Source organism: Streptomyces cyslabdanicus (assembly GCF_052663305.1).
This window is the reverse complement of record NZ_JBQRUW010000013.1, coordinates 1-54,710: the sequence shown is the minus strand read 5'-3', so window position 1 is coordinate 54,710 and position 54,710 is coordinate 1. Positions and strand designations below refer to the sequence as shown.

General features: G+C 72.6%; 55 protein-coding genes and 2 pseudogenes (1 of these 57 running past the window's edge). 33 read left to right on the top strand and 24 right to left on the bottom strand.

Annotated elements, in window-relative coordinates; all coding sequences use genetic code 11:
- The 3 genes from ACTYVM_RS09900 to ACTYVM_RS09890 form a co-directional block, all read right to left on the bottom strand.
- Positions 1-1,238, bottom strand: the 5' portion of a protein-coding gene (locus tag ACTYVM_RS09900; RefSeq protein WP_445525542.1) for an MFS transporter. It extends 109 nt beyond the left edge of the window; the window shows 1,238 of its 1,347 coding nt (coding positions 1-1,238); the start codon lies at positions 1,236-1,238; its stop codon lies off the left edge, out of view.
- Positions 1,235-1,912 carry an ArsR/SmtB family transcription factor gene (locus ACTYVM_RS09895; RefSeq protein ID WP_445525541.1) on the bottom strand — a complete coding sequence of 226 codons (678 nt, stop codon included), beginning with the start codon at positions 1,910-1,912 and terminating at the stop codon, positions 1,235-1,237. The genes ACTYVM_RS09900 and ACTYVM_RS09895 overlap by 4 nt, the downstream gene beginning before the upstream one ends.
- Positions 1,913-1,993: 81 nt before the next feature.
- Positions 1,994-2,713, bottom strand: coding sequence for an FAD binding domain-containing protein (locus ACTYVM_RS09890; RefSeq protein WP_445525540.1), 720 nt, complete (start codon positions 2,711-2,713; stop codon positions 1,994-1,996).
- 346 nt (positions 2,714-3,059) lie between these two features.
- On the opposite strand from ACTYVM_RS09890, the gene ACTYVM_RS09885 reads away from it, so the two are divergent.
- Positions 3,060-4,040, top strand: a complete 981-nt coding sequence (locus ACTYVM_RS09885) for an alpha/beta hydrolase (protein ID WP_445525539.1) — start codon at positions 3,060-3,062, stop codon at positions 4,038-4,040.
- Between the two features lie 16 nt (positions 4,041-4,056).
- Here the strand turns inward: ACTYVM_RS09885 and ACTYVM_RS09880 are convergent, their stop codons facing one another.
- Positions 4,057-6,168 (bottom strand): SpoIIE family protein phosphatase, encoded by a 2,112-nt coding sequence (locus ACTYVM_RS09880; protein WP_445525550.1) that lies wholly within the window; start codon positions 6,166-6,168, stop codon positions 4,057-4,059.
- A 218-nt stretch (positions 6,169-6,386) separates the two neighbouring features.
- Here ACTYVM_RS09880 and ACTYVM_RS09875 point away from each other — a divergent pair, with 218 nt between their 5' ends.
- The 6 genes from ACTYVM_RS09875 to ACTYVM_RS09850 all read left to right on the top strand — a co-directional run bounded on the left by ACTYVM_RS09875 (position 6,387) and on the right by ACTYVM_RS09850 (position 11,995).
- Entirely contained in the window at positions 6,387-7,970 is a 1,584-nt protein-coding gene (locus ACTYVM_RS09875; RefSeq protein WP_445525538.1) for an ABC transporter substrate-binding protein, read from the top strand.
- Entirely contained in the window at positions 7,967-8,959 is a 993-nt protein-coding gene (locus ACTYVM_RS09870) for an ABC transporter permease (protein ID WP_445525537.1), read from the top strand. The genes ACTYVM_RS09875 and ACTYVM_RS09870 overlap by 4 nt, the downstream gene beginning before the upstream one ends.
- Positions 8,949-9,836: an ABC transporter permease gene (locus ACTYVM_RS09865; RefSeq protein WP_445525536.1), complete on the top strand. Its 888-nt coding sequence runs from the start codon at positions 8,949-8,951 to the stop codon at positions 9,834-9,836. The genes ACTYVM_RS09870 and ACTYVM_RS09865 overlap by 11 nt, the downstream gene beginning before the upstream one ends.
- Complete coding sequence (locus ACTYVM_RS09860) at positions 9,833-10,852, top strand: ABC transporter ATP-binding protein (RefSeq protein WP_445525535.1); 1,020 nt, start codon at positions 9,833-9,835, stop codon at positions 10,850-10,852. Before ACTYVM_RS09865 ends, ACTYVM_RS09860 begins: the two co-directional genes overlap by 4 nt.
- Positions 10,845-11,510 (top strand): ABC transporter ATP-binding protein, encoded by a 666-nt coding sequence (locus ACTYVM_RS09855; RefSeq protein ID WP_445525534.1) that lies wholly within the window; start codon positions 10,845-10,847, stop codon positions 11,508-11,510. Before ACTYVM_RS09860 ends, ACTYVM_RS09855 begins: the two co-directional genes overlap by 8 nt.
- Positions 11,511-11,719: 209 nt before the next feature.
- Positions 11,720-11,995, top strand: coding sequence for a hypothetical protein (locus ACTYVM_RS09850; protein ID WP_445525533.1), 276 nt, complete (start codon positions 11,720-11,722; stop codon positions 11,993-11,995).
- 50 nt (positions 11,996-12,045) lie between these two features.
- On the opposite strand, the gene ACTYVM_RS09845 is transcribed toward ACTYVM_RS09850, so the two are convergent.
- Positions 12,046-12,594 (bottom strand): GNAT family N-acetyltransferase, encoded by a 549-nt coding sequence (locus ACTYVM_RS09845; protein WP_445525532.1) that lies wholly within the window; start codon positions 12,592-12,594, stop codon positions 12,046-12,048.
- 134 nt (positions 12,595-12,728) lie between these two features.
- On the opposite strand from ACTYVM_RS09845, the gene ku reads away from it, so the two are divergent.
- Positions 12,729-13,514, top strand: coding sequence for a non-homologous end joining protein Ku (ku, locus tag ACTYVM_RS09840; protein WP_445525531.1), 786 nt, complete (start codon positions 12,729-12,731; stop codon positions 13,512-13,514).
- Between the two features lie 144 nt (positions 13,515-13,658).
- Entirely contained in the window at positions 13,659-14,012 is a 354-nt protein-coding gene (locus ACTYVM_RS09835; RefSeq protein WP_445525549.1) for a tetratricopeptide repeat protein, read from the top strand.
- 4 nt (positions 14,013-14,016) lie between these two features.
- Here the strand turns inward: ACTYVM_RS09835 and ACTYVM_RS09830 are convergent, their stop codons facing one another.
- Together ACTYVM_RS09830 and ACTYVM_RS09825 are read right to left on the bottom strand one after the other, a co-directional pair.
- Positions 14,017-14,946, bottom strand: coding sequence for a M56 family metallopeptidase (locus tag ACTYVM_RS09830; protein WP_445525530.1), 930 nt, complete (start codon positions 14,944-14,946; stop codon positions 14,017-14,019).
- Between the two features lie 6 nt (positions 14,947-14,952).
- Complete coding sequence (locus ACTYVM_RS09825; protein ID WP_445525529.1) at positions 14,953-15,378, bottom strand: BlaI/MecI/CopY family transcriptional regulator; 426 nt, start codon at positions 15,376-15,378, stop codon at positions 14,953-14,955.
- A gap of 149 nt (positions 15,379-15,527) precedes the next feature.
- Between ACTYVM_RS09825 and ACTYVM_RS09820 the strand changes: the two genes are divergently transcribed.
- Positions 15,528-16,172, top strand: coding sequence for a peptide deformylase (locus ACTYVM_RS09820; protein WP_445525528.1), 645 nt, complete (start codon positions 15,528-15,530; stop codon positions 16,170-16,172).
- Between the two features lie 18 nt (positions 16,173-16,190).
- Here the strand turns inward: ACTYVM_RS09820 and ACTYVM_RS09815 are convergent, their stop codons facing one another.
- Positions 16,191-17,621, bottom strand: a complete 1,431-nt coding sequence (locus ACTYVM_RS09815; protein WP_445525527.1) for a dihydrolipoyl dehydrogenase family protein — start codon at positions 17,619-17,621, stop codon at positions 16,191-16,193.
- Between the two features lie 129 nt (positions 17,622-17,750).
- On the opposite strand from ACTYVM_RS09815, the pseudogene trxA reads away from it, so the two are divergent.
- A pseudogene (gene trxA, locus ACTYVM_RS09810) lies at positions 17,751-18,134 on the top strand (thioredoxin); the annotation flags it as partial.
- A gap of 16 nt (positions 18,135-18,150) precedes the next feature.
- Here trxA and ACTYVM_RS09805 read toward each other — a convergent pair.
- Positions 18,151-19,185 carry a LacI family DNA-binding transcriptional regulator gene (locus ACTYVM_RS09805; protein WP_445525548.1) on the bottom strand — a complete coding sequence of 345 codons (1,035 nt, stop codon included), beginning with the start codon at positions 19,183-19,185 and terminating at the stop codon, positions 18,151-18,153.
- 245 nt (positions 19,186-19,430) lie between these two features.
- Here ACTYVM_RS09805 and ACTYVM_RS09800 point away from each other — a divergent pair, with 245 nt between their 5' ends.
- The gene (locus ACTYVM_RS09800; RefSeq protein WP_445525526.1) at positions 19,431-20,510 is read left to right on the top strand and encodes a protein phosphatase 2C domain-containing protein; all 1,080 of its coding nucleotides are present in this window, start codon (positions 19,431-19,433) and stop codon (positions 20,508-20,510) included.
- 68 nt (positions 20,511-20,578) lie between these two features.
- Here ACTYVM_RS09800 and ACTYVM_RS09795 read toward each other — a convergent pair whose 3' ends face one another.
- Complete coding sequence (locus ACTYVM_RS09795) at positions 20,579-21,286, bottom strand: TetR/AcrR family transcriptional regulator (RefSeq protein ID WP_445525525.1); 708 nt, start codon at positions 21,284-21,286, stop codon at positions 20,579-20,581.
- Positions 21,287-21,388: 102 nt separating this feature from the next.
- On the opposite strand from ACTYVM_RS09795, the gene ACTYVM_RS09790 reads away from it, so the two are divergent.
- The 3 genes from ACTYVM_RS09790 (at position 21,389) to ACTYVM_RS09780 (ending at position 23,727) form a co-directional block, all read left to right on the top strand.
- Positions 21,389-21,952, top strand: a complete 564-nt coding sequence (locus ACTYVM_RS09790; protein ID WP_445525524.1) for an NAD(P)H-dependent oxidoreductase — start codon at positions 21,389-21,391, stop codon at positions 21,950-21,952.
- A gap of 203 nt (positions 21,953-22,155) precedes the next feature.
- Entirely contained in the window at positions 22,156-22,524 is a 369-nt protein-coding gene (locus ACTYVM_RS09785; protein ID WP_445525523.1) for a hypothetical protein, read from the top strand.
- A 3-nt stretch (positions 22,525-22,527) separates the two neighbouring features.
- On the top strand, positions 22,528-23,727 hold the full coding sequence (locus ACTYVM_RS09780; protein WP_445525522.1) for a glutathionylspermidine synthase family protein: 1,200 nt from the start codon (positions 22,528-22,530) through the stop codon (positions 23,725-23,727).
- 52 nt (positions 23,728-23,779) lie between these two features.
- Here ACTYVM_RS09780 and ACTYVM_RS09775 read toward each other — a convergent pair whose 3' ends face one another.
- Together ACTYVM_RS09775 and ACTYVM_RS09770 are read right to left on the bottom strand one after the other, a co-directional pair.
- A complete protein-coding gene (locus ACTYVM_RS09775) occupies positions 23,780-24,220 on the bottom strand; it encodes a hypothetical protein (protein ID WP_445525521.1) in 441 nt (146 codons plus the stop codon).
- 87 nt (positions 24,221-24,307) lie between these two features.
- Positions 24,308-25,000 carry a helix-turn-helix transcriptional regulator gene (locus tag ACTYVM_RS09770; RefSeq protein WP_445525520.1) on the bottom strand — a complete coding sequence of 231 codons (693 nt, stop codon included), beginning with the start codon at positions 24,998-25,000 and terminating at the stop codon, positions 24,308-24,310.
- 127 nt (positions 25,001-25,127) lie between these two features.
- On the opposite strand from ACTYVM_RS09770, the gene ACTYVM_RS09765 reads away from it, so the two are divergent.
- From ACTYVM_RS09765 to egtD, 6 genes are all read left to right on the top strand, one after another.
- Positions 25,128-25,517 carry a cupin domain-containing protein gene (locus tag ACTYVM_RS09765; protein WP_445525519.1) on the top strand — a complete coding sequence of 130 codons (390 nt, stop codon included), beginning with the start codon at positions 25,128-25,130 and terminating at the stop codon, positions 25,515-25,517.
- A 118-nt stretch (positions 25,518-25,635) separates the two neighbouring features.
- Positions 25,636-26,124 (top strand): type II toxin-antitoxin system PemK/MazF family toxin, encoded by a 489-nt coding sequence (locus tag ACTYVM_RS09760; protein WP_445525518.1) that lies wholly within the window; start codon positions 25,636-25,638, stop codon positions 26,122-26,124.
- Between the two features lie 294 nt (positions 26,125-26,418).
- The gene (gene egtA, locus ACTYVM_RS09755; protein ID WP_445525517.1) at positions 26,419-27,768 is read left to right on the top strand and encodes an ergothioneine biosynthesis glutamate--cysteine ligase EgtA; all 1,350 of its coding nucleotides are present in this window, start codon (positions 26,419-26,421) and stop codon (positions 27,766-27,768) included.
- Positions 27,765-29,081, top strand: a complete 1,317-nt coding sequence (gene egtB, locus ACTYVM_RS09750; RefSeq protein WP_445525516.1) for an ergothioneine biosynthesis protein EgtB — start codon at positions 27,765-27,767, stop codon at positions 29,079-29,081. The genes egtA and egtB overlap by 4 nt, the downstream gene beginning before the upstream one ends.
- Positions 29,081-29,872, top strand: coding sequence for an ergothioneine biosynthesis protein EgtC (egtC, locus tag ACTYVM_RS09745; RefSeq protein WP_445525515.1), 792 nt, complete (start codon positions 29,081-29,083; stop codon positions 29,870-29,872). Before egtB ends, egtC begins: the two co-directional genes overlap by 1 nt.
- Positions 29,869-30,831 (top strand): L-histidine N(alpha)-methyltransferase, encoded by a 963-nt coding sequence (egtD, locus tag ACTYVM_RS09740; protein WP_445525514.1) that lies wholly within the window; start codon positions 29,869-29,871, stop codon positions 30,829-30,831. Before egtC ends, egtD begins: the two co-directional genes overlap by 4 nt.
- A 12-nt stretch (positions 30,832-30,843) precedes the next feature.
- Here the strand turns inward: egtD and ACTYVM_RS09735 are convergent, their stop codons facing one another.
- Positions 30,844-32,088, bottom strand: coding sequence for an extracellular solute-binding protein (locus ACTYVM_RS09735; protein WP_445525513.1), 1,245 nt, complete (start codon positions 32,086-32,088; stop codon positions 30,844-30,846).
- Between the two features lie 256 nt (positions 32,089-32,344).
- Between ACTYVM_RS09735 and ACTYVM_RS09730 the strand changes: the two genes are divergently transcribed.
- Positions 32,345-32,560 (top strand): dodecin, encoded by a 216-nt coding sequence (locus ACTYVM_RS09730; protein ID WP_400028297.1) that lies wholly within the window; start codon positions 32,345-32,347, stop codon positions 32,558-32,560.
- 24 nt (positions 32,561-32,584) lie between these two features.
- Here ACTYVM_RS09730 and ACTYVM_RS09725 read toward each other — a convergent pair whose 3' ends face one another.
- Positions 32,585-33,076 (bottom strand): phosphatase domain-containing protein, encoded by a 492-nt coding sequence (locus ACTYVM_RS09725; RefSeq protein WP_445525512.1) that lies wholly within the window; start codon positions 33,074-33,076, stop codon positions 32,585-32,587.
- Between the two features lie 110 nt (positions 33,077-33,186).
- Between ACTYVM_RS09725 and ACTYVM_RS09720 the strand changes: the two genes are divergently transcribed.
- On the top strand, positions 33,187-33,420 hold the full coding sequence (locus tag ACTYVM_RS09720; RefSeq protein WP_400028293.1) for a hypothetical protein: 234 nt from the start codon (positions 33,187-33,189) through the stop codon (positions 33,418-33,420).
- A gap of 58 nt (positions 33,421-33,478) precedes the next feature.
- Here ACTYVM_RS09720 and ACTYVM_RS09715 read toward each other — a convergent pair whose 3' ends face one another.
- Entirely contained in the window at positions 33,479-33,772 is a 294-nt protein-coding gene (locus ACTYVM_RS09715) for a hypothetical protein (protein WP_445525511.1), read from the bottom strand.
- A 365-nt stretch (positions 33,773-34,137) separates the two neighbouring features.
- Here ACTYVM_RS09715 and ACTYVM_RS09710 point away from each other — a divergent pair, with 365 nt between their 5' ends.
- From ACTYVM_RS09710 to ACTYVM_RS09700, 3 genes and pseudogenes are all read left to right on the top strand, one after another.
- Positions 34,138-35,016, top strand: coding sequence for a universal stress protein (locus tag ACTYVM_RS09710; RefSeq protein ID WP_445525510.1), 879 nt, complete (start codon positions 34,138-34,140; stop codon positions 35,014-35,016).
- Positions 35,017-35,080: 64 nt separating this feature from the next.
- The gene (locus ACTYVM_RS09705) at positions 35,081-35,680 is read left to right on the top strand and encodes a DinB family protein (protein ID WP_445525509.1); all 600 of its coding nucleotides are present in this window, start codon (positions 35,081-35,083) and stop codon (positions 35,678-35,680) included.
- 61 nt (positions 35,681-35,741) lie between these two features.
- Positions 35,742-36,197: pseudogene (locus ACTYVM_RS09700) on the top strand (MerR family transcriptional regulator); the annotation flags it as partial.
- A 47-nt stretch (positions 36,198-36,244) separates the two neighbouring features.
- Here ACTYVM_RS09700 and ACTYVM_RS09695 read toward each other — a convergent pair.
- Positions 36,245-37,201 (bottom strand): DUF5996 family protein, encoded by a 957-nt coding sequence (locus ACTYVM_RS09695; RefSeq protein ID WP_445525508.1) that lies wholly within the window; start codon positions 37,199-37,201, stop codon positions 36,245-36,247.
- A 216-nt stretch (positions 37,202-37,417) separates the two neighbouring features.
- Between ACTYVM_RS09695 and ACTYVM_RS09690 the strand changes: the two genes are divergently transcribed.
- Entirely contained in the window at positions 37,418-37,804 is a 387-nt protein-coding gene (locus tag ACTYVM_RS09690) for a cupin domain-containing protein (RefSeq protein ID WP_445525507.1), read from the top strand.
- A gap of 58 nt (positions 37,805-37,862) precedes the next feature.
- On the opposite strand, the gene ACTYVM_RS09685 is transcribed toward ACTYVM_RS09690, so the two are convergent.
- On the bottom strand, positions 37,863-39,302 hold the full coding sequence (locus ACTYVM_RS09685; RefSeq protein ID WP_445525506.1) for an aldehyde dehydrogenase: 1,440 nt from the start codon (positions 39,300-39,302) through the stop codon (positions 37,863-37,865).
- Positions 39,303-39,469: 167 nt separating this feature from the next.
- Here ACTYVM_RS09685 and ACTYVM_RS09680 point away from each other — a divergent pair, with 167 nt between their 5' ends.
- From ACTYVM_RS09680 to ACTYVM_RS09670, 3 genes are all read left to right on the top strand, one after another.
- A complete protein-coding gene (locus ACTYVM_RS09680) occupies positions 39,470-40,156 on the top strand; it encodes a TetR/AcrR family transcriptional regulator (RefSeq protein ID WP_445525505.1) in 687 nt (228 codons plus the stop codon).
- Positions 40,157-40,227: 71 nt separating this feature from the next.
- Entirely contained in the window at positions 40,228-42,579 is a 2,352-nt protein-coding gene (locus ACTYVM_RS09675) for an ATP-binding cassette domain-containing protein (protein WP_445525504.1), read from the top strand.
- Positions 42,580-42,621: 42 nt separating this feature from the next.
- Entirely contained in the window at positions 42,622-43,164 is a 543-nt protein-coding gene (locus ACTYVM_RS09670) for a GNAT family N-acetyltransferase (RefSeq protein WP_445525503.1), read from the top strand.
- 184 nt (positions 43,165-43,348) lie between these two features.
- On the opposite strand, the gene ACTYVM_RS09665 is transcribed toward ACTYVM_RS09670, so the two are convergent.
- The 6 genes from ACTYVM_RS09665 to ACTYVM_RS09640 all read right to left on the bottom strand — a co-directional run bounded on the left by ACTYVM_RS09665 (position 43,349) and on the right by ACTYVM_RS09640 (position 49,638).
- Positions 43,349-44,164 carry a lysophospholipid acyltransferase family protein gene (locus ACTYVM_RS09665; protein ID WP_445525502.1) on the bottom strand — a complete coding sequence of 272 codons (816 nt, stop codon included), beginning with the start codon at positions 44,162-44,164 and terminating at the stop codon, positions 43,349-43,351.
- Complete coding sequence (locus tag ACTYVM_RS09660; RefSeq protein WP_445525501.1) at positions 44,164-44,937, bottom strand: GNAT family N-acetyltransferase; 774 nt, start codon at positions 44,935-44,937, stop codon at positions 44,164-44,166. Before ACTYVM_RS09660 ends, ACTYVM_RS09665 begins: the two co-directional genes overlap by 1 nt.
- Positions 44,938-45,117: 180 nt before the next feature.
- A complete protein-coding gene (locus ACTYVM_RS09655; protein ID WP_445525500.1) occupies positions 45,118-46,143 on the bottom strand; it encodes a hypothetical protein in 1,026 nt (341 codons plus the stop codon).
- Positions 46,144-46,269: 126 nt separating this feature from the next.
- Positions 46,270-47,019 carry a succinate dehydrogenase/fumarate reductase iron-sulfur subunit gene (locus ACTYVM_RS09650; protein ID WP_445525499.1) on the bottom strand — a complete coding sequence of 250 codons (750 nt, stop codon included), beginning with the start codon at positions 47,017-47,019 and terminating at the stop codon, positions 46,270-46,272.
- Positions 47,016-48,965: a fumarate reductase/succinate dehydrogenase flavoprotein subunit gene (locus ACTYVM_RS09645; RefSeq protein ID WP_445525498.1), complete on the bottom strand. Its 1,950-nt coding sequence runs from the start codon at positions 48,963-48,965 to the stop codon at positions 47,016-47,018. The genes ACTYVM_RS09650 and ACTYVM_RS09645 overlap by 4 nt, the downstream gene beginning before the upstream one ends.
- A 1-nt stretch (position 48,966) precedes the next feature.
- The gene (locus ACTYVM_RS09640; protein WP_445525497.1) at positions 48,967-49,638 is read right to left on the bottom strand and encodes a succinate dehydrogenase; all 672 of its coding nucleotides are present in this window, start codon (positions 49,636-49,638) and stop codon (positions 48,967-48,969) included.
- 120 nt (positions 49,639-49,758) lie between these two features.
- On the opposite strand from ACTYVM_RS09640, the gene ACTYVM_RS09635 reads away from it, so the two are divergent.
- The gene (locus ACTYVM_RS09635; protein WP_445525496.1) at positions 49,759-50,646 is read left to right on the top strand and encodes a LysR family transcriptional regulator; all 888 of its coding nucleotides are present in this window, start codon (positions 49,759-49,761) and stop codon (positions 50,644-50,646) included.
- Between the two features lie 81 nt (positions 50,647-50,727).
- On the opposite strand, the gene ACTYVM_RS09630 is transcribed toward ACTYVM_RS09635, so the two are convergent.
- On the bottom strand, positions 50,728-51,408 hold the full coding sequence (locus tag ACTYVM_RS09630; RefSeq protein ID WP_445525495.1) for a TetR/AcrR family transcriptional regulator: 681 nt from the start codon (positions 51,406-51,408) through the stop codon (positions 50,728-50,730).
- 89 nt (positions 51,409-51,497) lie between these two features.
- Here ACTYVM_RS09630 and ACTYVM_RS09625 point away from each other — a divergent pair, with 89 nt between their 5' ends.
- A complete protein-coding gene (locus ACTYVM_RS09625) occupies positions 51,498-53,135 on the top strand; it encodes an amidohydrolase (RefSeq protein ID WP_445525494.1) in 1,638 nt (545 codons plus the stop codon).
- 87 nt (positions 53,136-53,222) lie between these two features.
- Complete coding sequence (locus tag ACTYVM_RS09620; RefSeq protein WP_445525493.1) at positions 53,223-54,629, top strand: APC family permease; 1,407 nt, start codon at positions 53,223-53,225, stop codon at positions 54,627-54,629.
- Positions 54,630-54,710: the final 81 nt, after the last annotated feature.

Here is a 54,710-nt window from a genome sequence, read left to right as displayed (position 1 = left end):
AGTCCGGTCAGATTCGTGGTGAGGAAGTACACGGACCCGCCGACGAGCAGGACCGGTACGAGTCCGGCGGAGGCCACCGCCGCCCCGGCGATCAGCCCGCCGAGGGGGATACCGGCGTATCCCAGGGAGTTGCTGAGCGCGTTGACCCGGCCCAGTATCCGGCGCGGGATCCGTTCGAACTGGACGGCACCCAGCACCGGGTTGACGAAGCCCGCGCCGAATCCACTGAGGGCGAACACGGCCAGCACCGCCCCCACCGGCGCGTCGAAGGCGAGGACCAGGAACCTCGGTGCGCCCGCCAGCAGGAACCCGGTGAAGAACACCAGCCGGCGCCGCAGCCGCTGCGCGGCCACCGAGGCGATCAGGCTCCCGCAGACGGCCGCGCCCCCCATGACGCTGCCCACCAGGCCGATCACCCCCGGCCCGTGGCCCGACTCCTTCGCCCAGACGGGTATGAGCACCGAGTTGAAGCCGGCGTCCAGCAGATTGGTGATCCCGACCATGACGATAAGGCTCAGCAGCAGCAACTCGCCGCGCAGGAAGGTGAAACCCTCCCCGAACCGCCGCCAGTAGCCCGGCTCGGCCGCCCCGGTCGCCTGCGCCGGCGGCTCCTCGGCGGCGCGTCCCATGCCGCCCGGCAGCGACAGCCCGATGATCACCGATCCGAGGGCGAAGCAGCCCGCGTTGACGACCAGTCCCGTGAGGGGACCGAGCAGCCCCACGAGCGCGCCGCCGGCCGCCATGCCCAGGGTGGAGGCGAGCCGTTCGACCACACCGGCCAGGCCGGTGGCCCGCTCCAGCGGCACGCGGCCGCGGTCGGCCGCCTCCGGGACCATCACCGTCTTGGCCAGGTCGCCGGGGCCCCGGGCCGCGCCGATCAGCGCGACCAGGGCCAGCAGGAGCGGGAAGGAGAGCGCGTCCAGGGCGTGGAGCAGGGGAACCGCGGCGGCCGCGGCCGCGCTCGCCAGATCGGTGGTCCAGGACACGGTGCGCGGACCGATCCGGTCCACCAGCGGTCCGGTGAACACCTTGACCAGCACGTAGGGGGTCATCTCGCAGAAGGCGGCGAGTCCGGTCTGGGTGGCGCTGCCCGTCGTGACGAGCACGAACCAGGGCAGTGCCACGGCGGAGACCCGGGTGCCGGTGAGCGAGACGGCCATCGCCGCCAGCACCCCGGCGAGCGGCCGCAGGGACCGCTTGCCGGGTATGCCGTCGCTGTCCGCGGCGCTGCCGCTCATGACGTCTGCTCGCCTTCCGCCGTCCCGGGGCCGGAAGCAGGCTCGGACGACGCGGCGGGCACGTCCGGTTCGGGCAGCAGATACCTGATCACGGCGACCCGCGCGGCTCCCTCGGGGGCGTCTGCCGCCTCCTCCGGCGCGTCTCGTCGGTACCGCATGATGACGTCTGTCAACTCCCGTTGCAGGGAGGCGGTTTCCTCCGGGGTGAGGCGCAGGGCCCAGTCGCTCATGTCGAAACTGTCCCGCCACTCGCGGGGCATCGTCTGAAGCTCGTTCATCGTCTGCTGCGCACGGAGGGAGTACACGGCAGCGACCGACTGACTGTATGCCAGTGCGGCCTCGGGCTCGCGCTCGGCCAGGTCCGGGTCGTTGAACCAGGTCGTCCGGTGCACCGAACGCCACCAGCGCTCGCGCGCGTTGCCGCGTCCGGTGTCCTCCTCGACGAAGCCGGCCGCGCCGAGCTGGCGCAGATGGTAGCTGGCCGTCCCGGAGTTGACGCCAAGACGCTCCGCCAGCCGGGTGGCGGTCGACGGGCCGTACTTGCGCAGCAGCCCGACCACCTGCACCCGCACCGGATGCGCCAGGGCCCGCAGCCCCTTGGCGTCCAGTACCACCTCGTCCGCTTCGACGCGCGACCTCTCCGGGCCCGTCCCTGTTCCGCCTGTTCCGGTCATGCCACGCACAGTAGACCACAAAGACTTCTTCGCAAAGACTTCTTCGCGAAGAACTCTTTGCGGTTTGCCGCCGTCCATGTCTCAGTGCGCGGGGTGCCCGCCCAGGAGGCCGGTCACCTGTGAGCGGACGGCTTCCCACGCGGCGGCGGGCAGTTCACCGAGGGCCGTCCCGCGCAGCCCGCGCAGGGTCTGCGCCACGCCGGGAGCGCGCAGGACACTTCCGCCCAGCACGTCGTAGCCATCGCGGACGGCGACCCGCAGACGATCGCCGTCGTCGTCGGCATGCACGGCCGAGGCGACCACGAGGGGCGGCGGTCCGCCCGGCTCGCCAGGGAGTTTGCGGTAGGCGCAGGCGATCGGCTCGCGCCAGCGGAGGCTGAGCAGGACGGGCCGCTTGGCCACGACCTCGGACAGGTCCGCCTCACGGACGCCTTCCGGCTCCAGCACCGTCGCCCGGGCGTCCAGGACGAGTGCGGCGGGCAGCAGGCAGCGCAGCGTGCTGCCGACGAGGTTGCCGCCGACCGTCGCCGTCCGCCGCACGGCCCCGGTGCCCACCGTGGCGGCCGCCAGGCGCAGCACGTCGGGCACCCGGTCGTCGATGCGGTGCAGGACCACGGCGCCACCGAGGGTCCGCCGCCCCACGACGTTGGCCTCCGGCAATTCGCGCAGGGACATGGCCAGTTCGGGGAACCCGTCGCGCTGCCAGGTGGCCCAGACGAGGGTCGCGCCGCCGATCGGCACGGCCCCCTCGGCCAGGCACTCCCGCGCTTCGGACACGGACGTGGGCAGACGTAGCAGCACAGGGACCGACCTGCCTTCCTGAGACGCGGGACGAGGGCGGTGGGCAGTGCCGCGCTCCCCTGCCCGTCGGCAGGCAGTCTTCCCGCCCGGGCGGGGGCGCGCACAGGGCTCACGCGAGCACGGTGTGCGCCGGCGGCCGCGCGCGAGAACTCGATGGCCGCACGCTGTGCGCTTACGATGGGCACATCGGCTCGCAGGGCTTGAACGAGGGCCTTGAACCGTGGACAAGGACTCATTTCCCGGGGCCCGGGCGTTCAGTGGCACCGGCGCTCGTCGGCCGGGCACCCTGCGGGACCGGCATGCGCGACTCCGCATGCGTCTCTCCGCATCGCCAAGGAGCATTGCCATGGCTGCTCAGCCCGAGTCAATCGTCCTGGAACGCCCGGCGCAGGAACTCGCCGACGCGACCTCGAAGCACCCCTTCCTGTACGAGATGGAACCCTCCCAGGCACGCAGGGTCCTTGACGACCTCCAGGCCGCGCCGGTCGACAAACCGCCGGTAGACGAGGAGTGGATCACCGTACCGGCCGCCGTGGGCGACGTACGGGTGCGCATCGTCAAGCCGCAGGGCGCCACCGGAGCACTGCCCGTCGTGGTGTACATGCACGGCGGCGGCTGGGTGCTGGGCAACGCCGGCACCCACGACCGGCTGGTGCGGGAGCTGGCGGTCGGCGCCCGTGCCGCCGTGGCCTTCGTCGAGTACACGCCCTCGCCGGAGGCACGCTATCCCGTGGCCATCGAACAGGGGTACGCCACCGCGCAGTGGATCACGCGCGAAGGAGCGTCCATAGGGCTGGACGCCCGGCGCATGGCGGTGGCCGGAGAGTCGGTCGGCGGGAACATGGCCACGGCGCTCGCCCTCATGGCCAAGGAGCGCGGCGACGTCAGGTTCGTGCACCAGTCGATGTACTACCCGGTCACGGACGCGGCGATGGACACCGACTCCTACGACCGGTTCGCCACCGGCTACTACCTCAGCCGAAAGCTGATGGAGTGGTTCTGGGACGCCTACACCACCGACCCGCGGCAGCGCGCGGAGATCACCGCGTCCCCCAACCGGGCCACCCCTGAGCAACTCGCCGACCTGCCCCCCGCCCTGCTGGTCGTGGACGAGGCCGACGTGCTGCGCGACGAGGGCGAGGCCTACGCCGCCAAGCTCCGCGCGGCCGGCGTCCCGGTCACCACGGTGCGCTACGACGGCACGGTGCACGACTTCATGATGCTCAACTCGCTCAGCCGGTCCAAGGCCGCCCGGGCGGCCACCGACCAGGCCGTCCAGTTCCTGCGCGACGCCCTCGGAACGGCTGACACCGCCGGAACGGACTGATCAGGTCACTGGCTCCTCACCCGGACCGGCCGGCCCGGGTGAGGAGCAGGGCCACGTCGTCGGGTTCGTCCGGGCTGCGCAGGGCGTCGAGGAGATGGTCGCAGGTCTCCTCCAGGGGGCCCGGCGGTCTCTCGAGCAGCCCCAGCAGGGTGGCCAGTTGCTCGTCGAGTGAGCGCCTGCGGGTCTCGACCAGGCCGTCGGTGTAGAGCAGCAGCCCGTCCCCGGGCCCGATCCGCAGCCGGGTGGTCTCGAAGGGGACGCTTCCCACGCCGAGGGGTGCTCCGGTCGGCAGGTCCAGCAACCGCGGGGCACCCCCGGCGGGGACCAGCACCGGCGGCAGATGGCCGGCCATGGCGACGTGGCAGCAGGCGCGGCGCGGGTCGTACACGGCGTACGTGCAGGTGGCGAACCGTTGCTCCAGCTCGCCGGTGATGCGGTCGAGGTGGCACAGGACCGCGGCCGGGTCGAGGTCGAGCGCGGCCAGGGTGCGGGTCGCCGTACGCAGCTGACCCATGGTCGCGGCGGCGCCGCTGCCGCTGCCCATGACGTCGCCGATGACCAGGGCGGTCCGGTCGCCGGACAGCGCGATCGCGTCGTACCAGTCGCCGCCGATCCCGCAGATGGTCGAGGCGGGCTGGTAGCGGCAGGCGATGTCCAGGCCCGGCCGCCGCGCCGGTTTCCGGGGCAGGAGGCTGCGCTGGAAGTTATCGGCGGCCCGGCGCTGGTTCTGGTACCAGCGGGCGTGGTCGATGCTGACGGCCGCGCGGGAGGCCAGGTCGAGGGCCAGGGTGGCGTCGTCCTCGCCGAACGGCGCCGGATTGCGGCCCCGGGCAAGGCCGAGCGCCCCCAGGAGGCGGCCGTGGGCGACGAGCGGGACGGCCAGGCAGGAATGGGCCCCGACCTCGGCGAGGGCGTCGGCGGCGTGGGGCGGGGCGAGGTGGGTGAGGTCCTGGTCGGTGACGCGGGGGACGAAGACCGGGCGGCCGGTGGTGAGGCACCGGGTGCTCATGTGATGCGGCGCGAACCGGGTGACGTACCCGGCGGGGAGAGAGGCGGCCAGGGCCGGTTGGGCGACGACGGCCAGGGTGCGCATGGCCGTCGGGCCGTCCGGTACCCAGTCGCGGTCGCCGCCCTTGAGCGCCGCCTCCAGGAGGTCGACCGCGGCGAGGTCCGCGAGCTCCGGCACGCAGACGCGGGCGAGTTCGTCGGCGGTGGTGGCCGGATCGAGGGTCGTCCCGATGCGCGCCGAGGCGTCGGCGATCAGGGCGAGGCGCTGCCGCGCGGCGGCGGCCTCGGCGGACGCGCGGTGCTGCGGGGTGACGTCGACGAGTTCGGTCGCGACCCCGAGCGCCCGTCCGGCCCTGTCCTCCAGGCGGTAGTACGAGACCGACCACGCGTGCTCGCGGCCGGGGTCGGAGGGGGTGGGGGCGAGGATGCGCTGGTTCAGCAGCGGGTCGCCGCTGTCCAGTACGCGGCGCATCGCGGTCTCGACCCAGACGGCGTCCATGAAGTCCAGCACCTCGCGGACGGTCCGCCCGACGTGCTGCTCTGCGGACCGTCCGTTCATGCGCTCCAGCGTGGGGTTGACCACGAGGTACCGCAGGTCGGTGTCCACGATGCCCAGCCCGATCGGGGACTGCGAGACCAGCCGGGCGGAGAGCGCGAGGTCGCGTTCCATGCTCCGCAGGACGGCCTGGTCGGCGGCGATGCCCAGCGCGTAGTAGACCCCGTGCTCCCCCTCCAGCCGCATGTTGCGGAACTCGACCAGGCGGGAGCTGCCGTCCTTGTGGCGGACGGGGAAGGCACCGGCCCACCCCGTGCCCTCCGTCATCACCTGGTTGAACAGCGCGGTGACGAGGTCCCGGTTCCCTTCGTCGACCATCAGCCGGGCCGCGTACCGGCCCAGGGCCTCCCGGGCGCTGTAGCCGAATACCTGCTGGGCCTGCGGGCTCCAGAAGACCACGCGCCCCCGCGCGTCCAGCACCACCGCCGAGACGCTCAGCGAGTCCAGCAGGCCACCGGACGCGGCCGCGGACTCGTCTCCGCCGCCTCCCGTGAAGGCTTCGGCAGGCTCCACCGTCGACGCCTCCTCTCGCCTCGCCGCGGCCGAGACCGCTGCTTCCACCATGGTCTCGCGCCCGGGCCCGGTCGGCAGGTCCGCGACACCCGCCCCGGCCGACCAGAGGGGGCGTCGCAAGGGGGAACGCTGACCGCGCCGGGCCGGCGCCCACTGGTCGTACGTGGCCTGGTGACACTTCCCGCCCACCGCGACGACGCGGATGACCGGCTTCCTTATTGCGACTAGCATGCAAGAGCTTTTGATCAGCAGTAAGGATGTGAAGGTTCATGACCGTCCGACGGATCCGGGCAGCCGCAGCGGTGGCGACCCTCGTGGGAGCCGCCGCCTGCTCGGCCCCCGGTGCCGGTGCGGGCAGCGAGGGTGCCGCCGACTCCGTCGTGATCGGGGTGGCCTCCGAGCCGGACACACTCAGCCCCCTCCTCGGCTACGGCAAGGACGGCAACTCCAAGATATTCGACGGTCTGCTCGCCCGGGACGCCGACATGAAGCTGACGCCGGCGCTGGCCCGTTCGCTGCCCAAGGTCGGCGACGGCGGGCTCACCTACGCCTACGCCCTGCGCGACGGTGTGAAGTTCAGCGACGGCGAGCCGCTGACCTCCGCCGACGTGGTCTTCACCTACCGCACGATTCTCGACGCGAAGACCAACAACACCGCCCGCAGCGAACTGGACGCCGTCAAGGAGGTGCGGGCCGACGGCGACGACAAGGTCGTCTTCACGCTCAAGTACCCCTACGCGCCGTTCGCCGGGCGCACGGTCCTGCCCATCGTCCCCCAGCACATCGCCGGGAATCAGGACCCCAACACCGGCTCCTTCAACACCGAGCCGGTCGGCACCGGACCGTACGTCCTCACCGGCTGGAGCAAGGGCGAGAAGCTCACCTTCAAGGCGAACTCCGGTTACTGGGGCGGCGAGCCGAAGGTGAAGAAGGTGACGATGGCGGTCGTCAAGGACGACGACGTGCGCGCCACCCGGCTGCGCTCGGGCGACCTCGACGGCGCGGTCCTGCCGCCCAACCTGGCCGCCACGTTCAAGGGCGACGGGGCGAAGACGACGTACGACGCGAAGTCCTACGACTTTCGGGCCGTCACCCTCCCCGAGCAGAACAAGGTCACCGCCGACCGGGCCATCCGTCAGGCGCTGGACGCCGCCGTGGACCGCGAGGCCATGGTCGACAAGATCCTCGACGGCGCGGGACGCCCGGCGTACGGACCGCTGCCGAGCGACGACCCCTGGTTCGCCCGGGGCATCGAGCGGCCGCAGGACCTGGCGAAGGCCAAGCGGGTGCTGGACCAGGCGGGTTGGAAGGCCGGCGACGGCGGCATCCGCGCCCGGAACGGACTGCGGGCCTCCTTCACTCTTCTCTACCCCTCGGGCGACAAGGTCCGCCAGGACCACGCCCTCGCCTACGCCTCCGACGCCAAGAAGGCGGGCATCGAGGTGAAGGTGGAGAGCGCCACCTGGGAGGTGATCGAGCCGCGGATGAAGAACGACGCCGTCCTCGCCGGGCTCGACAGCAGCGGCGACCCCGACTTCGGCCTGTTCACCCTGCTGCACTCCTCCCTGGCCGGCGACGGCTTCAACAACATGGGCCGCTTCGCCAGCCCCGCCGTGGACAAGGCCCTCGACACCGGCCGCCGCAGCCAGGACACCGACACCCGCCAGGCCGCGTACGACACGGTGCAGCGCGAGCTCGTGAAGGACCCCGGCTACACCTTCCTCACCCACATCGACCACCTCTACGTGCTGGCCGACCGCTGGGACGGCCTGACCACGCAGGTCGAGCCGCACGAGCACGGCTTCGCCAGCGGCCCGTGGTGGAACCTCCAGGACTGGCAGCCGAAGAGGTGACCTCCCCGCTCTGGGCGGCGACGGGGCGTCTGGTGGGGCGGCGGATGCTGTTCGCCGTCCCTGTCCTCCTCGCCGTCACCTTCGGCGTGTTCGCGATGGCCGCCGCCTCCCCCTTCGACCCGGTCAAGGCGTACGCGGGTACGGCGGCCCTCCGCGCCGACGAGCAGACCCTCGAGCGGCTGCGCGCCAACCTGGGAGCGGACCAGCCGTTCACCTCGCGCTGGTGGCACTGGCTGACCTCCGCGCTCTCCGGCGACCTCGGCGAGTCGAGCGTGATGCGGCAGCCGGTCACCCAGGTCATCGGCGAACGCCTGGTCTGGTCCGCCCTGTTGTGCGCGGTCGCCTTCGCGGCGGCCGTGGTGGCGGGCACCGTGCTCGGAGTCCTCGCCGCCCGCCGGCCGGGGTCCCTGCTCGACCGGGTCGTCACCTCGCTCGCCTACTCCCTGGAGGCGGCGCCGGTCTTCTGGCTCGCCCTGCTGGCGATCTGGCTGTTCGCCCTCCACCTGGGCCTGCTCCCGGCCGGCGGTCTCACCGACACCGCCAGCGAACAGGTCACGGCCGGGCAGGTGGCCCGCCATCTCGTGCTGCCGGCCGGAGTGCTCGCCGTCTCCCAACTGCCGTGGTTCACCCTCTACGTGCGCCAAGGCGTCGGCGACGCGCTGGCGGAGGACCCCGTACGCGGCGCCCGGGCCCGCGGGTTGAGCGAACGCACGGTACTGCTCGGCCACGCGCTGCGCTCCGGCCTGCTGCCGGTGCTCACGCTGGTCGGCTCGCGCGTGCCCGAACTCATCACCGGCGCCCTGCTGGTGGAGAGCGTCTTCAGCTGGCCGGGCATCGCCGCGGCCACCGTGGAGGCGGCCACCTCCGTCGACTTCCCGCTGCTCGCCGCGCTGACCACGCTGGCCACGGCCGCCGTCCTGGTCGGCAACCTGGTCGCGGACCTGCTCTACGGACTCTTCGACCCGAGGGTGAAGTTCAGTGACATGTGACGTCCCCGCCTCCCGGGAAACCGCCTGGCGTTCGCACGGGACGAGGCGCCGGTCCACCCGCGCACTGCGGGTGCGCGGCTCCGCCCTGCTGGTCGCCGCGACCGTCCTCGCCGTCCTCGTCGTACCACCGCTGGTCCGGCTCGACGAGCAGGCCGTCGACCTGGCCGCCAAGCTGCTGCCGCCGAGCTGGTCCCACCCCTTCGGCACCGACGACCTCGGCCGGGACCTGCTGCTGCGCTGCGTCTACGGACTGCGCGTCTCCCTGCTCGTCGGAGTGGCGGCGGCGCTGACGGCCACCGTCGTCGGCACCGCCGTCGGAGCCACCGCCGGTGCGCTGGGCGGCTGGGTCGACCGCGGGATCATGCGGCTCGTGGACACGGTCTCCTCCGTACCCCACCTGCTGCTCGGCATCTTCGTCGTCGCCATGTTCCGGCCGGGTGTCTGGCCGGTGATCGCCTCGGTCGCGCTCACCCACTGGCTGTCGACCGCCCGGATCGTCCGCGCCCAAGTCCTCTCCCTGCGTGCGCGCCCGTACGTCGACGCCGCCGTCTCCGGCGGTGCGTCCAGGTGGCGGGTGACCGTACGGCACCTGCTGCCGGCCGTCCTGCCCCAGGCCGCGCTCGCCGCGGTACTGATGGTGCCGCATGCCATGTGGCACGAATCGGCGCTGTCCTTCCTCGGTCTCGGCCTGCCCACACACACAGCGAGCCTCGGCACCCTCATCCAGGGCGCCCGGGGCTCCCTGCTGGCCGGACAGTGGTGGCCGACCCTCTTCCCCGGCCTGTTCATCATCGTCCCGACCCTCGCCATCGCCGGACTCGCCGGAGCCTGGCGGGAGCGGATCAACCCCCGCCGCCGATCGGAGCTGACGCTGTGACCGAGCGATCACCCGTGCTGTCGGTGCGCGGACTGTCGGTGCGCTTCCTCATGCCCGGCGGGCGCCGGGTCGCCGCCGTCACCAACGCCCACTTCGACGTCGCGGCCGGCGAGTGCCTGGCCCTGATCGGCGAGAGCGGCTGCGGCAAGTCCGTCCTCGCCTCCGCCCTGCTCGGTCTGCTCCCCGGCAACGCCCAGACGGCCGGGGAGGCGATGCTCGGCGGCCTCGACCTGCTCTCGGCCGACGAACGGACCCTCGCGCGGACGGTACGGGGCCGGCTGGTCGGGCTCATCCCGCAGAGCCCGGCCGCCCATCTCACTCCCGTGCGCACCGTCCGCTCCCAGGTAGAGGAGACGGTCGCCGCCCTGACCGGCGTCCGTGGCCGCGCGGGCGTGCGCTCCGCCGCGCGGGCGGCCGCCGAACGCGCCGCGTTCCCCCCGGGCCACCTGGACCGCCACCCGCACGAGCTGTCCGGCGGCCTGGCCCAGCGCGCCGCCACCGCCCTGGCCCTCGTCGGTGACGCGCCTCTGCTGCTCGCCGACGAGCCGACCACCGGGCTCGACCGCGACCTCGTGGACCACACGGTCGACGAACTGCGCCGCCACATCGACCAGCCGGGCGAGTCGGCCACGGCGGGGCGCGGCCTGCTGATGATCACTCACGACCTGGCGGCGGCCGAACGCGTCGCCGACCGGATCGCCGTCATGTACGCGGGCCGGATCGTCGAACTCGCCGACGCGGAGGTGTTCTTCGGCTCACGCGGCCCCCGGCACCCCTACAGCCGCGGCCTGCTCCAAGCCCTCCCCGACCGGGCCTTCACCCCCGTCCCCGGCCTGCCGCCCGAACTCGGTGACCTCCCCGACGGCTGCGCCTTCGCCGCCCGCTGCGGCCGGGCCGACGACGCGTGCGCCGCGCTGCCGCCGACCGCGGGCGGGGTCGCCTGCCACCACCCCCACCCCGCCCCGGTGACCAGCGAGGAGCCGTCCCGAGGAGTATCGGAGGACGTCGGTGCTTGAACTGCACGCCATCACCGCGGGCTACGACCGGCGCGATCCGGTGGTACGGGATGTCTCCCTGACCGTCGCGCCCGGTGAGGCGGTCGGCCTGCTCGGCCCCAGCGGCTGCGGCAAGTCCACGCTCGCCCGGGTCGCGGCCCTGCTGCACCGCCCCGACTCCGGCACCGTGCGGCTGGACGGCGAGGCCGTGCGGCGATGGCGCCACCGTGCCCCGCGCCCGCTGCGCACCGCCTTCGGCGTGGTCTTCCAGCAGCCGCGCCTGTCCGCGGACCCCCGCCTGACCCTCACCGACCTGATCGCCGAGCCCCTGCGCGCCACCGGCCGCCGAGACGAGGTACCGGAGCGGGTCACCGAACTCGCCGGGCGGGTCGGCCTGACCCCCGACCTGCTCGGCCGACGCCCGCACGAGGTCAGCGACGGCCAGCTGCAACGCGCCTGCCTGGCCCGGGCCCTCGTCCTGCGCCCTCGTTGGCTGATCTGCGACGAGATGACCGCGATGCTCGACGCCTCCACGACGGCGGCCCTGGTCGCGGTCGTCGAGGACTACCGTGCCGCCACCGGCGCGAGCCTCCTCGCCGTCGGCCACGACCGCACCCTGCTGCACCGCTGGTGCGACCGCACCGTCCACTGGTCCACCCTGACGGGCACCGACCGGTAGCGCCAGGCGTCGTCGGTCCGCTCAGGACGCGTCACCAGGCGCGGATGCCGGCCGGATCGGCCTTGAGGGAGCGCCGGCCTGGCCTCCGACCCGCTGCCGCTCGCCGGCCTGCCCTCCTGCCCGCGACCCGGCGGTCTCAGCCGTGGGCGCACCCCTGGATAGGCTCCGCGCCCATGAGCGTCATACGACTCCGGAGACGAACACGCCGGGTGGACAAGCCGGTCGCTGTCATCGTCGGTGTGGGGAACCTGCTGCTGAGCGGCGTGCTCTTCCTGATGATGATCGGCGGGGTACTGGGCTTCGAGGCCACCACCAGGGAGCAGGAGAGCGCCGCTCAAACTCTCGCGGGCCAGATCTTCGGGTGCTGGCTCGCGGGTGGGCTGTTGCTGTTCTCCGTGCTGGGTATGACGCGGGCCTTGTTCAGCCACCTGGCCACGATGTTCTTCACACCCGTCGCGCTGACCCTGGTCCTGATGCCCTTGTAGAGACGTACAGCAGGCGGTCCAGCCTGGCAGCGGCAGCTCACAGTACGGGCTCAGCCGGACGGCGTGACCGAGGGCCACACGCCGAACCACTGCTCGGCGCCGAACTCCTCGAACCGCTCCACCTCGGTGAACCCCAGCTTGGCCGCGAGGCGCATCGAGCGGTTGTTCGCGGTCTGGGTGCAGAGCACCACCGACTCGCCGGGAAGCGCGTCGGCGAACCAGTCGAGTGCCGCCGCGCACGCCTCGGCGGCGTACCCGCATCCCCATGCATCCGGCAGGAACATGTAGCCGAGCTCGGCCTCCCCGGCATCCGGGCGGATGTGACCAGGACGCTCCGGGTCGCGCCGATCGAACGTCATCGTGCCGATCATCGCTCCGTCGAGGTCGATCACGAAAACCCCGGGGCGCCGCCCGGGCACGTCAGGCACCGCGTGTTCGAGCTCATCGCGCCGTCGGGGGCCACCGAGGTAGGTGAACACCTCCGGCGATGCGAACAGTTCGATGAACGCCGCACGGTCTCGGGCCTCGGACTCACGGAGCACGAGCCGTTCGGTCCTTATCGGGGCAGGGGGCCAGGCGACGGGCCCGAGTCCAGTCATGGCGGGCAACCTATCGCACACCCCGACGGCGCATCCTGGGCGAATCCGATCGAGGTGCGCTTCGGGCCGATGCCGCAGTTCGCGCTCGCCCTCTCCAAGGTGCACCGGTGTCCGCCGCGGCGGAGGCTGGAGGTATGGATGTGCCCACGCAGGCGGTGTGGACGGGCTGGATCACGTTCGGTTTGGTCAGCCTGCCGGTGCAGTTGTTCCCGGCCACACGACGGCACGGCGTGGAACTGGACGAGGTGCACGCCGCGGACGGCTCCCCCGTCCAACACCGCCGCGTGTGCCAGGCCGAGCACCGCGAAGTCGACCTGCGGGAGATCACGAAGGCGTACAGAACCCCTGACGGGCACATGGTGGTGCTCGAAGAAGCAGATCTCCAGGCCCTTCCGCTGCCCAGCAAGCACGTCATCGACGTCCGCGGATTCGTCCCCGTCGACGGCCTGGACCCGATCCAGTTCTCGCGCGCCTACTACGCCGCACCGCACGGGCAGGCCGGTCAGCGGCCGTACGCGCTGCTGGTGGCCGCGCTGACCTGGATCGAGCGCGCGGCCGTGGCCAAGGTGACGCTGCGCACCAGGGAACGCCTGGCAGCCGTCTGGCCGCACCGAGACATACTGGTCGTCCAGACACTTCTGTGGCCCGAGGAGGTCCGCGAACCCGGGGACCTCGCGTCGACCACGTCGGTGACCGGGCAGGAACTGGAGCTCGCCTCCCTGCTGATGGCCCAGATGTCCGATGTCGACCTCGCCGACCTGCACGACGACTCCGCCGCGGCACTGGAGCAGTTGGTGGCGGCGAAGGAATCCGGAGGCCGGCTGCCGCGGCCCACCGAGCCCGAGCCGGCGGTGGACCTGCCGGCCGCGCTGGAGGAGAGCCTGCGCAGAGCCGCCGGTCAGGGCCGCACGCCGGGCTGACCAGCAAACTCCGACACGGGCCGACTCTTCATCCTTCGACAACACCAACACCACGTAGTGGAATATTCAATCAATCGGGCCTGTTGACCCGGCCGGTGGCTCCGAACGAGGCACTGGAGGAGGTCACAGGTGGACACGACGTACGTGGACACGACGTACTACGAGCACGGCACCCCGGCGGAGCGCTGGGAGCGGGCGCGGATGTTCTTCGACGCCCGGGACTACGCCGCCGCGGCGCGCGTGCTGGACGGGCTTGTCGAGGAGGTGCCGGAGCAGACCGGGCCCCGGCTGCTGCTGGCGCGCGCCTACTACCACTCGGCCCAACTGCGCCGGGCCGAGGCCCAGTTGCGCGTCATCGTCGAGCGCGACCCGGTGGAGCACTATGCCCGGCTGATGCTGGGCCGCACCCTCCAGCGGCAGGGCCGCCAGGACGAGGCCGAGACGCACCTGCGCGTCGCCTCCGCCCTCGCGGGTGACTTCGGGGAACGAAGCGAGTAGGCGGTCAGAGCGCCGCCGCCGGGTGGAGGAGCAGGAACAGGGTGACCGCGGAGTTCACCGAGCACATCGCGGACACCGTCGCACCGGCGGCGGCACCCCACACGGCGGCGCCGACCGCCGTGAAGAGCGGCGGCCGGTCCGGGCCCGCCGGTGCCGGTGCCAGCAGGGCGGCGACCCGGCGCGGCACCGGACCGCCGGCGGCCACCGCGGCGAAGGTGGGCGCCGGCGCGCCGGACGACAGCAGGGCCGCCTTGCCGATCGCCCGCGCGACCACGCCCCGGTCGCCCACCGCGCGGGCCGCGTCCTCGTCGGCCCAGCGCTCGGCGGTGTAGGCGACGGCGGACCGCAGCGGCCGCAGGAAGGGGCTGGCGCAGGCCGCCAGGTGGACGGTGAGCAGGTGACGGTGGTGGCGGGCCGCCAGATGGGCGCGTTCGTGCGCGAACAGGGCGCGCCGTTCGTCCGGGGCGAGGGCGTCGAGAAGTGCCGTGGTGACGACGATCCGGTCGTGGCTGCCGGGCAGGGCGTAGGCGTACGGCGTGGTGTCGGGCAGGACCACGACGGGTGCGCGACGCAGCCCGGTCAGCGCCCGGTGGGCTCGGTGGGCCACCCGCCGGTGACGCCACAGCGCGCGCCCGCAGGCCACCGCGACCAGCCCCAGGGCGGGGATCGCCGCGCGGCCCGCGACCCGGTCGCGTGAGACGGCCGCCCTGATCTCGGGATCGGCCCACAGGTCCACAACCGGGCCGCCGGTCAGCTGGGCGGTGCCGACGACCGTGAGCAGGGCGAGGCACAGCGTGCTGCATCCGCCCATGACGGCGGCCACCCGGGTCAGCAGCCGGGTGGCCGTACGCGGGTGCAGGCGCGCTGCGGCCAGGCGTGCGACGGGCCAGGCGGACAGCGGCAGCACCAGCGGCAGTAAGACGTAGAGCCCCATGGGAGGTCAGTGTTCCCTGCCGTCGCCCCTCGGGCGTGGGGTGCCGTCCGCGGCGGCGTCGGTCTCCGCGCCCTCCAGCAGTGCGCGCAGCACCTGCTCGTCGCCGGGCGGCAACGCGGTGACGAAGCTGGTCAGCACCGCCACCCGGTCCCGCTCACCGTCCAGTGTCCGGCGCATCCGGAGCGCCGCGAGACGGGCGATGTCCGCGGTCGGGGTCCACACGAAGGAGCGGCCCCGGCGCTCGCGGGAGACGACGTCCTTGGCGAGCAGCCTGGTCAGGATGGTGACCACGGTGGTGTAGGCGAGGTCGCCGCCGAGCCGCTGCCGCACCCAGGCCGCGGTGACCGGGCCGTCGGCCTCGCGGAGCGCGCCGAGCACCTGGCTCTCCAGTTCGCCCTGCCCGCGCCGGGCCCGCCGGTGGTGTGGCGTCATGTGCGTCTCCCTCCGGCGTCGGCGTGTCGCACCACGCTACTTCACGCGGGAGGCGTGGCCCGGGGGCGCCGCGGTTCCGGGACAGGTCGCCGGCCTGCCCGCACCAGGTGGGCCGCCGGGCCGGGCGAGCGCCGTGGCATCCTGGCGTGATGGCTTCTCCCCGTGCGCGTACGCCCCTGGCCGAGCAGGTCGAGGAACTCCTCGCCGACGGCGGCCCGTTGCCGATCGTCGCCGCCGGCGACCCGGTGCTGCGGCGCGTTGCCGAACCGTTCGACGGCCAGCTGGAGCCCGCGCTGCTGGCCCGCTTCGTGCAGGCGATGCGCCTGACGATGCACGAGGCACCAGGCGTGGGACTGGCCGCGCCGCAGGTCGGGGTGGGGCTGCGGATCGCGGTCGTGGAGGACCCGGCACCGGTGCCGGACGAGGTGCGCGTGGCGCGCGGGCGGGTGCCGCTGCCCTTCCGCGTGCTGGTCAATCCGTCGTACGAGGCGGTCGGCACCGCGCGCGCCGCGTTCTACGAGGGCTGCCTGAGCGTCCCGGGCTGGCAGGCCGTGGTGGCGCGGCACGCCGAGGTGCGCCTGCGGGCCCTGGACGAGCGGGGGCACGCGGTGGACGAGGTGTTCTCGGGCTGGCCCGCCCGGATCGTCCAGCACGAGACCGACCACCTCGACGGCGCCCTCTACCTCGACCGTGCCGAGATCCGCTCCCTGTCCTCCAACGACGCGATGGCGCACCGCTGGACGCAGCCGACCCCGGAACAGGCCGCGAAGGCCCTCGGCTTCGAGCTGCATTAGGGCCACGCGGGCGCGCGGTCAGCCCCGGTAGGCCTCCAGCAGGCGGAGCCACACCTCGCTGATCGTCGGGTAGGAAGGGACCGCGTGCCACAGACGGCTGATCGGAACCTGGCCGGCCACGGCGACGGACGCCGAGTGGAGCAGTTCGCCGACACCGGGGCCGACGAAGGTGACACCGCGCAGGATTTCGGTGTCGAGGTCGACAACCATACGGGCACGCCCGCGGTAGCCGTCCCCGTACAGGCCGGCCCCGGCGACCGAGGAGAGGTCGACGTCGACGGCCCGGACACGGTGGCCGGCCTGTTCGGCTTCGGCGAGGGACAGGCCCACGGCCGCGGCCTCCGGGTCGGTGAAGACGACCTGCGGTACGGCGTGGTGGTCGGCGGTGGCGGCGTGCGCGCCCCACTCGTCCGTCTCCAGCAGGGGGACGCCGGCCGCGCGGGCGCCGATCGTGTCGCCCGCGATCCGGGCCTGGTACTTGCCCTGGTGGGTGAGGAGCGCGCGGTGGTTCACGTCGCCGCACGCGTACAGCCAGGTGCTGCCCTGCACGCGCAGGCTGTCGTCGACCGGCAGCCAGGAGCCGGGCTCCATGCCCACCGTCTCCAGGCCGATGTCGTCGGTGCGCGGTGCGCGCCCGGTGGCGAAGAGGATCTCGTCGGCCTCGACACGGTCACCGCTGCCGGTCACGGTCACCACGGTGCCGTTCTCGCGGGCGACCGACTCCACCGTGGTGCCGGTGCGGATGTCGGCGCCGGCCTCCGTGAGGGCGTCGGTGACCAGCTCGCCGGCGAACGGTTCCATGCGGGCCAGCAGTCCCTTGCCCCGGACCAGGACGGTGACCTGCGAGCCGAGCGCCTGGTAGACGGTGGCCATCTCGGTGGCGACGACACCGCCGCCGACGATGACAAGACGTCCGGGAACCTGCTCGGCGCTGGTGGCCTCGCGGCTGGTCCACGGCTTGACGGCGTCGAGTCCGGGAAGGTTCGGCAACCGGGCGCGGGTTCCGGTGCAGACGGCGACGGCGTGCCGGGCGGTCAGTGTCCTGCGTGTGCCGTCGGGGCCGTCGACCGTGACCGTACGCGGGCCCGCCAGCCGCCCGTGACCGCGGTGGAGGTCGGCGCCGATGCTGTCGAGCCACCGCACCTGGCCGTCGTCGTGCCAGTGCGCGGTGTACTCGTCCCGGCGGGCGAGGACCGCGGCGTCGTCGAGGGGGCCGCGCACCGCCTGGCTCAGGCCCGGCAGACGGCGGGCGTCGGCGCGGGCGATGACCGGGCGCAGCAGGGCCTTGCTGGGCATGCAGGCCCAGTACGAGCACTCGCCGCCGACCAGTTCGCTCTCCACGACCGCGGTGGACAGACCGGCCGCCCGGGTGCGGTCGGCCACGTTCTCCCCCACGGGTCCGGCGCCCAGCACCACGACGTCGTACGCGATGGTTTCCGTTTCGGTCATGGGGTCAGTCTGGTGGGTGGTGTGCGACCTGGCCACACGGGTACGTGCGCGGAATACCCGTAGGGTCGGCCGTGTTGTGCCCGCGGCTTCGCCCCACGCCGGTAAGCCGACACCAGGAAGCACCAGGAAGAGGGATACGCCATGAGCACCACCGTGGAGCTGACCAAGGAGAACTTCGACCAGACGGTCACGGACAACGAATTCGTCCTCATCGACTTCTGGGCGTCCTGGTGCGGTCCGTGCCGCCAGTTCGCCCCGGTCTACGAGAAGGCGGCCGAGGACAACCCGGACCTGGTGTTCGGCAAGGTGGACACGGAGGCCCAGCCGGAGCTGGCGGCGGCCTTCGGCATCCAGTCCATTCCGACGCTGATGATCGTCCGTGACCAGGTCGCCGTGTTCGCCCAGCCGGGCGCGCTGCCGGAGGCCGCTCTGGCGGACGTGATCGGGCAGGCCCGCAAGCTGGACATGGACGAGGTCCGCAAGGCGGTCGCCGAGCAGCAGAACGGTCAGTAGACCGGTCACACGCGGGTCAGGTGGACTCGCGGTGGACCACCGTCGCGCCCAGGACCGCGTGCCGTTCGGGCGGGGCGGTGGGGTCGTGTACGGCGCGGTCGACCAGTTCGGCCAGGTCGCGGCCGGAGGGCAGGTCGATGCGGACGGTGCTCAGCCGGGGCCGCAGCAGCCGTCCGAGCATGAGGTCGTCGGCGCCGATCACGGCCGTCTCCTCGGGGATGCGTACGCCGCTGTCCTGCAAGGCGCGCATCAGCAGCATGGCGTACTCGTCGTTGTAGGCGAAGACCGCGTCGAGGTCGAGGTCGCGCCAGCGGGCGGCGAGGCGGGCGGCGGACCGCTCGTCGTAGCCGAGGGGCAGTTCGGTCACGCTGCCGTCGGTGCCGCGCAGGGCGTGCCGCACCCCGGCGAGCCGGGGCCGGGAGAACATGTCCAGTCCCCGCTCCTCCGGCACCACCACGCCGATGCGGCGCCGGCCGCGGGCATACAGGTGGGCACCGGCCCGGTGGCCGACGCTCTCGTGGTCCATGAGCAGCGCGTGCGCCCCCTCGACGGGCTCCGGGCCGAGGGTGACGACGGCGCGCGCGCCGGAGCGTTTGAGTACGGCGACTCCGCCGGGTCCGAGGCCCTCACCGGACACCAGGACGGCGACCGGGCGCAGTTCGGCCCACGAGCGGGCGGCCCCGTCGCCGGACAGGCAGGCCGTGGCGTGCTGGACGACGGTGTAGTCGAGGAGGCCGAGCGCCCACTGGAGTTCCTCCAGGAAGCGGCCGTAGAGCGGGCCGGCCGGGAGGGTCGGGGCGGGCATCAGGACCATGCGGCTGTGCCCCGCGCGCAGGCTGCGCGCCGCCGCGTGCGGCACGTATCCGAGCTCCTCGGCGGCCTCGTGGACCCGGCGGCGGGTGGGCTCGCTGATGCGGACCGCTCTGGTGTTGTTCAGGACATAGGAGACGGTCGCACGTGAGACGCCGGCCAGTCGGGCCACGTCCGCGCTCGTGGGCACGGAGCACGGGGCGGGCGACGGGGAGGCGGCGGGTTTGGGAATCTGCACCATGACGTACCGCATCTTGGCAGAAGCCACGGACCGTCCGCCTGGTGAACTGCCCTATTCCAGACGGAAGTTGAAACACCAACAGATGTCGTCAGTCCGCCACGCACCTGACGGGGCGTGGGAGACCACCGGCCGGGTCCGGGCAGAAACCGTGGTTGACCTCGGTTGACGCCGGTTGACCTTCACCTTGGGGGAGCCCGCAGCATCGGTGGGGCCGGGCGACACGCCCGGCATGAGGAGGAACGAGCATGGGGTTGCTGACCATCGGGGCGTTCGCGAAGGCGTCCCGGCTGTCGCCGAAGGCGCTGCGCCTCTACGACGAACTGGGCCTGCTGACCCCCGCTCGCGTCGACCCGGTGACCGGCTACCGCTTCTACGCGCCGGAACAACTGGACCAGGCCCGGCTGGTCGCATGGCTCCGACGGCTGGGGATGCCCCTCGCCCGCATCCAGCAGATCCGCACGCTGGAGGCGGGGCCGGCAGCTCAGGAGATCCGTGCGTTCTGGGCCCAGGTCGAAGCCGACACCGCCGCTCGGCGGGATCTGGCCACCTTCCTCATCGACCACCTGTCCCGGAAGGACCCTGCCGTGCCCCCTACCGCCAAGCCGCTCGGAATCCGCTACGCCGCCCTGTCCGACAGGGGCCTGGTCCGCGAGAGCAACCAGGACACCGCCTACGCCGGCTCCCGTCTGCTCGCCGTCGCCGACGGCTTCGGCAGTCACGGGGCCCCCGCGAGCGCGGCCGCCGTCGACGCGCTCAAGCACCTCGAAACCGACGGTGTCCCGGCCGGCAGTCTCCTCAACGTCCTCGAGGACGCCGTCGACCACGTCAAACAGGCCGTGCACGGCGTCGCCGGGAGCGGTTCGTCCCCCGAAGAGGCCGGCACCACCCTCACCGCGATGCTCTGGACCGGCTCGCAACTCGCCCTGGTCCACATCGGCGACTCGCGCGTCTACCTCCTGCGCGACGGAGAACTGTTCCAGATCACGCACGACCACACCATGGTGCAGTCGATGGTCGACGAAGGACGCCTCAGCCCGGAGGAAGCCGCCTCCCACCCCCAGCGGTCACTGCTGGTACGCGCCCTGGGCCGCGGCACCGACAGCACGCCCGACCTGCGCCTGCACGACGCCCGGCGGGGAGACCGGTACCTGCTCTGTTCCGACGGCCTGTCGACCGTCGTGCCGGACGGCGAGATCCACCGCGTGATCGCCGAGGCCGGCGAGCCCGAGCAGGCGGTCCGCCGACTCGTCGCCCTCGCCAACGGCTCCGGCGGCCCCGACAACGTCAGCTGCGTGGTCGCCGACGTCATGGAGCTCCAGCGGTAGGCGCGGGGCACCGTCGCCGCGCACGGCCGGGCCGGACGGGCCGTCAGGTCCGGCCGGCCCCCCTGCTCTCAGCAGTGCGGCTCGGTGGAGGTGATCCGCGCGACCAGGTCGTGCCAGCCGGCCTGCAGCCGTTCCATCGGCATCTGGCACTGCCTGGTCAGGTGGTGGATGAGGGCGGGCTCGAGATACCCCATCAGCGTGTGCGCGAGCAGCTCGCTGTCCGCGTCCGGGACCGCCTGCCGCAGCAGCATCGCCACGTGGGCGTACTGGACCTGGCGGGCGGGTACGACGAAGCGGCGGGCCGGGCCCGGATCGGCCGCCAGTTGCAGTTCCAGGTCGGCGGCCGCCCGGCGCAGCGCCACGCAGCCGAAGGCCCGCAGCCGCTCGGCGGGCGGCGCGCCCGGGCCCATGGGCGGCGGCCCGCTGAGGAACGCGGCCTGGAACTTCCGCTCCGAGTGGTCCAGCAGCGCCCTGAGCAGCCCGGTGCGGTCGCCGAAGCGGCGGAAGACCGTCCCCTTGCCCACCTCGGCCGCCGCGGCGACCGCCTCCATCGTGACTCCGGCCGCGCCGTGCTCCGCGACCAGGCGCGCGGCGGCGTCCAGCAGCCGGGCGCGGTTGCGGGCCGCGTCGGCCCGCAGGCAGGGCCCGTCCTCGCCGGTACCGAACGCGAGCAACACCGGCTGCGCCGACAGCTCCCGGGTCTCCTGAGTTTCCTGAGGCTCCTGGGGCTTCGGAAGGGGCGACAAGGGGCGGGACATGAAGACAGCGTAAAGCATCGGAGGCAAAACTGGACCGCGGTCCGCTTAGGGTGGTAGAAAATTAAACGGACCTCGGTCCGGATCCGTAACACCATTGTGTCATCCCCCTTGGAGTCCCCCATGTCAGTTCGCATCCTCGCGCTCGTCGGCAGCCTCCGCGCCGGCTCGCACAACCGCCAGCTCGCCGAGGCCGCGATCAAGCTCGCTCCCGCGGGCGCCGAGGTCGCGCTGTTCGAGGGCCTGGCCGACGTCCCGTTCTACAACGAGGACATCGACGTCGAGGGCAGCGTGCCGGCCGCCGCCGCCAAGCTGCGCGAGGTCGCCGGCTCCGCCGACGCCTTCCTGCTGTTCTCCCCCGAGTACAACGGCACCATCCCGGCCGTCCTGAAGAACGCCATCGACTGGCTCTCCCGCCCGTACGGCGCCGGTGCCTTCGTCGGCAAGCCCGTCGCCGTCATCGGCACCGCCTTCGGCCAGTACGGCGGCGTGTGGGCGCAGGACGACACCCGCAAGGCCGTGGGCATCGCCGGCGGCAAGGTGATCGAGGACATCAAGCTCTCCATCCCCGGCTCCGTGACCCGCTTCGCCGAGACCCACCCGGTCGACGACGCCGAGGTCGCCGCCCAGCTCACCGAGGTCGTCGCGCGCCTGCACGGCCACACCGGCGACGCGGCCGCCGCCTGAGCACCCTGGAAGGGGCCGGCGCCTGCTGGGCACCGGCCCCTTCCGGCTTTCCGCGCGACCGCGTGACGGAGGCCGACACCTGCGTTTCCCGTCAACTCCCCTGCCGCAGCCCGAACATGACTCGGCCGTACTTGTGCGCACGCGCCAACGGTATGTTTGACGGGCCACGTACCTGTACATGGCGAGGGAAGGGGGATCTGTTCGTGACGAGTCAGCAGCGCACCGGCTCACGTCGCCGCTCCATCGAGGTCTCGGTCGGCGCCGTGGGTGCGGTCGCGATGGCGATAGCCCTCAGCGGCTGTTCCAGCGGCCCGGACTACCAGGGCACATGCATGAACAAGCTGACGCAGAAGCGCGTGACGGACAGTCACTGCAACTCCGGTGGGGGCGGTGGGGCCGGCGGGGGAAGCTACGCCTGGTGGTACACCCCGCGGGGCAAGGACGTCCCCGCCGTCGGACAGAAGGTCGACCTCAGCAAGGGCAGCGGCTCCTTCACCGCGCCGAAGTCCGGCAGCGTCTCCCGCGGCGGCTTCTCCGCCAAGGGCGGCAAGGCCGGATCCGTCGGCGGCTGATCCATGAGACGCGAAACCCGCACCCCGAGGCCCGGCTGGGAGCAGACGGTTCTGCGGTCCGGCCTTCCGTTCCACACCGAAACACTGCCCGACGGCAGCAGGTTGCCCTACTGGAACGAGAGCGCCGCCTACGTGCTCACCTCGCGTGAGGTGGACTACCTGGAGGACGTCACCGAGGAGCTGCACGCGATGTGCGTGACGGCGGCCCGGCACGTCCTGGAGAAGGGCGACGTCGAACGCCTCGGCATCGACACCCGCTGGGTCAGGCCGATGCTCGAGACCCTCGAGAACGAGTCACCGAGCATCTACGGCAGATTCGACTTCGCCTGGGACGGCACGGGCGACGCCAAGCTGTACGAGTACAACGGCGACGTGCCGGCGGCGCTGCTCGAGGCCGCGGTGCTGCAATGGCAGTGGCTGGAGGACGTCCACCCGGACCGCGACCAGTTCAACACGATCCACGAGCGCCTGGTGCGGACGTGGCAGCGGCTGGCTCCGAGGCTGGGCGGCCAGGTCCACTTCGCACACTCCGCCGGCGAGCCGGACGAGGACATCATCACCACGGCGTACCTGCGGGACACGGCCGTCGAGGCGGGCCTTGTCACGGTGGGCCTGACGATGGAGGACATCGGCTGGCACAGTGGCATCCGGCGCTTCGTGGACCTGAGCGACGTCCCCATCGACTCCTGCTTCAAGATGTACCCGTGGGACTGGGCGTTCGAGAGCGTCTACGCCCCGCAACTGGAGGCCGAGCCCCGTTCGACGCACTGGCTCGAGCCGATGTGGAAGGCGCTGCTGTCGACGAAGGCGATCCTCGCGGTGCTGTGGGAGCTGTACCCCGGACACCCCAACCTCCTGCCGTCCTACCTCGACGGCCCCCGCGACCTGGCCGAGTGGGTCGCCAAGCCGTTGTGGGGCTGGGAGGGCGCCTCGATCAAGGTCCGTTCCGCGGAGCACCACTTCGACCAGGCGGGCGCGTTCGACGACGGCCCGTTCCTGTTCCAGGAGTTCCACCGGCCGCCGGCCTTCGACGGCAACCACATGGTGATCGGCTCGTGGGTCGTCGGCGGCAGGTCGGCCGGCGTCGGCATCCGCGAGTCCCACGAGATCGTCACCGACCGCCGGTCCCGTTTCGTTCCCCACCTCATCGACGCGCCGCGTTCCACCGCGGAGCAGGTCGCGCGGTGGCTGCGGAACAGCTGACCGCGGCGGGCGTACCCGGGGACCCGCGTCAGCGGCCCGTCGGGGCCGCCGGTCACACAGTCAACAGGCCGATGCCCAGGGCGATCAGGACGGCCACCTTGGCGATCTCCAGGGCCACGTAGGCCAGGTGGCCGCGCGAGCGGGGACGGTCCTCGCCGGCCTCCTCGCCGGCCAGGACCCGGTCGGACCTGCGGTTGAGGCGGGGGCGGACGAAGACCAACTGGGCCAGCAGCAGCACGGCGACCGCCGCGGTCAGCCCGGCGACCCCGGCCGGGGGTCCGCCCGCGGCGACCGCGGCGATCACCACGACGGCCAGGGCGGTCTCGACGAGGTTCAGCGCCCGGAAGACCAGCCGGCCGATCCCCAGTCCGACGGGGATGGTCACGCCGGGAGCCCGGAACTTCAGCGGGGCCTCCAGGAAGGAGATGGCCAGCACCATGCCGAGCCAGACGAAGGTGACCGCACTCGCGACGGCCGCCGCCGTGGTGTTCATCGTTGTGTCGCCTTTCTTCAGGATGACCGGCTGAGCAGCCAAAAGGCCGAGCAGGTGGGCAGGTGTGCTGTCCCCCCGTCGTTCACGTCACCCACCCCGCGCCGGTGCGGGCGCCCCTGCCGGCCGGGTGGCCAGGTGGGCCAGGCAGGAGTCCGGTTCGGCGAACGGTTCCAGGCCGGTCGCGGCCAGTGGCGCCCGTAGCTCCGCCAGCGCCCCCTGTATCAGACCCAGATGGATCGGGCACACCAACTCCCCCTGCTCCTCCGCCAGTTCGAGGAAGGGGCAGTGGCGCAACCGGATCCGCTCCGGCGGCTTGCCGGCGCCGCCGCCCTCGGGCTCCGGGGCGAAGCCCAGGTCGTCCAGGAGGGCGACGAGCCGGGCCGCCGACCGCTCGGCCGTGGGCGGCGCCGAGGGTGGCAGCGGATCGACCAGGAAACCGCCCCAGGCGCGGCCCGCCTCCGTCGCGGCCTCCCGCGCCCCGGGGCCCTGGGACGCCAGCTGCCCGAGCAGGATCTGCGCGAGGAGCCGGTAGCCGCGCGTGCCCCGGCGGTCCATGCCGGGTCGGGGGGCGTAGACAGTGCGGGGCCGGCCGGGCCCCGAGGGCTCCTCGACCTGGCGCACGACGACGCCCTCGGCCACCAGGGCGTCCAGATGGAAGCGCACGGTGTTCGGGTGCAGCCCGATCCGATCGGCCGCCTCCGCGACCCCCAGCGGCTCGGCCGCGGCCCGCAGCAGGTCCAGCACCTCACGCCGCCGGGGGCTCTCCCGTGGAGTGGTCACGTCGCTCAGCTCCTTCCACCTCTTTCCATCCCAAGCCCTGCCCACCGAAGACTGTTTTCACGAATCCTACATGTAATAATCGTAGGTCCAGGAAGGCGGTCGTTCCCGAAGGAATGAGGGGTGCACGATGACATCGCCGGAGTCGGAGCCGGAACCACGCGTCCTGTGCGACGCCCGGGCGCTGGCCGACGCCCCGCCGGCCCCGGGCGGCGTGCTGTGGAAGCTGGCGGAGTCCGGACGCCAGCTCGACGCGAACGTCGTACGGCTGGCCCCCGGCACGGCCGTGGCCCCGCACCGCGAACCGGACCTGGACGTCCTGTTGTTCGTCGTCGCGGGCAGCGGTGTGCTCGGGGCGGGCACCGGTGACGAGCCGCGGCGGCTGACGGAGGGCGCGGCGGTCTGGCTGCCGCACGGCTCCACGCGCAGCCTCACCGCAGGCCCGGACGGCCTGACCTACTTCACCGTCCACCGACGCCGCCCGGGCATGCGGATCCGCCACCGCGGCGAGGATTCCTGAGCCGCCCGGGAACCCGCGCACGGCATGCGTGCGTGAGCGCGTGACTGCTGCGTGCACGCCTGCCAGGCTCCGTACGGCAGACGGGAGTTCGGCGACAGACCCTGGCTAGGGTTCTGCCGTGACTACGTTTACCGATGACAACGTGCCCGGCCGTTACGGCCCCACCGCCACCACCGAGGCCGACCCGCGTGAGGTCGGCCGGGTGCACACCGAGTACGCGCCCGCGCACGACGGCGCCCCCGACCCAGGGGAGATCGTCTGGACCTGGGTGCCCTTCGAGGAGAACGACGGCCGGGGCAAGGACCGGCCGGTGCTGGTGGTGGCGCGGGAGTCCGCCGGGACGCTCCTGGCCGTACAGCTGTCCAGCAAGGCGCACGACGGCGCAGCAGGGGGCGCGGCGCAGCCGCTCCAGTGGAGCCGGGGCTTGCCCCGGTGGGTGCCCCTGGGCAGCGGTCCCTGGGACCGGTCGGGACGGGACTCGTGGGTGGACGTCGACCGGGTGCTGCGGCTGTACGAGGACGGCATGCGCCGCGAGGCGTGCGCACTGGACCGCATGCGGTTCGGCCTCGTGGTGCACCGCCTGCGGGAGCGCTACGGCTGGAGCTGACCCGAAGGCCGCGCGCCACGGCGCGCGCATCACCCGGTCGGAGCAGCACCGGGCACGGGGCCGGGTGACTACGGGACGCCCGCACAGGAAGCGGACACGGGCGGAACGCACCGGGCCCCGGCAGCGCGGGTGACCGCCTGAAATCTCGCGGACACGGGATTTCGGCGCCACGATTGTCGCGAATTGCACCCTTGTGCGAATCGGTCGGAGGGTTTTGGCTGGGACGGTGCGACCCCGGCCCGGCCCTCCGACCGCCGGGCCGGTGGCATGGTGGAATCTCAGGAGGATCCCGACATGTCCGATGCGCAAGCAACCTCGGCGGGCGGCGGTGTGGACCCCCGTGCCGCCGTCTCCGAAGCCGAGGCCGAGGCTCTGGTCAGCGGCATCTGCTTCAAGACCGGACCGCCCCGTACCCTCGGGGTCGAAGTGGAATGGCTCGTCCACGAGCTGCGTGCGCCGCGGCTCCCCGTCCCACCCGAACGTCTCGAAGCGGCCTACGCCGCACTGCGGACCATGCCCCTGAGGTCGGCGTTCACCGTCGAACCCGGCGGCCAGCTGGAGTTGAGCTCGCCGCCCGCCGCCTCCCTGATGGAGTGCATCGGTACCGTCTCCGCCGACCTCGACACCGTCCGCGCCGTACTGGCCGAGGACGGGCTCCGTCTCGTCGGTGTCGGCCACGATCCCTGGCACACCCCCGGCAGATTCCTGCGCGAGCGGCGCTACGACGCCCTGGAGGCCTGTCTGGACCGCAGCGGTCCGGCCGGCCGGCACATGATGCGCGCCTCGGCGTCCGTACAGGTCTGCGTCGACGCCGGCCACGAGGAGCCCGGACCGCTCGGCCACGGGCGCCGCTGGTGGCTGGCGCACCAGCTGGGCGCGGTGCTGGTGGCCGCGTTCGCCCACTCCCCGCTGGTGGCGCGGCGGCCGAGCGGCTGGCTCTCCACCCGGCAGCTGATGTGGATGGAGATCGGCCCGGGCCGGGCCGGCGCCCCCGCGCTGAACGGCCGTCCCCGCACGGCCTGGGCCCGGCACGTGCTGGACGCGCCGGTGATGTGCGTACGGCACGACGACCGGCCGTGGGAGGTGCCCGACGGGCTCACCTTCCGCAGGTGGGTCCGTTCGCGCCGGCCGAGGCCGCCGACCCGGGAGGATCTCGACTACCACCTCACCACGCTGTTCCCGCCGGTCCGGCCGCGGGGCCACCTGGAACTGCGCATGATCGACGCGCAGCCCGGCGACGACGGATGGATCGTGCCGCTGGCGGTCACCGCGGCGCTCTTCGACGACCCGCAGGCGGCGGAGACCGTCTACCGGGTGGTGAAGCCCCTCGCCGAGCGGTCCGGGCCGCTGCCCGCGCCGCACAATCCGCTGTGGACCGAGGCGGCCCGCTCCGGGCTCGCCGACCCCGATCTGCGCGAGGCGGCCGTCGCCTGCTTCGCCGCCGCCCTGGAGGCCCTGCCCCGGCTCGGCGCCACCACCGAGGTCATGGACGCCGTCGCGGCCTTCCAGGACCGCTACGTCCGCCGGGGCCGCTGTCCCGCCGACGACCTGCTGGACCGGCTGCGCGGCTCGGAGCACCCCGGGTCCCGACCTCGCTCGCACCGGGGCACCCCCTCCGCCCACGGGAAGGACATCGCGCCATGACCGATCCCGCCCTGGATCCCGAGACGCTGCGCGAGCGGGCGCTGCGCTCGCTCAGCACGGCCCGGGACCGCACCACGCTGCTGACCAGCTGCGTGGAGGAGCCGGACCTCACCGCCCAGCACTCGCCGCTGATGTCCCCGCTGGTGTGGGACCTCGCCCACATCGGCAACCAGGAGGAGCTGTGGCTGCTGCGGGCGGTCGCCGGCCGGGAGGCGATGCGCCCCGAGATCGACACCCTCTACGACGCCTTCGAGCACCCGCGTGCCGAACGCCCCTCGCTGCCGCTGATGGCCCCGGCCGAGGCTCGCGGCTACGCGGCCGAGGTGCGCGGGCGGGTCCTTGACGTCCTGGAGTCCACCGCGTTCCACGGCACCCGGCTGACCGAGGCCGGCTTCGCCTTCGGCATGATCGCGCAGCACGAGCAGCAGCACGACGAGACCATGCTCATCACCCACCAGCTCCGACGGGGTCCCCAGGCCCTGACCGCACCGGACCCCGAGTCGGCGCCGCCGTTCACCGGACCGCCCGAAGTCCTCGTCCCCGGCGGCCCGTTCACCATGGGCACCTCCACCGAGCCCTGGGCGCTGGACAACGAGCGGCCCGCGCACGTGCGCGAGATCCCGCCGTTCTGGATCGACACCACCCCGGTGACCAACTCCGCCTACCAGGCGTTCGTCGCCGACGGCGGCTACGGCGAACCCCGCTGGTGGGCACCGGACGGCTGGGCCCACATACGGCGGCACGGCATCGACGCGCCGCTGTACTGGCGGCGTGACGGCGGGCAGTGGCTGCGCCGCCGGTTCGGCGTCACCGAGGCCGTACCGCCCGACGAGCCGGTGCTGCATGTCTGCTGGTACGAGGCCGACGCCTACGCCCGCTGGGCCGGACGCCGGCTGCCCACCGAGGCCGAGTGGGAGAAGGCGGCGCGCCACGATCCGGTGACCGGGCGTTCGACGCGCTACCCGTGGGGCGACGCCGACCCCACGCCCGAGCACGCCAACCTTGGTCAGCGGCACCTGCGCCCGGCGCCCGCCGGCAGCTACCCGGACGGGGAGTCGCCACTCGGCGTACGGCAGTTGATCGGGGACGTGTGGGAGTGGACGGCGAGCGACCTCCTCCCCTACCCGGGCTTCGCCGCGTTCCCGTACAAGGAGTACTCGGAGGTGTTCTTCGGGCCGGATTACAAGGTGCTGCGCGGCGGTTCGTTCGCGGTGGACCCGGTGGCCTGCCGGGGCACGTTCCGCAACTGGGACCATCCGATCCGGCGGCAGATCTTCTCCGGGTTCCGCACGGCCCGTTCGGAGGCCGGCTGATGTGCCGTCACCTGGCGTATCTGGGACCCGAGGAGCCGCTCGGCCGGTACCTGGTGGAACCGGCGCACAGCCTGTACCGGCAGGCGTGGGCGCCCCGGCACCAGCGGCACGGGACGGTCAACGCCGATGGCTTCGGGGTGGGTTGGTACGCGGAGGGCGACCCGGTGCCGGCCCGCTACCGCCGGGCCGGGCCCGTCTGGGCCGACCTGTCGTTCGCCGACCTGGCCCGGGTCGTGCGCACCTCGGCGCTGCTCGCCGCGGTGCGGGACGCGACGCTCTCGGGCGCGGACGCGGAGGCCGCGGCGGCGCCGTTCGCCGCGGGCACCTGGCTGTTCAGCCACAACGGCGCCGTCACCGGCTGGCCGGACTCGCTCGCCGCGGTGTCCCGGACCCTGCCGCCGCGGGACCTGCTGACGCTGGAGGCCCGCAACGACTCGGCGCTCGTGTGGGCGCTGGTGCTGGCCCGGCTCCGCGGCGGCGACGAGGAGGGTCAGGCGCTCGCCGACACCGTCCTGGAGGTCGCCGCGACGGCCCCCGGCTCGCGGCTCAACCTGCTGCTCACCAACGGCGAGACGATCACCGCGACCGCCTGGGGCGACAGCCTGTGGTATCTGGCCGAGCCCGGCCGCCGCACGGTGGTGGCCTCCGAACCCTACGACGACGACCCGCACTGGCGTCAGGTGCCCGACCGCACCCTGCTCGCGGCGAGCCGCACGGACGTCCTGCTCACCCCGCTCAAGGACCCCACCGAGGACCTGGCACCCGCACGATCCGAGGAGCCCCGCACGTGAGTGAGTTCCATGTCACCCGCATCCTGCCCGAGGACGCCATGGCCGCCGCCCTGCGCGCGGATGTCCTGAACGGGCTGACCTCCGACCCCAAGACGCTGCCGCCGAAGTGGTTCTACGACGCGCACGGCAGCGAGCTGTTCGAGCAGATCACCGAACTGCCCGAGTACTACCCGACGCGTGCCGAGCGGGAAATCCTCGCCGGCCGCGCAGCCGAGATCGCCGCCGCGCTGCCCGCCCGCACCCTGGTCGAACTGGGCTCCGGCTCCTCGGAGAAGACGCGCCATCTCATCGACGCGCTGCCCCGGTTGCACACCTACGTCCCCGTGGACGTCAGCGACAGCGCGCTGGAACAGGCCGGGCGGGCCCTGGTCGCCGAGCGGCCCGGACTGAACGTGCACGCGCTGATCGCCGACTTCACCGCCGGCCTGACCCTGCCCCACTCCCTGGGCCCACGACTGCTGGCGTTCCTCGGCGGCACGATCGGCAACCTGCTGCCCGGCGAGCGCGCCACGTTCCTGGCCGCCGTACGGGGCCTGCTCTCGCCCGGCGACGCGCTGCTGCTCGGCACCGACCTGGTCAAGGCCGAGGACGTGCTGGTCAGGGCGTACGACGACGCGGCCGGGGTGACGGCCGCGTTCAACAAGAACGTCCTGAGCGTGGTCAACCGCGAACTGGGCGCCGACTTCGAGCCGGACGCCTTCGACCATGTGGCGCTGTGGGACAGGGCGAACGAGTGGATCGAGATGCGGCTGCGCTCGCGCACCGCCCAGACGGTCAAGGTGCCCGCGCTGGACCTCGCCGTCCACTTCGCGGCCGGCGAGGAGCTGCGCACGGAGGTGTCGGCGAAGTTCCGCAAGGCTCGGGTGACCAGGGAACTGGCCACCGCAGGACTTGAGTTGAAGCACTGGTGGACCGACACCGAGAACCGGTTCGCCCTGTCACTGAGCGTGGCGGGGTAACCGGGACGAGGGCTATGCCAGTTGCTCGGTGATGCGTTGTGAGGCGCGGCGGGCCTCCGTCGCCGGGTCGCCGCCGGAGAGCACCTTCGCCATGTAGTCCTTGATCGGGTTGTCGGCCTCGACCGTGGCCCACTGCGGCGTGTTGGGGGTGGCCCGGCCGTGTGCGGCACCCGCCGCCATGGCCGCCATCCCCTCCTCGCCCGCGACGGCGGGGGCGAGAGTCGTCTTGTTGGGAACGTAGTTCATGGCGCGGGCCAGGTCGGTGTCCCACTTGGCACCGGTGAGGGCGGCGACGACGGCGACGGCGCCGTCCCGGTCGGTGGTGTTGCGGGGCACGACGAGGTCGGAGCCGCCGGTGAACACCGCGCCGGGCCGGCCGGCGGTCTTGCCCGGCACCGGGAAGAAGCCCAGCTTGTCCTTGAGCGCGGGGTCCTTCTCCACGATGGTCTGGGCGAGGCCGGGCACCGCCACGATCTGGGCCACCTTCTGCTCGGCGAACACCTCCGCCTGCGGCGGGTGTTCCTCGTCGGCGTCGACCGGGCCCCGGCCGAGCGACTGGAGCTGCCGGTAGAACTCCATGCCGCGCAGTGCGGCATCGCTGTCCAGGGAGCCCTCCCAGCCCTTGTCGGTCTCCGTGGCGAGGTCGCCGCCCTCGTCCCAGATGAAGCCGGAGAGGGTGTACCAGTCCTGCCCGGCGAGGTAGATCCCCTGGTTGCCGCCGGAGTCGAGCTTCTTGCTCGCGGCGAGCCACTCGGCCCGGGTGCGGGGCGGTTGGGCGATGCCCGCCTGCTCGAACAGGTCCTTGCGGTAGATGACGACCCGGTTGGCCGCGTACCACGGGATGCCGTACTGGGAGGAGTTGTCCAGCCCCGGTTCGGCCAGGCCGGGCAGCCAGTCCCGCATGCCCCAGTCCCGCATCGACTCCAGCGTCAGGTTGGTCAGCCGGCCGCCCTTGGCGTACTGCGAGACCTGGGTGTTGCCGACCTCGATGACGTCGGGGCCGTGCTCGCCGCGATCCGCGAGCGCGGCCTGCACCTTCGGACCGATGCCGGTCCACTCCTGGATACGGATGTCGAGACGCAGGTCGCCGTGGGTGCGTTCGAAGTCCTCGGTGAAGCGGTCCAGGAAGTCCTGGGACGCGCTGCCCTTCATCATCCACACGGTGACGGTGTGCCGCCCGCCTCCGCCCGGCAGCACACCGCAGGCGCTGACCAGGAGGGAGGACGCACACAGCAGAGCGAGCAGGCGAGGTCTCACGAGGGGTCCTGTTCTTTCCGACGCACAGGGAAGGGGCCCGACGTGGGGGGACGAGCAGGGGCTCGCGCGGGTGTGGCTGCGATTTTGGTATGGACCAATGCCCGGGTCAAGTGATGTCCGGCTCGCCGTACTTCTTCGTCTCGCGCCCCGCCTCCACTTACGGCACGGTGGAGTGACGCGCGCCACACATGCGCCCGGGGGTCATGACACCCCGTGCCCGCGTCACCGGCGCCGCCCGCCGAGAGGAGCCACCCTCATGACCGACCACACCTACCGGGTCACGGAGATCGTCGGCAGCTCGCACGAGGGCGTCGACCAGGCCATCCGCAACGCCATCACCCGCGCCTCGCGGACCCTGCGCAACCTGGACTGGTTCGAGGTGACCCAGGTCAGGGGCCAGATCGAGGACGGACAGATCGAGCACTACCAGGTCGGCCTGAAGGTCGGCTTCCGGATCGAGGACGGGGACTGACGCCCGCGTAGTCCAGCCTGCGGCTCAGCTACGCCCCTCGGTCTCCTGCGCGGTCCTCAACTCGGCGGACGGCGCCGTCCAGCGTGCGCGCAGGACGCGGAACCCCGCCTGCTCGGCGTCCACGCACACCAGCTCGTCGTCGTCCACGAGGACCCGGATCTCCCGGTCGCGGGCGAGCCGCCGCAGGATCTCCAGCTTGGTGCGGCGGGCCGGCCTGCGGTCGCCGTCGCGCCGCATGTGCACGCGGCCCTCGGGCAGCCCATGGGCGGCCAGCCAGTCCACGGTGTCCCGGCGGCACCGCTCGGGCCGCCCGGTGAGGTACACGACCTCACACTCCGCCGCGTGCCCGCGGGCCAGCTCCACGCCCTGCCCGAGGGGCGGATCGTCGGGCGCGGCGGCGAAGAAGGCGTCCCAGTCGCGGGGGCGGCGCTGAAGGAAGCGCTGCCGGTGCGCCGTGTCGGCGAGGGTGTTGTCCAGGTCGAACACGGCGAGCGGCCGTCTGTTGCTGTCCGTCACTCGGCCAGCGTAATCGGGCGCGCGACCCGGGCCCTCCCCGAGGCGCGCCGCGGGGCGCACGCGACCTCCGTCCGGATGCGGGCCGCGCGAGCGCAGCCGATGCTGGGTACATGCCCGGAGCACTGCCCGTGATCGTGCACCCGCCCTCCCCGACGGGCGGTCGGCGCGTCCGTGTGAACGGCGAGATCCTGGGGCTGGCCTACAGCGTCGCCGACGTCGCGGAGTTCCTGCGCCGCGCGGGGCTGGACGTCGATCCCGTGGAGGTCTCGGTCTCCCCGCTGATCGACTGGCGCGGGGGCGGCCCCGAGTACTGGGGTCCCGAGCCCGACGACACGCGCGCCTGAGCGCCGCGGGGACGGTCCGCGCCGCGACACGGGACACGGTCGTCGCGGTCGCCGCGGTTCAGGTCGTTTCCCGCACCCGCGACTGTCCGACGGTGGCCGCGCCACCCGCGCCGACGGCGGCCACCACGGCCTGGTGCAGTTCCCGGCTGTGCCGCTCGGAACGGCAGGGCACGGGGCTTCCGGTGACGGTGAACCATTCGGAGGTGCCGGTGTACCCGACCGTCACGTCCGCCTCGTTGCCGTCCCAGGTGGTGTGGACGGTCAGGTCGCCGGTGACGACCCCCGCCTCGTCGGTCCGTACGCCGCCCCGGCCGGTGAAGACCCCGGGGGTGGTCCAAGATGCCCAGGCCATGACGTCACCCTTTCTTCCTTCTCCCGCGGTCGTACCCCGCGCCCTTCCACAGTCGCCCAACAGGCCGCCCGTGTCATGGGGCCGCATGGCCTCACCCCATGCCGTCGGCCCCACTGGTGGCGTCCCGGACGGCCCGCACGGCCCGGCGTGCCGTCCGGTTTCGGGGCGCGGGCATCGCACCGCACGATGGACACTGGGTGGAAGTCGCAGGCGCCGGTGCCGCCGGCCGCCACGGCCGTTGGTCAGGGAGGAGGCGAGGGCGATGTCAGCTCCCGCACCAGTGCGGAAAGACGCCCCGGCCGTCGCAGCGGGCGGCGAGATCCCCGGACCCCGTCGTCCGGACGGATCGGCGGCCGGAGGTGACCATGTCCCGGCCCGGTGAGCGTCGACCCGTCGTCGTGGGCGTCGGTCCTGATCCCGACGGTCGCGCGGCACTGTCCTGGGCGGCCGACGAGGCCGTCCGCCGCGGGCTGCCGTTGCGTCCGGTGCACGTCGAGGGCGTACCGACCCTGGGCTACCGGCCGCAGGCGGTCCCGCCGTCGTGGGAGAAGTGGAACGAGGCGCTGCACGGAGCCGGGCAGCAGGTGCTCAAGGAGGCCGCGGACTTCGTCGCGGCCCGGCATCCGGGGCTCGAGGTGGACACCCTGCTGGCGGAGGGCGACCCGGTGTGGGTGCTGCGCGAGCAGAGTCGCGACGCCACCGCCCTCGTGCTGGGATCGGGGCATCCGAGCCGGCGGCAGGAGGTGTTCGGCTCCGCGTCGGTCGCCCTGCCGGTCATGGCCCATGCGCGCTGTCCCCTGGTGGTCGTCCCCGAGCCGGAACACACCCCCCAGGACCCCGCGCACTACGTCGTCGGTGTCGACGGCAGCGAACACTCCGCCGCAGCGGTCGACGTGGCGTTCGAGGAGGCGGCCCTGCGCGGCGCGGAGCTGCGGGCCGTGTTCGCCTGGGAGCCCGGGCCGCTGAGGATCTTCGACCAGCACGAGCCGCAGCAGGAGTGCCGCCGCCTGCTCTCCGAGATCGTGGCGGGCCGCCGCGCCCGTTTCCCCGAGGTGGAGCTGCGTCACGACGTGGTAGTCGGGCATCCCGTGCAGGTGCTCACGGACGCCTCGGCGCACGCGCTGGGCCTGGTGGTGGGCACCCGGGGCCGGGGAGGCTTCGCCGGCATGCTGCTGGGCTCGGTCAGCCAAGGCGTGCTGCACCACGCAGGATGCCCTGTCATCGCCGTCCCGACACGCGGGTGAGCGGGAGACGGACGGGCCCGGTGGTCGGGCCCGACTGTCAGTGGTGGGTGGAAGACTGCCCGGCATGATCGAAGCAGACCCGAAGGCCAACCTTCTCCGCTATCTGCAAGACGCCCGCGACGCCCTGCTGTGGAAGCTCGAAGGGCTCTCCGAATACGACGTCCGCCGTCCCCTGACCCCCACCGGCACCAACCTGTTGGGGCTGGTCAAGCACGTCGCCGGCGTGGAACTCGGCTACTTCGGCGATACGTTCGGACGGCCGTTCTTCAAGGAGGAACGGCCGACCTGGTGGTACACGGAGGACGCCGAGCCCAACGCGGACATGTGGGCCACCGCGGACGAGTCGCGCGAGGAGATCGTCGGGCTCTACCGGCAGGCCTGGGAGCACGCGGACGGGACGATAGCGCGGCTGCCACTCGACGCGACCGGTCACGTCCCGTGGTGGCCGGAGGAGCGGCGAGAGGTGACCCTGCACCACATCCTGGTCCGCGTGATCGCCGACACCCAGCGGCACGCCGGCCACGCCGACATCGTCCGGGAACTCATCGACGGGACCGCAGGCCTGTCCAAGACCTCCGACAGCCTCCCCGCGGGCGACCGCACCTGGTGGGAGAACCACCGACGCCGGCTGGAGCGCGTCGCACGGGAGGCGGACAAGGGCTGACACGAGGCTGATCCCGCTCCGTGTTGACCCTCGACCCGGTCGAGGCCCGAGGGTTCCGGGTGTGGAGAGCGAGATACGCAGTATCGGGGAGACGGCCCGGGACAGCGAACTGGGCGTGAGCGCGCCGCGGTTCTACGACCGGGCCGGGGTGCGGTGCTGGTCCCGGCCTGGTCGGACCAGGTGAGCGACTACCGCTGGTACGAGCCCGGGCAGCTCGACGAGGCCCGGTTGCTGGCGCGGCTGCGTCGGGCCGGGATGCCGTTGGCGGGGACATCCGGCTGGTGCTGGCCGGCTGGTCCAGCGCGGACACTGATCTGGAGCGGGGCTCCTTCAGCCGCACCTGCGCCGCCCCGAACCGGGTCTGTCCGAAGCCCGCGCCGAGCTCTCCGCACTTCGCTCCATACTCGACCACAGGGAGATCCCCCTGACCTCGCTCCGCGCCGCGCCCCTCCGACTGTCCGCCTCCGCCCCGGAGTTGGCCGCCGCGCTGGACGCCGGGACCACGTCGCCGTCAACCGGGAGTTCCTGCGGCAGGCACTCGCCGCCGCAGCCAAGTTGCCGCTCTCAGTGGTGGTACCGGGTGTGGGCCAGGGCGGGTGGCGTCCTGCTCATGTACCAGCCGTCGCAGCGGGAACCGATGAGGTCCGACGGCCAGCCCGCCGTCGCGACGGCGGTGTCGTAGACGGCGTCGCCGAACGCCACGATGGCGTGGTGCGGGTCGGCGGTCTCCCTGAGCGCGTCCCACGGCAGAAGAACCAGACCGGCGTCAGGATGCCAGGCCGCGCCGTCGACACCCCACGACCGACCCTCCAGACCATCCGGCTGGGGCCAGATGTAGGCGTACATGCCCAGGTCCTGCGCCTCAGTACTGCCGAAGGAGAACCCGACCGAGACATACGCCTCGGTCTGGGCGTTCTGCTGAAAGGCCGGACCGTGGGCCGGTGGCACGGTGGGCTGCGCTCGGTAGCGCGTGGCGGACAGGTCGAAGCCGCCCCACATCACCCCGACCCGCGGACGGTGCCCCAGGTAGGGCGCCTGCCACTCCTCGAGCCCGTCGGCGGCGAGATTCAGCGCTGTCCACATCAGCCGCGCCGCGCGGTGATCCCAGTGGCGCTCGACCCGATCGTCTCCGAAGTCCGGCGGGGCGCCGGGAATCTCGCAGATCAGCGAGGTGCGCGGCCCGTGCAGGCCGAGTTGGCCCGCCGCGCCGCAGAACGACGCGTAGAACGAGGCGAGTGACCCGTCGGACATGGGCAAGGTCCGCGAGCCCCTGTCGGTCTCGATGACCACGTCGCCGTCGAGCAGCCGGTGATGCACGGTGAAGGTCACGTCCCGCTGCCGGAGCGTCGGCGTCCTGAGCCCACGGGGAGTGACATCGAGGACGATGTTTCCCCAGCCGACTTCGAACGGCTCGTCGAGGGTGTACTTGCCCGCGACCTGTACCAACCGGTTCACGTAGGCGACCATCGGAGCCAGATCCTCGTAGACCAGCACCGGCCACGCGTGGAGTGGTGCGCTCACGACGAGCCTCCCAGCCTGTCGATCAGCGGTTCGCGCCAGAAGTACCGGCAACACCAGTACCGGCAACACCGCAATGCCACCCACCATTGTCGTACGCCCGTCCGCATCCTGCCTGCTCGGTGGCGTCCCCCGACGTCCACGTGCGTCGAACGCCCACGGCGACGGGGCCCCGTGAACCTGCGGCGCGTTCTAGCCGAACTGCTAACGTCCGGCCGCGTGAGTGGCAGTGTGTACGTGGGGAACGCGGGCAAGGACGCGGCGCTGGACCGGGGGTGGATTCTCGGGCACTTCAAGGATGCCGGCGATCCGCGCCACAGTGAGGCCGTGGAGATCAAGTGGGGTGTCCATCCCCGTGGCGACGAACGGCCGCGGTGGGTGGAGGGTGAGGAACGCACGGCTCTGCTGGTGCTCGTCAGCGGCCGCTTCCGGGTGGAACTCCCGGGCCGGAGCGTCCTTCTGGAGGAGCAGGGCGACTACGTCGTGTGGGGGCGCGGAGTCGACCACTCGTGGTTCGCGGAGGAGGACTCGGTGGTGCTGACCGTCCGGTGGCCGTCCGTGCCGGGGTACGCGGTGGGAGAGCCGGTGGAGCCCGGACGCCGGTAGGCGCGGCGCTCGTGGGAGGCGTGCGTCCTGTCCGGCCGGTGCCGGGCGTCCCGGGTGATCACAGGGCGATGGACTGGTACTCGGTGTAGGCGCCCAGGCCCGCCGGGCCGTACTCGCGGCCGACGCCGCTGGCCTTGAAGCCGCCGAACGGGGAGCGCATGTCACGGGAGGCGCCGTTGACGCCGAAGGTGCCGGTGCGGATGCGGCGGGCGACTTCCAGGCCGTGCTCCGGATCGGCGGTCCACACGCCGCCGGCCAGCCCGTAGGCGGAGTCGTTGGCGAGGGCGACGGCCTCGTCCTCGGTGTCGAACGGGATGACCGCCAGGACCGGGCCGAAGATCTCCTCCTGAGCGATCCTCATGGTGTTGGCGACGTCGGCGAACAGGGTCGGGCGCACGTAGAAACCCTTCTCCAGGCCTGGGGCGTCCGGCGCGCCGGGGCCGCCGAGGACCAGGCGGGCGCCTTCGGCGATGCCGGCCTCGATATACGACTGGACGCGCCGCTGCTGGTCCTGCTTGACCATGGGGCCGATCCACGTGTCCGGGTCCATGGGGTCGCCCACGGTGACACCCCGCATCATGGCGGCGATCGCTTCGACGACCTCGTCGTAGCGGCTGCGCGGGGCCAGGATGCGGGTGTGGGCGACGCAGGCCTCGCCGTTGTTTCCCAGCGACAGGCCCTTCAGGGCTGCCGCCGCCCGGGCGACGTCCGCGTCCGGCAGGACGATGGCGGCGGACTTGCCGCCGAGTTCCAGGCTGACGCGCTTGAGCCGCTCACCGGCGATGGCGGCGATGCGGCGCCCGGCCGCGGTCGAGCCGGTGAACGCGATCTTGTCGACGCCGGGATGGGCGATGAGGTACTCGCTGACCTCTCGGTCGGCGGGCAGCACGCTGATCACGCCCTCCGGGAAACCCGCCTCGGCGAAGAGTTCCGCGAGCCGCAGGCCGTCGACGGCCGTCTCGGGCGACGGCTTGAGGATCACCGTGCAGCCCGCGAGCAGCGCCGGGACCATCTTCACCAGGGCGGACTGGTGCGGCGCGTTCCACGGGATCACCGCGGCGACCACTCCCACGGGGGCCCGGCGCACCACGGTGCGGTGGCCGTCCCGGCCGGGCAGTTCGGACTCCCAGTCGAAGCCGGCCGCGACGTCGAGGAAGTCGTCGTTGAAGTCCTTCAGGCTGCGCTGGAGCCGACTGGTGAACCAGATCGCCGACCCGTTCTCCGAGGTGATGAGCGCTGCCAGTTCGTCGGCGCGCGCCGCGTGCAGCTCGTTGAACCGGGCGACCACCCGTCGCCGCTCCTCGGGGGCCAGCCGCGGCCAGGGGCCGTGATCGAAGGCCTCGCGGGCCGCGGCCACGGCACGGTCGACGTCGGCGAAGGACGCCTCGGGCACGACACCCACCAGGGACTGGTCGTGCGGGGAGCGGACCTCCAGGACGCTGGAGGTGGCGGGGGCGGACCAGGCTCCGCCCACCAGCAGCTTGTCGAACGTGATCACGATGTCCTCCCAGACCCTTCGGGACCGTCCGGCTCCTTCGGGACCGTCCGGCCAAGTTAGCGGAATGCCATTCTCTTAACCCTTTCCGCCACCATAACAGAACCTCATTCTCTTAATCGCGTGGTCGATATCCTGGCAGCAGGGACACGGCGAGCGAAGTGAGGGCCATGAGCGAGACGACACAGGGGTTCATCCGCGCGCGCAGCCCCGCGAACCGGGAGCTGCGCAGGCAGTCGATCCTGGACGCGGCCGAGCACCTGCTGGAGACGGCTCAGGTCGCCGACATCACCCTGCGCGACATCGGCCGGCAGGCGGGGATCGCCACCTCGAACGTGCTGCGGTACTTCGAGAACCGCGAGGCGGTCTTCCTGGAACTGCTCAACCGGGACTACGGAGCCTGGCTGGACGCGCTCCCGGCCGAACTGGCGCCCACCGACGCGGACGGCACCGGGCCGGCTCCACCGGTGCGCGGCTTCGCCGAGACCTACGCCGCCTCGCTCGCCGCGCGGCCGGTGATGTGCGAACTGGCGAGCGTGCTGGCCGGCGTGCTGGAACGCACGGTCTCGGTCGAGACGGTCCGTGCCTACAAGCGCCAGGCCCTGGCCAACAACGACCGCCTCGCCGGCATCATCCACGCCCGCCTCCCCGAACTGGACCGGGCGGCGGCGAAGGAACTGGCCTCGGCGACCATCGTGCTCATCGCCGGCCTGTGGCCGCTCGCCCACCCCGGACCCACCGTCGTCGCGGCCGTCGAGGACCCCGAACTCCTCGCCGCGCACGTCGACTTCCCCGCCCGCTACAGCCGCATGATCGAGTTGCTCACCACCTCGCTGCGGGGCCCCGCCACCCCCTGAGCGACGGCCCGCTCGCACCCCCGCCCAGCCCTCACCCCCGCCCAGCCCTCACCCCCGTACGGAGCCCTCCCATGCACAGCCCGCACGACCCGTACGTCCGCGTCCGTGGTGCTCGTGAGCACAACCTCCAAGGGGTGAACGTCGATGTGCCGCGGGACGCGCTGGTGGTGTTCACGGGGGTGTCGGGGTCGGGGAAGTCGTCGCTGGCGTTCGGGACGATCTACGCGGAGGCCCAGCGGCGGTACTTCGAGTCCGTGGCACCCTACGCGCGGCGGTTGATCCACCAGGTGGGGGCGCCGAAGGTCGGGGAGATCTCCGGGCTGCCGCCGGCCGTGTCGCTGGAGCAGCGGCGGGCGGCGCCGACGTCGCGGTCCTCCGTGGGCACCGTCACCAACCTGTCGAACTCGCTGCGGATGCTGTTCTCCCGGGCCGGTGACTACCCGCCGGGGGCCGAGCGGCTGGACTCGGACGCGTTCTCGCCGAACACGGCGGCCGGGGCCTGCCCTCGGTGCCACGGTCTGGGACAGGTGCACCGGACGGACGAGGCGCTGCTGGTGCCCGACCCCTCGCTGTCGATCCGCGAGGGCGCGATCGCCGCCTGGCCAGGTGCCTGGCAGGGCAAGAACCTGCGGGACATCCTCGACGCGCTGGGGTACGACGTGGACCGGCCGTGGCGTGAGCTGCCCGCCGAACAGCGGGAGTGGATCCTGTTCACGGACGAGCAGCCGGTGGTGACCGTGCACCCGGTGCGGGACGCCGAGCGGATCCAACGGCCCTACCAGGGTACGTACATGAGTGCTCGGCGGTATGTGATGAAGACGTTCGCCGATTCGAAGAGCGCTGCCCTGCGGGCCAAGGCCGAGCGTTTCCTCACCGCCGCCCCCTGCCCGGCCTGCGGTGGCAGCAGGCTGCGGCCCGAGGCGCTGGCCGTGACCTTCGCGGGGCGCACCATCGCCGAACTGGCCGCGCTGCCGCTGACCGGACTCGCGGAGCACCTGCGGGGCACCTCCGAGGCGGCGCGGGTGCTCACCGCGGACCTGAAGTCCCGTATCGCGCCCGTGGTCGAACTGGGCCTGGGCTATCTCAGCCTCGACCGGGCGGCGCCCACGCTGTCGGCGGGCGAGTTGCAGCGGCTGCGGCTCGCCACGCAGCTGCGGTCGGGGCTGTTCGGGGTGGTGTACGTGCTCGACGAGCCGTCGGCGGGGCTGCACCCGGCGGACACCGAGGCCCTGCTCACGGTCCTGCAACGGCTGAAGGCGGCGGGCAACTCGCTGTTCGTGGTGGAGCACCACCTCGATGTGGTCCGCGGTGCCGACTGGGTCGTCGACGTAGGTCCGCGGGCCGGGGAGCACGGCGGACAGGTGCTGCACAGCGGGCCGGTCGCCGAACTGGCCGGGGTCGCGGAGTCGGCGACGGCCCGGTTCCTGTTCGACGGCTCCCCCGGACCGGTGCGGGAGGTGCGGCGTGCGCGCGGGAAGTTGACGGTGGGGCCGGTCACCCGGCACAACCTGCGCTCGGTGACGGCCGAGTTCCCGCTCGGCGCGTTCACCGCGGTCACCGGGGTGTCCGGGTCGGGGAAGTCCACGCTCATCGGCGAGATCACGGAGGAGCAGGCCGGTGTCGGGCGGCTGGTCCGCGTCGACCAGAAGCCGATCGGGCGCACTCCGCGCTCCAACCTGGCCACCTACACCGGGCTGTTCGACGTGGTGCGGAAGGTGTTCGCGGACACCGACGAGGCACGGGCGCGCGGTTACGGGGTCGGGCGGTTCTCCTTCAACGTGGCGGGAGGCCGGTGCGAGACCTGCCAGGGCGAGGGGTTCGTCAGTGTGGAGCTGCTGTTCCTGCCGAGCACGTACGCTCCCTGCCCGGACTGCGGCGGAGCCCGCTACAACCCCGAGACGCTTGACGTGACGTACCGCGGGCGGAACATCGGCCAGGTGCTGGACCTCACGGTGGAGAGCGCGGCGGAGTTCTTCGCCGACACCCCGGGCGTGGCCCGCAGTCTCGGCACCCTGCTCGACGTCGGCCTCGGCTATCTGCGCCTCGGTCAGCCCGCCACCGAGCTGTCCGGCGGGGAGGCCCAGCGCATCAAGCTCGCCAGCGAGCTGCAACGCGGCCGCCGCGGGCACACTCTCTACCTCCTCGACGAGCCGACCACCGGCCTGCACCCGGCCGACGTCGAGGTGCTGATGCGGCAGTTGCACGGACTGGTCGACGCCGGGCACACCGTGATCGTGGTCGAGCACGACATGTCCGTCGTGGCCGGCGCCGACTGGGTCGTCGACCTCGGTCCGGGCGGTGGCGACGCGGGCGGCCGGATCGTGGCGGCGGGATCGCCGACGGACGTGGCGCGGGCGGAGGGGAGCGCCACGGGGCCTTATCTGGCGCGGGCGCTGAGCGGGAATTCTCAGCGCCCCTGGTGAGGAGCGTGGTTGCATATCCGGATGAGGAGCCGGAGCACCGATATGACCCACGAGAGTGCGGGACCGTACGTCCGGCCCCGGACGCAAGGCGATCTCGGGGACTGCGTCCGGGTGCTCGCGCAGGTGCACGAGCACAGCGGTTATCCCGTGAACTGGCCCGCGGCGCCGGCCGCCTGGCTGACGCAGCCCGCGCTTCTCGGGGCATGGGTGGCTGAACTGGACGGCCGGATCGTGGGTCATGTGGCACTGGCCAGGAGCCGCGCGGGAGATGTCGCACCCGGGTTGTGGAGTGCCCGTCGCGGAGTGGATGCCGTGGATGCCGGTGCGACGGCCGTGGTGAGCAGGCTGTTCGTCGCGCCTTCGGCACGCGGTGCGGGGATCGGCGCGTCGCTGATGGCGCGGGCCGTGGCGGAGGCCCGGGAACAGGCGCTGCATCCGCTGCTCGACGTGGTGGCCACGGACACGGCGGCCGTGGCCCTGTACGAACGGCTCGGCTGGCGGTTGCTGGGTACGGTCGAGCAGCGGTGGGGCCCGGAGCAGCGGGTGAGCGTCAGGTGTTACGCGGCGGCCACCGCACCGCCCTGACGCCGACCGTCCCGGGCCCGCCGGTAGCAGGACCGCCAATGGCGGGACCAGCGGCATCCCCTCCCCGCCCGACACCGCTCGCGTCAGCGAGCACCGTGGTGACCGGCCGGAGGGTGCCGAGCACCCGGCGCCGTGAGCAGTGCCGGCGGCCGAGGCCTCCTCCCCCGTCGTACGTCCGCGACTCCTACGCGACCAGTGCCGCGTGCGTCCAGCAGGGCTCGGGTGCCCGGTCCTGCTGGGCCGCGCGCGCCAGGGCGCGGCGGTCGGGGTGGGTGCCCGGGGGGATGGTGGGACGTATCTCGACCTCGGCGACCAGGCCGCGTGCCGTGGCCACCCGCCACAGGGACGCGAGCAGGGAGTCGTCGCCGACGAAGGCCGGTGCCGTGCTGGTGCCTCCTCCGGTGAGGCGCAGGTAGCGGATGCGGACCGGCTGGACGGGCACCCCGGCGTCGAGGGCGGCCTGGAAGACGGCGCGGTGGAAGTCGCCCTGGGCGCGGCCGCACCAGGTGCTGCCTTCGGGGAAGGCGGCGACCGCGGCTCCCGCGCGCAGTTCCCCGGCGATGTGCGCCACCGTCGCGGGCAGGGCGCGCAGACGGTCCCGTTCGATGAACAGGGCGCCGCCGCGCGCGGCGAGCGCGCCGGCCACCGGCCAGCGGCGGATCTCCGTCTTGGCGAGCATCCGGGCCGGGCGGACCGCGGCCAGCAGCGGGATGTCCAGCCAGGAGATGTGGTTGGCGACCAGCAGGAGGCCGCCGGTGGGCGGGGCGGTGCCGGTGACGCGGACCCGGACCCCCGCTGCCCTGACGACCGCCCGGCACCAGCGCCGGACCCAGCCGGCGGGGATCCTCCCGCCGAGGGGTGACAGCAAGGCCCCGGCGAGTACGAGGGTCGCGACCAGCGTCAGCCGCAGCACGGCGCGCGGTACGGCCGCCGCGGAGCCCCGGCCCTCTTCCACGCACGCCCCCGGGGTGCAGGGCGCGCTGGGCAGCCAGACGCTCATCAGGCCGGTACGAGGGAGAGGAAGTGCCGCAGGTAGCGCGGGCTGACCCGGCGCATCGACAGCAGGACGTAGAGGTCGGCGACCCCGAAGTCGGGGTCGTGCGCGGGGGCGCCGCAGACCTGGGCGCCGAGTCGGAGGTAGCCCCGCAGCAGGGCGGGCAGTTCGGTGCGGGGGGCGGCCGGGAGGCCGGTCCTCGGGACCCACGGCAGCAGCGGGTCCACCCGGTGCTCCTCCGGTGCCAGGTGCTTGTCGCGTACGCGCTCCCAGGTGGCGGAGGCGAGGGCGCCGCCGTCGGCCAGGGGTATGGAGCAGCAGCCCGCCAGCCACTCGTGGCCGCGGTCCACCATGTAGCGGGCAAGACCGGCCCAGATCAGCCCGATCACCGCGCCGTCCCGGTGGTCGGGGTGCACGCAGGAGCGGCCCACCTCGACCAGGCCGGGACGGATGGCGTCCAGCCGGGTCAGGTCGAACTCGCTCTCCGCGTACAGCCGCCCGGCGACCGCGGCCCGCTCCGGCGGCAGCAGCCGGTAGGTGCCGACGACCTGCCCGGTCGACGTGTCGCGCACGAGCAGGTGGTCGCAGTAGGCGTCGAAGGGGTCGACGTCGTACCCCGGCTGCGGGGTGGACAGCAGGGCGCCCATCTCCCCGGCGAAGACGTCGTGACGCAACCGCTGCGCGGCCCGTACGTCGGCCTCGTCACGGGCGAGGCCGACGGTGTAGCGGGCGGGCGGCGCGGGCTGCGGGGGACTTTCGAGCGTGGAGACGCCGGTCATGGTTCTCTCCTGGTCACGGGCCTGGGAAACGAGTCGCAGGCCGGTGACATGAGGCCTGCCGGTCCTGTTCTCCCCAGGCCCGCTGACCGGGGCGTGACCGGCGCGGAGAGGCCGGGTGTGAGGTTGTTGAACGGCGGGCGGGGTGCCGGTCCCGCCCGCCGCCGCACTCTCAGCCGGGCCTCACTTCGCCGGTTTGCACAGCGCCGCCCACCGCGCGGCCTCCGCCGGGTCGAGTACGCGCTCCAGGAGCAGATCCCCTGTCATGCCCGGGAAGAACCGCCCGGCCGGCCAGCTCCGTTCGTACGGCGGCGGGTCGAGGACCAGTAGACGGCCGCCGTCGACGAGGGGGATGTCACTGGGCGTGCCCTCGTTCCAGACCCACTCGCCGCCGGGCGTGACGAGGTTGAAGGAGCCGGTGGTGGGCACCTGGCCCGGCGCGTCCCGGCACACGGCGGCCTCCTGTGCGGAGGGCACCCGGCCGGGTATGTGTCCGCCGCCCACCAGCACGTCGGCGAGGAGCGTATGGAGCTGGAAGTTGTCACCGATGCCGTGCATCCGCAGCGCGTAGCCCGTGCCACTCGGGCGGTGGATCACGACCAGTGGCTCGTCGTCCAGCACCAGCAGGGCGTACGCCAGGCACTTGAAGATGTGCCCGGATCCCTCCTCCACCACCGACAACGCGCGCAGCAGTTCCGTCCGCCGGGCGCCGTCGAGCCCGGTCCGCACGGCGGGCCGGTTCAGCATCGCCACGGACGCCATCTCCCACTGGGGCAGAGTCCACCAGGCCACGGCGGCCTCCCAGCCGACCCGTTCGGCGATCTCCGGCGTCGGGTCGCCCGCGTCCGGCTCGGGGAAGTCCCCTCCCCCGGTCGCCGCCCATCGCTCGCAGAACGCCCCGGCGGCGGCGAGCGTCTCGGCGAGCCCGTCGAAGACGTGCGGCGCGCAGCGCGTCGCGTCCGCGCCGCGCTCGACGCAGGCGCCCACCACCACGGCGATCACGCCGCGCGGTCCGGCCGGTACCTCGGACAGCAGCGCGGCGAGCCGGGGCCCGGCCTGCGCGATCTCGTCCTCCCCCGCCTGGTCGAACTGCTGGTGCAGCTGCTGGAACGCCTGCTGCGACCGATCGGCGTCCTGCTCGCGGACAGCGGTCTCGAAGCCGGTCACGGCGTCGAGGAACCGCCCCCTCCCTTTACGTCCAAAGATCATGCGTGAACGCTACACAGGGGGTACGACAACGGCGGCTGCCCGCTGTGGGAAGTGCGAGACGGGGCCGGGGATGAGCACCACTCCCGGCCCCGCCCGTCCGCCCCCTGGCGAACGTTCCCTGTCGGGCTACCGCTTGGACGCCTTGCGGGTCGCGCGGAGCCACTCCTTGTTCATGCCGGTGATCGACACGAGGGGGATGCCCTTGGGGCAGGCGGTGGCGCACTCGCCGGTCAGAGTGCAGCCGCCGAACCCCTCCTCGTCCATCTGGGCCACCATGTCCAGGACGCGGGTCTCGCGCTCGGGCGCGCCCTGCGGCAGCACGTTGAGGTGGTTGATCTTGGCGGAGGTGAACAGCATCGCCGCGCCGTTGGGGCAGGCGGCGACACAGGCGCCGCAGCCGATGCACTCGGCGTGCTCGAAGGCGAAGTCGGCGTCCGGCTTGGGTACGGGCGTGGCGTGGGCCTCGGGCGCGGAGCCGGTCGGGGCGCTGATGTAGCCGCCGGCCTGGATGATCCGGTCGAAGGCCGAGCGGTCCACCACCAGGTCCTTCACCACCGGGAAGGCGGCGGCGCGCCACGGCTCGATGTCGATCGTGTCGCCGTCCCGGAAGGACCGCATGTGCAACTGGCAGGTGGTGGTGCGCTCCGGGCCGTGCGCGTCGCCGTTGATGACCAGGCTGCACGCGCCGCAGATGCCCTCGCGGCAGTCGTGGTCGAAGGCGACCGGGTCCTCGCCGGAGAGGATGAGCCGTTCGTTGAGGACGTCCAGCATCTCCAGGAAGGACATGTCGGGCGAGATGTCGTCCACCTCGTAGGTGGACATGGCGCCGTCGGCGTCGGCGTTCTTCTGCCGCCAGACGCGCAGGGTGAGCCTCATGCGTAGCTCCGCTGGGTGGGGTGGACGCACTCGAAGACCAGGTCTTCCTTGTGCAGGGTGGGCGCCTCGCCCGTGCCCGTGAACTCCCAGGCCGCCGCGTAGGCGAACTGCTCGTCCCGGCGGGCCGCCTCGCCGTCGGGGGTCTGGGACTCCTCGCGGAAGTGGCCGCCACAGGACTCGGCGCGGTGCAGCGCGTCGAGGCACATGAGCTCGGCGAGCTCCAGGTAGTCGACGATGCGGTTGGCCTTCTCCAGCGACTGGTTGAACTCCTCGCCGGTGCCGGGCACCTTGATGCGCCGCCAGAACTCCTCCCGGATCTGCGGGATGCGGTCCAGTGCCTTGCGCAGGCCGGCGTCGGTGCGGGCCATGCCGCAGAACTCCCACATGAATTCGCCGACTTCGCGGTGGAAGGAGTCGGGGGTGCGGTCGCCGTCGACGGACAGGAGCAGGTTGAGGCGGTCCTCGGTCTCGGCGACGGTCTCCCGGACGGCGGGGTGGTCCCCGGTGACGGCCTCCTGGTGCGGGTTGCGGGCCAGGTAGTCGTTGATCGTGGCCGGGAGGACGAAGTAGCCGTCGGCCAGGCCCTGCATCAGCGCGGAGGCGCCGAGGCGGTTGGCGCCGTGGTCGGAGAAGTTGGCCTCGCCGACCGCGAACAGGCCGGGGACGGTGGTCTGGAGGTCGTAGTCGACCCACAGGCCGCCCATCGTGTAGTGCACGGCGGGGTAGATCCGCATCGGCACCTCGTACGGGTTCTCCGCGGTGATCCGCTCGTACATGTCGAAGAGGTTGCCGTACTTCTCCTCGACCTTCTTGCGGCCCATCCGCCGGATCGCGTCGGCGAAGTCCAGGTAGACGCCCTGGCCGCCAGGGCCGACGCCGCGGCCCTCGTCGCAGACGTTCTTCGCGGCGCGGGAGGCGATGTCACGCGGGACGAGGTTGCCGAAGGAGGGGTAGATGCGCTCCAGGTAGTAGTCGCGCTCGTCCTCGGGGATCTCGTTCGGTGGGCGGTTGTCGCCCTTGGCCTTCGGGACCCAGATACGGCCGTCGTTGCGCAGCGACTCGCTCATCAGGGTGAGCTTGGACTGGTGGTCGCCGGTGCGCGGGATGCAGGTGGGGTGGATCTGGGTGAAGCAGGGGTTGGCGAAGTACGCGCCGCGCCGGTGCGCCCGCCAGATCGCGGTGGCGTTGGAGTTCATGGCGTTCGTCGACAGGTAGAAGACGTTGCCGTAGCCGCCGCTGGCCAGGACGACCGCGTCCGCGAAGTAGGTGTCGATCTTCCCGGTGATCAGGTCGCGGGCCACGATGCCGCGGGCCCGGCCGTCGACGACGATCAGGTCGAGCATCTCGCTGCGCGCGTGCATCTCGACGTTGCCGGCGGCGATCTGCCGGGACAGTGCCTGGTAGGCGCCGAGCAGGAGCTGCTGGCCCGTCTGGCCGCGGGCGTAGAAGGTGCGGGAGACCTGGACGCCGCCGAAGGAGCGGGTGTCGAGCAGGCCGCCGTACTCGCGGGCGAACGGCACGCCCTGCGCCACGCACTGGTCGATGATCTCCACCGAGATCTGCGCGAGGCGGTGCACGTTGGACTCGCGGGCGCGGAAGTCGCCGCCCTTGACGGTGTCGTAGAACAGGCGGTGGATGGAGTCGCCGTCGTTGCGGTAGTTCTTCGCCGCGTTGATGCCGCCCTGCGCGGCGATGGAGTGGGCCCGGCGCGGGGAGTCCTGGTAGCAGAACTGGACGACGTGGTAGCCCTGTTCGGCCAGGGTGGCGCCGGCCGAGCCGCCCGCGAGGCCGGTGCCGACCACGATGACCGTGTGCTTGCGCCGGTTGGCGGGGTTGACCAGCTTGGCCTCGAAGCGGCGCGTGTCCCAGCGCTCGTTGATCGGGCCGGACGGGGCCGTGGTGTCGGCGACCGGCGCACCGGTCGCGTAGTCGGCGTAGGAGGTCATGTCAGCTCACCACTCCGGTCATGACGCCCACCGGGACGGCGATGAAGCCGGCCGTGAGCAGCAGTGCGAGAACGTTGGCGGCAATCTTCAGGGCACGGTCGCGGGTGCGGCTGCCGACGCCGAGGGTCTGGGCGGCGCTCCAGAATCCGTGCCGGATGTGCAGGCCGAGCGCCAGCATGGCGACGATGTAGATGACGTTGCCGTACCAGGTGGAGAAGGTGTCCACGACGTTCTGGTACGGGTGGCCGGGCTGGAATCCACCGGAGTGTACGGTGCCGGTGGTCAGGTCGAGGATGTGCCACACGATGAACAGGCCGAGGACGATCCCGCCCCAGCGCATGGTGCGGGTGGCGTAACTGGCCCGGGGCCTCGAGTGCACGTACTTGCCGGGCCGCGCCCTGATGTCGCGGCGGCTGAGCTGGTAGGCGGAGACGGCGTGGGCGACGACGGCGACCACGAGCACCACACGGATCAGCCAGAGCGTCCACTCGTAGTGCATGAACGGCTCGCCGACCGTGCGCAGCCAGTGGGCGTAGTGGTTGAACTCGCCCGCCCCGAAGAAGATCTTCAGGTTCCCGATCATGTGGACGACCAGGTACAGCAGCATGATCAGGCCGCTGACCGCCATCACGGTCTTCTTGCCGACGGTCGAGCCCCACACGGTGCGTGCCATGGACGGCCGTCGGTCCGTCCGCGTTGCCAGTGCCATGTCTCAGAACGCTAGGGCCGAAGGACCCCATCGGTCCAAGACATGGTCCGGCTCGTTTCGATAGGGACTGGCTATGCTGGGGTCGTGCAGTTCCAGCAGCTCCAGTACTTCGTGGCGGTCGCCGAGACCCGGCACTTCACCCGGGCGGCCGATCTGGTCCATGTCGCCCAGCCGTCGCTGTCGCAGCAGATCAAGGCGCTGGAGCGGGAGCTCGGCGCGGATCTGTTCCTGCGCGCCCGGGGCAACATCACGCTCACCGACGCCGGGGAGGCGCTGCTGCCGCTGGCCCGGCGCATCCTCGCCGACGCCGACACGGCGCGGCACGAGGTGCAGGAACTGGTGCAGCTGCGCCGGGGCCGGGTGCGGCTCGGCGCCACCCCGAGCCTGTGCACGGGCCTGCTGCCGGACGTGCTGCGCGCCTTCCACGACCGCTATCCCGGCATCCGGCTGCTGGTCGAGGAGGGGGGTTCCCACGACCTGGTGCGCGAGCTGGCCCGCGGCGCCCTGGACCTGGCGCTGGTCGTGCTCCCGCTGCCCACCCCCTCCCCCGCCCTGACCACCGTGGAGCTGCTGCGCGAGGACCTGGTGGTGGTCTCCTCCCCGGAGGCGCCCGCGCCCGGTGGCCCGGGGCGGCGCCCGGTCGCCGTCGCGGATCTCGAGGGCGAGCGCCTGGTGATGTTCCGGCACGGCTACGACCTGCGGGAGCTGACGGTCGCCGCGTGCCGCGCCGAGGGTTTCGAGCCGGACCTCGCCGTCGAGGGCGGCGAGATGGACGCGGTACTGGGCTTCGTACGGGCGGGCCTCGGGGTGGCCGTCGTCCCGAGCATGGTCGCGACGCGCTCCGGCCACGGGCTGCGGGTCACCCCGCTGGCCCGGCCCGGACTGCACCGCACGATCGCACTGGCCCACCGCAGCGACGTGGCGCCGCCGAGGGCCGCGAGGGAACTCCAGCGGATGCTGCTGGAGCGATGACCGTTGAGCGCGCCTCGCGCTTCCGGTCCCGTACTTGATTGTCCGTCAGCTTGACGGTATGTCAGCTTGGCTCGACGTCAACTACCGTGCGTCGGAGGCGGTTTCCGCGGCCAGCCGAGCGCGCAGGCCGTCGACCAGTGCCGCCAGGGAGATCTCGAAGGCCAGGTCGGCGGCGGGCCGCCCCTGCGCGGCCGAGGCCTCGTCCCGGGCGTGCACCGCGGCGGTGAACCTGGGCACCTGGGGCGAGTCCGGTCCCGGGTCGAACATCGCGGCCGGCGCCACCAGGTCCAGCGCCGAACCCAGGACGAACGACTCCACGCCGACCATGACGGGGATGACCGAGGCGGTCGGCCATCCGCCGCGCTCGAGCCCGGCCACCACCGACTCGTACATCCGCAGGGTGCGGTGGGCGCCGGACACCGGCATGGTGGCCAGCAGCGAGATGGTCCGCGGATGCGCCGCGAAGGCCGCCCGGTAGAGCCTGGCCCAGCTGACCAGGGCCTCGTCCCAGGGCAGCACGTCGAAGTCCTTCGCGTGGATCGGGTCGGCCACCAGCTCGCGCACCCCGGCGAGGATGTCGTCCTTGCCCTTGACGTGGTTGTACAGCGAGGAGGGCCGGACCCGCAGCCGCCGGGCCAGCAGGGCGATGGAGAAGTCCTCGGCGCCCACCTCGTCGATCAGGTCCAGCGCCCCGCGCACGATCACCTCGCGGTCGAGTACGGGCGTGCTCGGGCGTCCCGTCCTTCGCGTCCCGGCGCTCATCCGGTGTCCCCGCCCCTCTTCCCAAGCGTCGTCGCGTGAGTCTAACCTGCGTCCACTAAAACGAACGGCATTCGCTTTGGGGAGTACGCATGTCCCTCACCGTCTTCCGCAACGGCACCGTGTGGACCGGGCTGCCCGCACCCTCCGGCACCGGGCAGCCGCCGACCGCACTGGCCGTGCGGGACGGCCGCGTCGAGGCCGTCGGCGCCGCGGCCGAGGCGCTCGCCGACGCCGCCGACGAACTGCTGGACCTCGGCGGGGGGCTGCTCATGCCGGCGTTCGGAGACGGTCACTGCCACCCCGACCAGGGCGGATTCGAAGCGCTCGGCCCGCGCGTCCGGCCCTGTACCAGCGTGGACGAGCTGGTCGCGGAAGTCGGCCGGTACGCCGCCGAGCACCCGGACGCCGACTGGATCCTCGGCGGCAGCTACGACTCCACGCTCGCCCCCGACGGCCTCTTCGACGCCCGCTGGCTGGACGCCGTCGTACCCGACCGCCCGGTCGCCCTGCGGGCCTGGGACTACCACACGCTGTGGTGCAACACCGAGGCCATGCGCCGGGCCGGCCTCGACGGCTCCGTCCAGGACACCGAGCGCGGGCGGTTCGCACGCCGCCCCGACGGCAGCCTGCTGGGCACCATGGTCGAGTGGGACGCGGTCGACGCGGTCCTCGGCGCCACACCCCCGCGCACCCTGGACGAACGCGTGCAGGCCCTGACCCTGGCCACCCGCGCCTACGCCGAGTCCGGGGTCACCTGGATCCAGGACGCCTGGGTGGAGCACGAGGCCGTCGACGCCTATCTGGCGGCGGCCCGGCAGGGCGCCCTGGCCACGCGGGTGAACCTCGCCCTGCGCGCCGACCCTTCGCGGTGGCGCGAGCAGCTCGCCGAGTTCGCGGCCGACCGCGACCGGATCGAGGCGGCGGGGCTCGACCGGCTCAGCGTCCGCACCGTCAAGTTCTTCGTCGACGGCATCATCGAGAACCGCACCGCGGCGCTGCTCGAACCGTACGCCGACGACCCCTGCACCCGGGGCATGCCGGTCTGGGCCGCCGCGGAGCTGCGCGAGGCCCTGGTGGAGATCGACCGGCTGGGGCTGCAACCGCATCTGCACGCGATCGGCGACGCCGGCATCCGCACCGCCCTGGACGCCCTCGCCCGTCTCACCGAGGCGCGCGGCCCCCGGGACCGCCGTCCGGTGATCGCGCACGTGCAGATGGTCGACCCCGAGGACCTGCCCCGCTTCGCCGAACTGGGGGTGATCGCCAACATCGAGCCGCTGTGGCTGCAGCCCGACCCGGCGATGACCGACCTCACCATGCCCCGCCTCGGCGAGATCCGGTCCCGGCGGCAGTACCCGCTGGGCTCGCTGCTGCACAGCGGCGCCCGGGTCTCGTTCGGCAGCGACTGGCCGGTCACCGACCACCGGCCGCTCACCGGCTTCCCCGTCGCGGTGACCCGGCAGACGCCGGAGCGCCTCCCCGAGGGCGGCTGGCTGCCGCGGGAGCGGATCGACATCGAGACCGCGATGTCCTGCTACACGGCCGGCGTCGCCCACCAGGCGATGGCCGACGACCGGGGTGTCCTGGCCCCCGGACGGGTCGCCGACCTGGTCTGGCTCGACCGGGACCCGCGCGACTGCGACCCGCACGTCGTGCCCACCGTCGCCGTGCTCGGCACTTGGCTGGCGGGCGAGCGCACCCACGGCACCCACGGCACCCAGGGGTGACCCCACGGCGGGGCGCCGCCGAGCGCCCCGCCCCCGCCCTTGCCGGACCCCCGGCAATGCCTCATTCTTCTGCGGAAGGAACACTTCATGACGGACAAGGAAATCCCCGCGGAAAACGGACTCAAGCGAGTCCTCGGGCTACCGGGACTCACCCTCTTCGGTCTCACCTATCTCGCCCCGGTGACCGTGTTCACCACCTACGGGGCGGTCACCGGCGTGACCAACGGCCATCTGCCGGCCGCCTATGTGATCGCCCTGGTGGTCATGCTGTTCACGGCTGTCAGCTACGGGCGGATGGTGCGGGCGTTCCCCACCGCGGGGTCGGCGTACACCTACACCCAGCAGTCCTTCGGCGGGCACGTCGGCTTCATGGTCGGCTGGACCCTGCTGCTGGACTACCTCTTCCTGCCGATGATCAACTTCCTGCTGATCGGCATCTATCTCCACAGCCAGTTCCCGTCGGTTCCCGCCCGGGTGTTCGTGCTCGCCGCACTGCTGCTCGCGCTGCTCGTCAACGTGCTCGGCGTGGACTCCATCAGCCGGCTCAGCGTCCTGGTCGTGGGCCTGGCCGGGGTGCTCGTGGTGGTCTTCGTCGCCCTGTCCGTCCACCACACGCTCGGCCACGGTGCCACCAAACCGTTCGCCTCGTTCCTGCCGGGCGGTTCCGGGACCTCGGCGGCGTTCTCCGGGGCGGCGATCCTCGCGCTGAGCTTCCTCGGGTTCGACGCGGTCTCCACCATGTCGGAGGAGGCCAAGGACCCGCGGCGCACCATCCCCCGCGCCATCGTGCTGACCACGGCCATCGGCGGCGTGCTGTTCATCGTGGTGTCCTGGATGGGCGCGCTGGTGCATCCGGGTTCCACGTTCAGCGACCCCGACAGCGCGGGCCTGGACATCATGCGGACACTCGGCGGCTCGGCCTTCACCTCGTTCTTCGTGGCGGTCTACGTCGCGGGCGCCTTCGGCTCCGGGGTCACCACGCAGGCGAGCGTGTCCCGGATCCTGTACTCGATGGGACGCGACGGGGTGCTGCCCAAGCGGGTGTTCGGCTACCTCCACCCCCGCCTCCGCACCCCGGTGATCGCGACCTGCCTGGTGTCCGCGGTCTCGCTGGTCGCCCTGTTCATCAGCCTCGACAACGCCGTGGTGATGATCAACTTCGGTGCCCTGATCGCCTTCTCGATGGTCAACCTGAGCGTGGTCAAGCACTACCTGGTCGACCAGGGCCGCCGCGGCGGGCGCGACCTGCTCTCCTACGGACTGCTGCCGTTGGTCGGATTCGCCCTGACCGTCTGGCTGTGGACCAGCCTGGAGGGCATCACCTTCGAGGTGGGGCTCTGCTGGATGCTGGCCGGGTTCCTGTACCTGCTGTTCCTGACCCGCGCGTTCACGCGGAAGCCTCCGGTGATGAGCTTCAGCGAGAACCGGGCGGAGGCGAAGGCCGCTCCCGGCGACGAGTGGGGAGCGGGTACGGAGGCGGTGCCGCACGTCTGAGTGTCTTCCAGTGCCACGGCCGAGGGGCCGCCGACGGAGGGTCGGCAGGACCTCGGCCGTGTCTGGACCGCGCCAGATCCC

Excerpts from the sequence above, each read along its gene's own strand:
- ACTYVM_RS09620 (WP_445525493.1), top strand. The coding sequence starts at position 53,223 with ATGACGGACAAGGAAATCCCCGCGGAAAACGGACTCAAGCGAGTCCTC.
- ACTYVM_RS09800 (WP_445525526.1), top strand. The coding sequence starts at position 19,431 with ATGGGGTTGCTGACCATCGGGGCGTTCGCGAAGGCGTCCCGGCTGTCG.
- ACTYVM_RS09625 (WP_445525494.1), top strand. The coding sequence starts at position 51,498 with ATGTCCCTCACCGTCTTCCGCAACGGCACCGTGTGGACCGGGCTGCCC.
- ACTYVM_RS09825 (WP_445525529.1), bottom strand. The coding sequence starts at position 15,378 with ATGACGCCACACCACCGGCGGGCCCGGCGCGGGCAGGGCGAACTGGAG.
- ACTYVM_RS09845 (WP_445525532.1), bottom strand. The coding sequence starts at position 12,594 with ATGACTGGACTCGGGCCCGTCGCCTGGCCCCCTGCCCCGATAAGGACC.
- ACTYVM_RS09775 (WP_445525521.1), bottom strand. The coding sequence starts at position 24,220 with ATGAACACCACGGCGGCGGCCGTCGCGAGTGCGGTCACCTTCGTCTGG.
- ACTYVM_RS09765 (WP_445525519.1), top strand. The coding sequence starts at position 25,128 with ATGACATCGCCGGAGTCGGAGCCGGAACCACGCGTCCTGTGCGACGCC.
- ACTYVM_RS09790 (WP_445525524.1), top strand. The coding sequence starts at position 21,389 with ATGTCAGTTCGCATCCTCGCGCTCGTCGGCAGCCTCCGCGCCGGCTCG.
- ACTYVM_RS09675 (WP_445525504.1), top strand. The coding sequence starts at position 40,228 with ATGCACAGCCCGCACGACCCGTACGTCCGCGTCCGTGGTGCTCGTGAG.
- egtB (WP_445525516.1), top strand. The coding sequence starts at position 27,765 with ATGACCGATCCCGCCCTGGATCCCGAGACGCTGCGCGAGCGGGCGCTG.
- ACTYVM_RS09640 (WP_445525497.1), bottom strand. The coding sequence starts at position 49,638 with ATGGCACGCACCGTGTGGGGCTCGACCGTCGGCAAGAAGACCGTGATG.
- ACTYVM_RS09885 (WP_445525539.1), top strand. The coding sequence starts at position 3,060 with ATGGCTGCTCAGCCCGAGTCAATCGTCCTGGAACGCCCGGCGCAGGAA.
- ACTYVM_RS09650 (WP_445525499.1), bottom strand. The coding sequence starts at position 47,019 with ATGAGGCTCACCCTGCGCGTCTGGCGGCAGAAGAACGCCGACGCCGAC.
- ACTYVM_RS09660 (WP_445525501.1), bottom strand. The coding sequence starts at position 44,937 with ATGACCGGCGTCTCCACGCTCGAAAGTCCCCCGCAGCCCGCGCCGCCC.
- ACTYVM_RS09645 (WP_445525498.1), bottom strand. The coding sequence starts at position 48,965 with ATGACCTCCTACGCCGACTACGCGACCGGTGCGCCGGTCGCCGACACC.
- ACTYVM_RS09820 (WP_445525528.1), top strand. The coding sequence starts at position 15,528 with ATGGCTTCTCCCCGTGCGCGTACGCCCCTGGCCGAGCAGGTCGAGGAA.
- ACTYVM_RS09780 (WP_445525522.1), top strand. The coding sequence starts at position 22,528 with ATGAGACGCGAAACCCGCACCCCGAGGCCCGGCTGGGAGCAGACGGTT.
- ACTYVM_RS09665 (WP_445525502.1), bottom strand. The coding sequence starts at position 44,164 with ATGAGCGTCTGGCTGCCCAGCGCGCCCTGCACCCCGGGGGCGTGCGTG.
- ACTYVM_RS09655 (WP_445525500.1), bottom strand. The coding sequence starts at position 46,143 with ATGATCTTTGGACGTAAAGGGAGGGGGCGGTTCCTCGACGCCGTGACC.
- ACTYVM_RS09830 (WP_445525530.1), bottom strand. The coding sequence starts at position 14,946 with ATGGGGCTCTACGTCTTACTGCCGCTGGTGCTGCCGCTGTCCGCCTGG.
- egtC (WP_445525515.1), top strand. The coding sequence starts at position 29,081 with ATGTGCCGTCACCTGGCGTATCTGGGACCCGAGGAGCCGCTCGGCCGG.
- ACTYVM_RS09815 (WP_445525527.1), bottom strand. The coding sequence starts at position 17,621 with ATGACCGAAACGGAAACCATCGCGTACGACGTCGTGGTGCTGGGCGCC.
- ku (WP_445525531.1), top strand. The coding sequence starts at position 12,729 with ATGGATGTGCCCACGCAGGCGGTGTGGACGGGCTGGATCACGTTCGGT.
- egtA (WP_445525517.1), top strand. The coding sequence starts at position 26,419 with ATGTCCGATGCGCAAGCAACCTCGGCGGGCGGCGGTGTGGACCCCCGT.
- ACTYVM_RS09730 (WP_400028297.1), top strand. The coding sequence starts at position 32,345 with ATGACCGACCACACCTACCGGGTCACGGAGATCGTCGGCAGCTCGCAC.
- ACTYVM_RS09670 (WP_445525503.1), top strand. The coding sequence starts at position 42,622 with ATGACCCACGAGAGTGCGGGACCGTACGTCCGGCCCCGGACGCAAGGC.
- ACTYVM_RS09895 (WP_445525541.1), bottom strand. The coding sequence starts at position 1,912 with ATGACCGGAACAGGCGGAACAGGGACGGGCCCGGAGAGGTCGCGCGTC.
- ACTYVM_RS09720 (WP_400028293.1), top strand. The coding sequence starts at position 33,187 with ATGCCCGGAGCACTGCCCGTGATCGTGCACCCGCCCTCCCCGACGGGC.
- ACTYVM_RS09630 (WP_445525495.1), bottom strand. The coding sequence starts at position 51,408 with ATGAGCGCCGGGACGCGAAGGACGGGACGCCCGAGCACGCCCGTACTC.
- ACTYVM_RS09875 (WP_445525538.1), top strand. The coding sequence starts at position 6,387 with ATGACCGTCCGACGGATCCGGGCAGCCGCAGCGGTGGCGACCCTCGTG.
- ACTYVM_RS09715 (WP_445525511.1), bottom strand. The coding sequence starts at position 33,772 with ATGGCCTGGGCATCTTGGACCACCCCCGGGGTCTTCACCGGCCGGGGC.
- ACTYVM_RS09710 (WP_445525510.1), top strand. The coding sequence starts at position 34,138 with ATGTCCCGGCCCGGTGAGCGTCGACCCGTCGTCGTGGGCGTCGGTCCT.
- ACTYVM_RS09795 (WP_445525525.1), bottom strand. The coding sequence starts at position 21,286 with ATGCTTTACGCTGTCTTCATGTCCCGCCCCTTGTCGCCCCTTCCGAAG.
- ACTYVM_RS09680 (WP_445525505.1), top strand. The coding sequence starts at position 39,470 with ATGAGCGAGACGACACAGGGGTTCATCCGCGCGCGCAGCCCCGCGAAC.
- ACTYVM_RS09805 (WP_445525548.1), bottom strand. The coding sequence starts at position 19,185 with ATGGTGCAGATTCCCAAACCCGCCGCCTCCCCGTCGCCCGCCCCGTGC.
- ACTYVM_RS09705 (WP_445525509.1), top strand. The coding sequence starts at position 35,081 with ATGATCGAAGCAGACCCGAAGGCCAACCTTCTCCGCTATCTGCAAGAC.
- ACTYVM_RS09880 (WP_445525550.1), bottom strand. The coding sequence starts at position 6,168 with ATGGTGGAAGCAGCGGTCTCGGCCGCGGCGAGGCGAGAGGAGGCGTCG.